The organism is Actinokineospora terrae, assembly GCF_900111175.1.
Lineage (GTDB): Bacteria > Actinomycetota > Actinomycetes > Mycobacteriales > Pseudonocardiaceae > Actinokineospora > Actinokineospora terrae.
In genome coordinates this window covers 114,645-170,534 of the sequence record NZ_FOGI01000014.1, presented here as the reverse complement: position 1 = coordinate 170,534, position 55,890 = coordinate 114,645, and the positions used below count along the sequence as shown (strand labels likewise).

General features: G+C 70.6%; 59 protein-coding genes (1 of these 59 cut by a window edge). 42 read left to right on the top strand and 17 right to left on the bottom strand.

What is annotated here, in order from left to right:
• Positions 1–68: 68 nt before the first annotated feature.
• Positions 69–1,988 (bottom strand): translational GTPase TypA, encoded by a 1,920-nt coding sequence (gene typA / locus BMY07_RS28600; RefSeq protein ID WP_092785497.1) that lies wholly within the window; start codon positions 1,986–1,988, stop codon positions 69–71.
• Between the two features lie 202 nt (positions 1,989–2,190).
• Between typA and BMY07_RS34620 the strand changes: the two genes are divergently transcribed.
• From BMY07_RS34620 to BMY07_RS28550, 11 genes are all read left to right on the top strand, one after another.
• Positions 2,191–2,331, top strand: a complete 141-nt coding sequence (locus BMY07_RS34620) for a hypothetical protein (RefSeq protein WP_177215846.1) — start codon at positions 2,191–2,193, stop codon at positions 2,329–2,331.
• 153 nt (positions 2,332–2,484) lie between these two features.
• Complete coding sequence (gene trpS, locus BMY07_RS28595; protein WP_092785495.1) at positions 2,485–3,453, top strand: tryptophan--tRNA ligase; 969 nt, start codon at positions 2,485–2,487, stop codon at positions 3,451–3,453.
• A 240-nt stretch (positions 3,454–3,693) separates the two neighbouring features.
• Positions 3,694–5,283, top strand: coding sequence for an ABC transporter family substrate-binding protein (locus BMY07_RS28590; RefSeq protein WP_245782713.1), 1,590 nt, complete (start codon positions 3,694–3,696; stop codon positions 5,281–5,283).
• Between the two features lie 239 nt (positions 5,284–5,522).
• Positions 5,523–7,331 carry an ABC transporter family substrate-binding protein gene (locus tag BMY07_RS28585; RefSeq protein ID WP_092785491.1) on the top strand — a complete coding sequence of 603 codons (1,809 nt, stop codon included), beginning with the start codon at positions 5,523–5,525 and terminating at the stop codon, positions 7,329–7,331.
• Between the two features lie 176 nt (positions 7,332–7,507).
• Positions 7,508–8,506 carry an ABC transporter permease gene (locus BMY07_RS28580; RefSeq protein WP_092785489.1) on the top strand — a complete coding sequence of 333 codons (999 nt, stop codon included), beginning with the start codon at positions 7,508–7,510 and terminating at the stop codon, positions 8,504–8,506.
• Between the two features lie 34 nt (positions 8,507–8,540).
• Entirely contained in the window at positions 8,541–9,446 is a 906-nt protein-coding gene (locus tag BMY07_RS28575; RefSeq protein ID WP_092785603.1) for an ABC transporter permease, read from the top strand.
• The gene (locus tag BMY07_RS28570) at positions 9,446–10,609 is read left to right on the top strand and encodes an ABC transporter ATP-binding protein (RefSeq protein ID WP_092785487.1); all 1,164 of its coding nucleotides are present in this window, start codon (positions 9,446–9,448) and stop codon (positions 10,607–10,609) included. Before BMY07_RS28575 ends, BMY07_RS28570 begins: the two co-directional genes overlap by 1 nt.
• Positions 10,606–11,643: an ABC transporter ATP-binding protein gene (locus BMY07_RS28565; protein WP_092785485.1), complete on the top strand. Its 1,038-nt coding sequence runs from the start codon at positions 10,606–10,608 to the stop codon at positions 11,641–11,643. The genes BMY07_RS28570 and BMY07_RS28565 overlap by 4 nt, the downstream gene beginning before the upstream one ends.
• 107 nt (positions 11,644–11,750) lie before the next feature.
• Complete coding sequence (gene mshB, locus BMY07_RS28560) at positions 11,751–12,623, top strand: N-acetyl-1-D-myo-inositol-2-amino-2-deoxy-alpha-D-glucopyranoside deacetylase (RefSeq protein ID WP_092785601.1); 873 nt, start codon at positions 11,751–11,753, stop codon at positions 12,621–12,623.
• A complete protein-coding gene (locus BMY07_RS28555; RefSeq protein ID WP_092785483.1) occupies positions 12,620–13,027 on the top strand; it encodes a hypothetical protein in 408 nt (135 codons plus the stop codon). Before mshB ends, BMY07_RS28555 begins: the two co-directional genes overlap by 4 nt.
• On the top strand, positions 13,008–13,796 hold the full coding sequence (locus BMY07_RS28550; RefSeq protein WP_092785481.1) for a hypothetical protein: 789 nt from the start codon (positions 13,008–13,010) through the stop codon (positions 13,794–13,796). The genes BMY07_RS28555 and BMY07_RS28550 overlap by 20 nt, the downstream gene beginning before the upstream one ends.
• A 25-nt stretch (positions 13,797–13,821) precedes the next feature.
• Here BMY07_RS28550 and BMY07_RS28545 read toward each other — a convergent pair whose 3' ends face one another.
• On the bottom strand, positions 13,822–14,541 hold the full coding sequence (locus BMY07_RS28545) for a GNAT family N-acetyltransferase (protein WP_092785479.1): 720 nt from the start codon (positions 14,539–14,541) through the stop codon (positions 13,822–13,824).
• 148 nt (positions 14,542–14,689) lie between these two features.
• Between BMY07_RS28545 and fdxA the strand changes: the two genes are divergently transcribed.
• Together fdxA and dapC are read left to right on the top strand one after the other, a co-directional pair.
• Complete coding sequence (gene fdxA, locus BMY07_RS28540) at positions 14,690–15,010, top strand: ferredoxin (protein ID WP_092785477.1); 321 nt, start codon at positions 14,690–14,692, stop codon at positions 15,008–15,010.
• Positions 15,007–16,086, top strand: coding sequence for a succinyldiaminopimelate transaminase (gene dapC / locus BMY07_RS28535; protein ID WP_092785475.1), 1,080 nt, complete (start codon positions 15,007–15,009; stop codon positions 16,084–16,086). The genes fdxA and dapC overlap by 4 nt, the downstream gene beginning before the upstream one ends.
• 707 nt (positions 16,087–16,793) lie before the next feature.
• Here the strand turns inward: dapC and BMY07_RS28530 are convergent.
• Entirely contained in the window at positions 16,794–17,141 is a 348-nt protein-coding gene (locus BMY07_RS28530) for a hypothetical protein (protein ID WP_143073686.1), read from the bottom strand.
• Between the two features lie 301 nt (positions 17,142–17,442).
• On the opposite strand from BMY07_RS28530, the gene BMY07_RS28525 reads away from it, so the two are divergent.
• Both BMY07_RS28525 and BMY07_RS28520 read left to right on the top strand, forming a co-directional pair.
• Positions 17,443–18,069 (top strand): hypothetical protein, encoded by a 627-nt coding sequence (locus BMY07_RS28525; RefSeq protein WP_092785471.1) that lies wholly within the window; start codon positions 17,443–17,445, stop codon positions 18,067–18,069.
• Positions 18,070–18,215: 146 nt separating this feature from the next.
• Positions 18,216–19,322: a hypothetical protein gene (locus BMY07_RS28520; RefSeq protein ID WP_092785469.1), complete on the top strand. Its 1,107-nt coding sequence runs from the start codon at positions 18,216–18,218 to the stop codon at positions 19,320–19,322.
• 230 nt (positions 19,323–19,552) lie between these two features.
• Here the strand turns inward: BMY07_RS28520 and BMY07_RS28515 are convergent, their stop codons facing one another.
• Together BMY07_RS28515 and dapD are read right to left on the bottom strand one after the other, a co-directional pair.
• Positions 19,553–20,425: a CHAD domain-containing protein gene (locus BMY07_RS28515; protein ID WP_177215845.1), complete on the bottom strand. Its 873-nt coding sequence runs from the start codon at positions 20,423–20,425 to the stop codon at positions 19,553–19,555.
• A 42-nt stretch (positions 20,426–20,467) separates the two neighbouring features.
• Complete coding sequence (gene dapD, locus BMY07_RS28510; RefSeq protein ID WP_092785465.1) at positions 20,468–21,451, bottom strand: 2,3,4,5-tetrahydropyridine-2,6-dicarboxylate N-succinyltransferase; 984 nt, start codon at positions 21,449–21,451, stop codon at positions 20,468–20,470.
• A gap of 44 nt (positions 21,452–21,495) precedes the next feature.
• On the opposite strand from dapD, the gene dapE reads away from it, so the two are divergent.
• The 3 genes from dapE to BMY07_RS28495 are packed head-to-tail and all read left to right on the top strand — an operon-like array spanning position 21,496 to position 23,940.
• Complete coding sequence (dapE, locus tag BMY07_RS28505) at positions 21,496–22,563, top strand: succinyl-diaminopimelate desuccinylase (protein WP_092785463.1); 1,068 nt, start codon at positions 21,496–21,498, stop codon at positions 22,561–22,563.
• Between the two features lie 49 nt (positions 22,564–22,612).
• Positions 22,613–23,407: an LOG family protein gene (locus tag BMY07_RS28500; protein WP_092785461.1), complete on the top strand. Its 795-nt coding sequence runs from the start codon at positions 22,613–22,615 to the stop codon at positions 23,405–23,407.
• The gene (locus BMY07_RS28495; RefSeq protein ID WP_092785459.1) at positions 23,404–23,940 is read left to right on the top strand and encodes an LOG family protein; all 537 of its coding nucleotides are present in this window, start codon (positions 23,404–23,406) and stop codon (positions 23,938–23,940) included. Before BMY07_RS28500 ends, BMY07_RS28495 begins: the two co-directional genes overlap by 4 nt.
• Here the strand turns inward: BMY07_RS28495 and BMY07_RS28490 are convergent.
• Entirely contained in the window at positions 23,937–24,608 is a 672-nt protein-coding gene (locus tag BMY07_RS28490; protein ID WP_092785457.1) for a lysophospholipid acyltransferase family protein, read from the bottom strand. The genes BMY07_RS28495 and BMY07_RS28490 overlap by 4 nt on opposite strands.
• Positions 24,609–24,703: 95 nt before the next feature.
• On the opposite strand from BMY07_RS28490, the gene folP reads away from it, so the two are divergent.
• Both folP and BMY07_RS28480 read left to right on the top strand, forming a co-directional pair.
• Entirely contained in the window at positions 24,704–25,573 is an 870-nt protein-coding gene (gene folP / locus BMY07_RS28485; protein WP_092785455.1) for a dihydropteroate synthase, read from the top strand.
• Positions 25,570–26,472: a glucosyl-3-phosphoglycerate synthase gene (locus BMY07_RS28480; protein WP_092785453.1), complete on the top strand. Its 903-nt coding sequence runs from the start codon at positions 25,570–25,572 to the stop codon at positions 26,470–26,472. The genes folP and BMY07_RS28480 overlap by 4 nt, the downstream gene beginning before the upstream one ends.
• Here the strand turns inward: BMY07_RS28480 and BMY07_RS28475 are convergent.
• A complete protein-coding gene (locus tag BMY07_RS28475) occupies positions 26,469–26,933 on the bottom strand; it encodes a GNAT family N-acetyltransferase (protein WP_177215844.1) in 465 nt (154 codons plus the stop codon). The genes BMY07_RS28480 and BMY07_RS28475 overlap by 4 nt on opposite strands.
• A 97-nt stretch (positions 26,934–27,030) precedes the next feature.
• Here BMY07_RS28475 and BMY07_RS28470 point away from each other — a divergent pair, with 97 nt between their 5' ends.
• Genes BMY07_RS28470 through BMY07_RS28460 form a run of 3 tightly spaced genes read left to right on the top strand, consistent with a single transcriptional unit; the run spans position 27,031 to position 28,305 of the window.
• On the top strand, positions 27,031–27,333 hold the full coding sequence (locus tag BMY07_RS28470; RefSeq protein ID WP_092785451.1) for a DivIVA domain-containing protein: 303 nt from the start codon (positions 27,031–27,033) through the stop codon (positions 27,331–27,333).
• On the top strand, positions 27,317–27,745 hold the full coding sequence (locus BMY07_RS28465) for an SRPBCC family protein (protein WP_092785449.1): 429 nt from the start codon (positions 27,317–27,319) through the stop codon (positions 27,743–27,745). Before BMY07_RS28470 ends, BMY07_RS28465 begins: the two co-directional genes overlap by 17 nt.
• Positions 27,742–28,305, top strand: coding sequence for a DNA-3-methyladenine glycosylase I (locus BMY07_RS28460; RefSeq protein WP_092785447.1), 564 nt, complete (start codon positions 27,742–27,744; stop codon positions 28,303–28,305). The genes BMY07_RS28465 and BMY07_RS28460 overlap by 4 nt, the downstream gene beginning before the upstream one ends.
• On the opposite strand, the gene BMY07_RS28455 is transcribed toward BMY07_RS28460, so the two are convergent.
• Positions 28,292–29,080 (bottom strand): enoyl-CoA hydratase-related protein, encoded by a 789-nt coding sequence (locus BMY07_RS28455; RefSeq protein ID WP_092785445.1) that lies wholly within the window; start codon positions 29,078–29,080, stop codon positions 28,292–28,294. The genes BMY07_RS28460 and BMY07_RS28455 overlap by 14 nt on opposite strands.
• A 19-nt stretch (positions 29,081–29,099) precedes the next feature.
• On the bottom strand, positions 29,100–29,900 hold the full coding sequence (locus tag BMY07_RS28450; protein WP_092785599.1) for a PaaX family transcriptional regulator: 801 nt from the start codon (positions 29,898–29,900) through the stop codon (positions 29,100–29,102).
• Positions 29,901–30,071: 171 nt separating this feature from the next.
• Here BMY07_RS28450 and BMY07_RS28445 point away from each other — a divergent pair, with 171 nt between their 5' ends.
• Complete coding sequence (locus BMY07_RS28445; RefSeq protein ID WP_018684035.1) at positions 30,072–30,239, top strand: DUF3117 domain-containing protein; 168 nt, start codon at positions 30,072–30,074, stop codon at positions 30,237–30,239.
• Positions 30,240–30,333: 94 nt separating this feature from the next.
• Positions 30,334–31,824 carry a leucyl aminopeptidase gene (locus BMY07_RS28440; protein ID WP_092785443.1) on the top strand — a complete coding sequence of 497 codons (1,491 nt, stop codon included), beginning with the start codon at positions 30,334–30,336 and terminating at the stop codon, positions 31,822–31,824.
• Here the strand turns inward: BMY07_RS28440 and BMY07_RS28435 are convergent.
• Both BMY07_RS28435 and glgA read right to left on the bottom strand, forming a co-directional pair.
• The gene (locus tag BMY07_RS28435) at positions 31,746–32,222 is read right to left on the bottom strand and encodes a GtrA family protein (protein ID WP_177215842.1); all 477 of its coding nucleotides are present in this window, start codon (positions 32,220–32,222) and stop codon (positions 31,746–31,748) included. The genes BMY07_RS28440 and BMY07_RS28435 overlap by 79 nt on opposite strands.
• 22 nt (positions 32,223–32,244) lie before the next feature.
• On the bottom strand, positions 32,245–33,420 hold the full coding sequence (gene glgA / locus BMY07_RS28430; RefSeq protein WP_092785439.1) for a glycogen synthase: 1,176 nt from the start codon (positions 33,418–33,420) through the stop codon (positions 32,245–32,247).
• Positions 33,421–33,606: 186 nt separating this feature from the next.
• Between glgA and glgC the strand changes: the two genes are divergently transcribed.
• On the top strand, positions 33,607–34,824 hold the full coding sequence (gene glgC, locus BMY07_RS28425; RefSeq protein ID WP_092785437.1) for a glucose-1-phosphate adenylyltransferase: 1,218 nt from the start codon (positions 33,607–33,609) through the stop codon (positions 34,822–34,824).
• On the opposite strand, the gene BMY07_RS28420 is transcribed toward glgC, so the two are convergent.
• Positions 34,821–35,471: an O-methyltransferase gene (locus tag BMY07_RS28420; RefSeq protein ID WP_092785435.1), complete on the bottom strand. Its 651-nt coding sequence runs from the start codon at positions 35,469–35,471 to the stop codon at positions 34,821–34,823. The genes glgC and BMY07_RS28420 overlap by 4 nt on opposite strands.
• A gap of 240 nt (positions 35,472–35,711) precedes the next feature.
• On the opposite strand from BMY07_RS28420, the gene sigE reads away from it, so the two are divergent.
• From sigE to tatB, 4 genes are all read left to right on the top strand, one after another.
• Entirely contained in the window at positions 35,712–36,347 is a 636-nt protein-coding gene (gene sigE / locus BMY07_RS28415; RefSeq protein ID WP_425426363.1) for an RNA polymerase sigma factor SigE, read from the top strand.
• Positions 36,348–36,366: 19 nt separating this feature from the next.
• Positions 36,367–36,975, top strand: a complete 609-nt coding sequence (locus tag BMY07_RS28410; protein WP_092785431.1) for an anti-sigma factor family protein — start codon at positions 36,367–36,369, stop codon at positions 36,973–36,975.
• A gap of 509 nt (positions 36,976–37,484) precedes the next feature.
• Complete coding sequence (locus BMY07_RS28405) at positions 37,485–38,975, top strand: trypsin-like peptidase domain-containing protein (RefSeq protein ID WP_092785429.1); 1,491 nt, start codon at positions 37,485–37,487, stop codon at positions 38,973–38,975.
• A 46-nt stretch (positions 38,976–39,021) separates the two neighbouring features.
• Entirely contained in the window at positions 39,022–39,414 is a 393-nt protein-coding gene (tatB, locus tag BMY07_RS28400) for a Sec-independent protein translocase protein TatB (protein WP_092785427.1), read from the top strand.
• Positions 39,415–39,553: 139 nt separating this feature from the next.
• Here the strand turns inward: tatB and BMY07_RS28395 are convergent, their stop codons facing one another.
• On the bottom strand, positions 39,554–40,699 hold the full coding sequence (locus BMY07_RS28395; RefSeq protein ID WP_092785425.1) for an Mrp/NBP35 family ATP-binding protein: 1,146 nt from the start codon (positions 40,697–40,699) through the stop codon (positions 39,554–39,556).
• A gap of 147 nt (positions 40,700–40,846) precedes the next feature.
• Here BMY07_RS28395 and BMY07_RS28390 point away from each other — a divergent pair, with 147 nt between their 5' ends.
• Positions 40,847–41,299 carry a MarR family winged helix-turn-helix transcriptional regulator gene (locus tag BMY07_RS28390; protein ID WP_245782709.1) on the top strand — a complete coding sequence of 151 codons (453 nt, stop codon included), beginning with the start codon at positions 40,847–40,849 and terminating at the stop codon, positions 41,297–41,299.
• Here BMY07_RS28390 and BMY07_RS28385 read toward each other — a convergent pair.
• From BMY07_RS28385 to BMY07_RS28375, 3 genes are read right to left on the bottom strand one after another with little or no spacing between them, the layout of a single operon-like run.
• The gene (locus BMY07_RS28385) at positions 41,296–41,829 is read right to left on the bottom strand and encodes a DUF1003 domain-containing protein (protein WP_092785421.1); all 534 of its coding nucleotides are present in this window, start codon (positions 41,827–41,829) and stop codon (positions 41,296–41,298) included. The two genes, BMY07_RS28390 and BMY07_RS28385, sit on opposite strands and share 4 nt — an antisense overlap.
• On the bottom strand, positions 41,822–43,081 hold the full coding sequence (locus BMY07_RS28380) for a magnesium transporter MgtE N-terminal domain-containing protein (protein ID WP_177215840.1): 1,260 nt from the start codon (positions 43,079–43,081) through the stop codon (positions 41,822–41,824). The genes BMY07_RS28385 and BMY07_RS28380 overlap by 8 nt, the downstream gene beginning before the upstream one ends.
• A gap of 48 nt (positions 43,082–43,129) precedes the next feature.
• Positions 43,130–44,059 (bottom strand): ArsR/SmtB family transcription factor, encoded by a 930-nt coding sequence (locus BMY07_RS28375; protein WP_092785419.1) that lies wholly within the window; start codon positions 44,057–44,059, stop codon positions 43,130–43,132.
• Positions 44,060–44,309: 250 nt separating this feature from the next.
• On the opposite strand from BMY07_RS28375, the gene BMY07_RS28370 reads away from it, so the two are divergent.
• From BMY07_RS28370 to BMY07_RS28320, 11 genes are all read left to right on the top strand, one after another.
• Positions 44,310–45,374, top strand: a complete 1,065-nt coding sequence (locus tag BMY07_RS28370) for an HpcH/HpaI aldolase/citrate lyase family protein (protein ID WP_092785417.1) — start codon at positions 44,310–44,312, stop codon at positions 45,372–45,374.
• On the top strand, positions 45,367–46,224 hold the full coding sequence (locus tag BMY07_RS28365; RefSeq protein ID WP_281245100.1) for an HpcH/HpaI aldolase/citrate lyase family protein: 858 nt from the start codon (positions 45,367–45,369) through the stop codon (positions 46,222–46,224). Before BMY07_RS28370 ends, BMY07_RS28365 begins: the two co-directional genes overlap by 8 nt.
• Before the next feature lie 233 nt (positions 46,225–46,457).
• A complete protein-coding gene (locus BMY07_RS33920) occupies positions 46,458–46,643 on the top strand; it encodes a hypothetical protein (RefSeq protein WP_143073685.1) in 186 nt (61 codons plus the stop codon).
• Positions 46,644–46,792: 149 nt separating this feature from the next.
• Positions 46,793–47,986 carry an acyl-CoA dehydrogenase family protein gene (locus BMY07_RS28360; RefSeq protein ID WP_092785415.1) on the top strand — a complete coding sequence of 398 codons (1,194 nt, stop codon included), beginning with the start codon at positions 46,793–46,795 and terminating at the stop codon, positions 47,984–47,986.
• A 46-nt stretch (positions 47,987–48,032) separates the two neighbouring features.
• On the top strand, positions 48,033–48,560 hold the full coding sequence (locus BMY07_RS28355) for a YflT domain-containing protein (protein WP_092785413.1): 528 nt from the start codon (positions 48,033–48,035) through the stop codon (positions 48,558–48,560).
• A 160-nt stretch (positions 48,561–48,720) separates the two neighbouring features.
• The gene (locus BMY07_RS28350) at positions 48,721–50,001 is read left to right on the top strand and encodes an ABC transporter substrate-binding protein (protein ID WP_092785411.1); all 1,281 of its coding nucleotides are present in this window, start codon (positions 48,721–48,723) and stop codon (positions 49,999–50,001) included.
• A complete protein-coding gene (locus BMY07_RS28345) occupies positions 49,998–50,885 on the top strand; it encodes a carbohydrate ABC transporter permease (protein ID WP_092785409.1) in 888 nt (295 codons plus the stop codon). Before BMY07_RS28350 ends, BMY07_RS28345 begins: the two co-directional genes overlap by 4 nt.
• Positions 50,885–51,727, top strand: coding sequence for a carbohydrate ABC transporter permease (locus tag BMY07_RS28340; RefSeq protein ID WP_281245099.1), 843 nt, complete (start codon positions 50,885–50,887; stop codon positions 51,725–51,727). Before BMY07_RS28345 ends, BMY07_RS28340 begins: the two co-directional genes overlap by 1 nt.
• 4 nt (positions 51,728–51,731) lie before the next feature.
• Positions 51,732–52,913: an ABC transporter ATP-binding protein gene (locus tag BMY07_RS28335; RefSeq protein ID WP_092785407.1), complete on the top strand. Its 1,182-nt coding sequence runs from the start codon at positions 51,732–51,734 to the stop codon at positions 52,911–52,913.
• A 113-nt stretch (positions 52,914–53,026) separates the two neighbouring features.
• Positions 53,027–53,383 (top strand): peptidase inhibitor family I36 protein, encoded by a 357-nt coding sequence (locus BMY07_RS28330; RefSeq protein ID WP_092785405.1) that lies wholly within the window; start codon positions 53,027–53,029, stop codon positions 53,381–53,383.
• 850 nt (positions 53,384–54,233) lie between these two features.
• Complete coding sequence (locus tag BMY07_RS28320; RefSeq protein WP_092785401.1) at positions 54,234–55,250, top strand: hypothetical protein; 1,017 nt, start codon at positions 54,234–54,236, stop codon at positions 55,248–55,250.
• Positions 55,251–55,260: 10 nt separating this feature from the next.
• On the opposite strand, the gene BMY07_RS28315 is transcribed toward BMY07_RS28320, so the two are convergent.
• Positions 55,261–55,890 carry the 3' portion of a ParB N-terminal domain-containing protein gene (locus tag BMY07_RS28315; protein WP_092785399.1) on the bottom strand. The gene runs 225 nt beyond the window's last position, so only the last 630 of its 855 coding nucleotides appear in the window; its start codon lies beyond the right edge, outside the window; its stop codon occupies positions 55,261–55,263.

Genomic DNA, 55,890 nt, shown 5'->3' with positions numbered 1-55,890 from the left:
GAACTGTGGGGCCTGAGTCACCGAGCAATGTCGGCAACCCAAGCCCCACAGTGAAATCCCACAGATGACTAGCGCTGGTCGCGGGCCTTGTCGCGGGAGCGCTGGCGGCCTCGGGTGGTGGCGTCGAGGATGACCTTGCGGACGCGGACGACCTCCGGGGCTACCTCGACGCACTCGTCGTTGGCGCAGAACTCGAGGGCTTCTTCGAGGCTGAGCTTGCGCGGCCTGGCCAGGGTCTCGAAGACGTCGGCGGAGGAGGAGCGCATGTTGGTGAGCTTCTTCTCCTTGGTGACGTTGACGTCGAGGTCCTCGGCGCGGGGGTTCTCGCCGACGACCATGCCCTCGTAGACGTCGGCGCCCGGGTCGACGAAGAAGGTGCCGCGGTCGGCGAGCTGGAGCATGGCGTACGCGGTGGTCGGGCCCTGGCGGTCGGCGACCAGCGAGCCGGTGTGGCGGCTGCGGATCTCACCGGCCCACGGGAAGTAGCCCTCGAAGATGGCGTTGGCGATGCCGGTGCCGCGGGTCTCGGTGAGGAAGTCGGTGCGGAAGCCGATCAGGCCGCGCGACGGGACGACGTACTCGACCTTGATGCGGCCGCTGCCGTGCCCGCCCATGTGCTCCAGGCGGCCCTTGCGGCTGGCCAGCAGCTGCGTGATGGCGCCGAGGTACTCCTCGGGGGCGTCCACCGTCAGGTGCTCGAAGGGCTCGCACAGCTTGCCGTCGATGGTGCGGGTGACGACCTCGGGCTTGCCGACGGTCAGCTCGAAGCCCTCGCGGCGCATCTGCTCGACCAGGATGGCCAGCGCCAGCTCGCCGCGGCCCTGCACCTCCCAGGCGTCGGGGCGCTCGGTGGGCAGCACGCGCACGCTGACGTTGCCGACCAGCTCCGCGTCGAGCCGGGCCTTGACCACGCGCGCGGTGAGCTTGTTGCCGCCGTTGCGCCCGGCCAGCGGGGAGGTGTTGACCCCGATGGTCATCGAGATGGCGGGCTCGTCGACGGTCAGCCGGGGCAGCGCGACCGGGTTGTCCAGGTCGGCGAGGGTGTCGCCGATGGTGATCTCCGGGATGCCCGCGATGGCGACGAGCTCACCGGCTGAAGCCTCCTCGGCGGGGACGCGGTCCAGTGCCTCGGTGACCAGCAGCTCGGTGATGCGGACGTTCGAGGTGGTGCCGTCCTCGCGCATCCAGGCCACGGTCTGGCCCTTGCGCAGCCGACCGGAGTGGATCCGGCACAGCGCGATGCGGCCGAGGAAGCTGGACGCGTCGAGGTTGGTGACCAGGGCGCGCAGCGGGCCTGCCGCGTCGGCCAGCGGCGCCGGGACCTTGTCCATCAGCAGGTCGAACAGCGGGTCGAGGTTCTCGCTGTCGGGCAGGCCGCCGTCCTCGGGCTGGTTGAGGCTGGCCATGCCCGCGCGGGCGGAGGCGTAGACGACCGGCAGGTCCAGCACGGACTCGTCCACGTTGTCCAGCTCGGAGGCCAGCTCCAGCAGCAGGTCGTGGGTCTCCTCGACGATCTCGGCGATCCGCGCGTCCGGGCGGTCGACCTTGTTGACCACGAGCACGACCGGCAGGTTCGAGGCCAGCGCCTTGCGCAGCACGAACCGGGTCTGTGGCAGCGGGCCCTCGGAGGCGTCGACCAGCAGCAGGACACCGTCCACCATGGCCAGACCGCGCTCGACCTCGCCGCCGAAGTCGGCGTGGCCGGGGGTGTCGACGACGTTGATCACGATCGGCCCGTCCGGCGTCTGGCGGCGCACGGCGGTGTTCTTGGCCAGGATCGTGATGCCCTTCTCCCGCTCCAACTCGCCGGAGTCCATGACCCGGTCGACGAGTTCGGCGCGCGCGGCGAAGGCGCCGGACTGGCGCAGCATGGCGTCGACCAGGGTCGTCTTGCCGTGGTCGACGTGCGCGACGATGGCGACGTTGCGCAGGTCGTTGCGGCGCAGGCCTGAGGTGGCCTGCTCGGCGGATGCGGTCGCTGTGGGCACGCGCGTGCTCCCGGTTCCTTGCTCTGGCGGTTGAGGGCGGCCCGGGCATGTCACGTGGCAGGGCGCCCGCGCAGCGGATGCGCTGCTGATGGCGTACACCAGGATACCCCGTCGGGTGGTGTGAGCAGCACCACGCACGCGATCAAGGAAGGTTAACCTAACCTCAGTTGCGGGATTTGGCCGGAACGGGGAGGTGGGGGACGTGGGGAAGAAGCAGCGCACGCCCGCCGAGGCCGTCCGCAAGCTGATGAAGTCGGGCAAGGTCAAGAAGAAGTGCTGCCAGTCGAAACCGCGCTGCGGCAGGTGCCCGGTGCTGGCGCTGAAACGATTGAAGGCGGCGTGACGGCTGCGCTACCGTTCGCCGTGATGAGCACTCACAACGTCACCCTGTGGTGGGCCACCGACCGGCGGCCCTGACGTTGTGCACCCCACAGGCCGCCCACCCGGGCGGTCTTGGGACCCCGGGCGGGCGGCCCAGGCTTCGAGGAGCGAAGAGATGACCCGCCTGTCGGCGATCACCCCGTCCGGCCACGCCCATCTCGGCAACCACCTGGGCGCGATCCGCCGGTGGGCGCGCGAGGGCAGTGCCGGTGACCTGTACTTCGTCAGCGACCTGCACGCGATGACGGTGTCGTACAACCCGTCGCGGCTGCGGTCGCTGTCCCGGGAGCTGCTGGCCGTGCTGCTGGCCGCCGGGATCAAACCGGACCGGGTGTTCGTCCAGTCCGACCTGGTGCGCGAGCTCGGCGCGCTGAGCTGGGTGCTGGAGTGCACCTGCTCGTTCGGCGAGGCGGCGCGGATGACCCAGTTCAAGCAGCGCGCCGACGGCCAGGGGATGGTCCGGCTCGGACTCCTCACCTACCCGGTCTTGATGGCGGCGGACATCCTCTTGCAGGGTGCGACCGAGGTGCCGGTCGGCCAGGACCAGACCCAGCACGTCGAGCTGGCCCGCAGCCTGGCCCGGCGGTTCAACTCGACCTTCGGCGAGGTCTTCGTGGTGCCCCGCGCCGTGATGGCCCCGACCGCGGCGCGGGTGATGGACCTGTCCGACCCGACGCGCAAGATGTCGAAGTCCACTCAGGACAACGCGGGCGTCGTGTTCCTGCTCGACGACCCGGACCTGGTGCGCCGCAAGGTGATGCGCGCGGTCACCGACAACGAGAAGCGACTCGAGTACCGGCCGACGACCCAGCCCGGGTTGGCCAACCTGCTGGAGATCCTCGCGGCGTGCGTCGGCCGCTCACCGATCGAGATCGCCGACGAGTACTCGTCCTACGGAGAGCTGAAGGAAGCCGTCGCCGAGGCGGTCGTGGCGGAACTGGCACCCCTGCGGGCGTCCACCTTGGAGCTCCTCGACGACCCGAAGGAGCTCGACGAGATCCGCGCCGCCGGTGCCGCGCGGGCTCGGGAATGGGGCCGGCACGTGCTGGAATCAGCGCTGCGGATGGCGGGCCTCAGCGGGTAGCCGAGATCACGCGGTAGATCACACGGAACCTGCTCCCAGGCCCGTGCGTCATGCGGTTGGCTGCATAACCGGTGGCGGGGCGGGTCTGGGAGCATGGGCCTTTCGTGGTCGCCTGGGGGAGGAGGGGTCGTGTGGCTCGCGCGTCGTAGGGGGGCTGCGCGGCTGGGGGCTGTGCTGGTGGTCGCGGTGGCCGTGGGGGGCTGTACGAACGCGCCGCCGCCGCCGTTGGTGACCACTGAGGTGGCGCGGACGCAGACGAGCAAGCTGCCGACGCCCAACGAGGCCGTGGTGGGCGTCGACAGCGTCGCGGGCGGCTACAACCCGCACAAGCTCTCCGACCAGTCCACGATCACCAACGCGCTGGCCCAGGTCCTGCTGCCCTCGGTGTTCCGCCCCGGCCCGGACGGCACTCCTGTGCTGGACCGCACCCTGATGGCCTCCGCCGAGGTCACCAGCGCCGAGCCGTACACGGTCACCTACCGCCTGCGCCCCGAGGCGGCCTGGTCGGACTCCGCGCCCATCGCCGCCGAGGACTTCGTCTACCTGTGGGAGCAGCTGCGCGAGGAACCCGGCGTGATCGACAGCGCGGGGTACCGGCTGATCTCCAACATCTCCGCCAGCGACGCGGGCCGGGTCGTCGAGGTCACCTTCGCCAAGCCGTACCCGGGCTGGCGCGGGCTGTTCGCCAACCTGCTGCCCGCCCACCTGCTCAAGGACATCCCCGGCGGCTGGGCCAACGTGCTGCGCGAGAACTTCCCGGTCACCGCGGGCCCGTTCTCGGTCAAGGGCATCGATCGCGACCGCGGCGAGGTAGTCCTAGAGCGCAACGACCGCTACTGGTCGACCCCCGTCCCGCTGGACCGCGTCATCCTGCGCCGAGGTGACGCTGACGGCATCGCGTCCGCTCTGCGCTCCGGGCACGACCAGTTGGCCCTGTCCGCGCCGGACGCCGATGGCCTCACCGCCATGACCAACCTCGGCCTGACCGTCACCACGACCACCGTGCCCCGCCCCGCCGTCGCCACGGTCCTGCTGCGCCCGGTCGGTGCCGCGATGGCCGACCAGCGCATCCGCTCCGCCGTGGTCGCGCTGACCGACCGCGAGGCCCTGGTCAAGGCGGGCACCGGCGGCGGCCCCGGTCTGCCCGCGAACGCGCAGGTCCTGGCCCCGAGCGCCCGCGGCTACACCTCCACCGCCGCGCCGCCGACCAAACCGGACCCGGCGCTCGCCCAGAGCCTGCTCACCCAGGCCGGGTACACCCGGGTCAACGAGGGCTGGATGCTCGGCGCGACCCCGCTCAACCTGGTCATCGCCGCCCCCGCGGGCCGCTCCGCCTACATCGACATGGCCCGTGAGCTGCAACGGCAGCTGTCCGCGGGCGGCGTCCAGTCCCGGCTGATCACCCCCGAGGCGGACCTGCTGTTCACCGACCTGCTGGCCCCGCGCCCGGCCACCGCCACCGCGCCCGCCGAGCAGGTCGACCTCGTAGTGGCTCCCCAGCCCGCCGGTGGCGACCCGGTGACCGCGCTGGCCACCCGGTTCGGCTGCGGCCCCGTGACGGCCGGTACGCCCGTCGCAGCCGCCAACCCGACGGGTTTCTGCGACCAGACCGTGCAGGACACCATCGACAAGGCCATCACCGGCGGCGTCGCCCTCCCGGAGGCGCTCGGCCTGGTCGAACCGGCACTGTGGAGCCGCGCGGTTGCACTACCTCTTTACCAAGAGGCCGACGCGCTGGTCGTCCGCCGCGAAATGTCCGGTGTGGCCGCCGGGCCGCCGGGTGCCGGACCGTTCGCGACGGCTCCTCAGTGGCAACGACCCCAGGGGTGACTCAGACCACGCTGCGTCATGGGACAACACCGTGGGGTACCTGCTGGTAACGGTCTCGTTGCACCCCGACGCCTGCCGGTCACCCTTTGGTCACGATCGCCGCGCCAGAGGTGACCCCGGTGACAGTTCGTTCCTAGCGTGCCCACCTAGTGCGCCGCCCAACGGTCGTTGGGCGCGTGAAGGGTTCCGGGTGCGGCCCGGCCGGATCGGTCGTGGGCGACCCTGTGCTAGGAGGGCACGTGTCAACTAAGAGAAACTCACTGTCGGCGATCGCGTTGGTCGTCGGTGCGTCGCTCGTCCTGAGCGCGTGCGGCGGTGGTTCCAGCGACAACGGCGGCAGCACCGGGGCGCAGGAGCCGACCGGCGACATCGCCTCGATGGCGATCGCGAAGGGCGAGTCCGGCGACGAGTACACCTCGCCGGAGGTTCCGCAGTCGACTGACACCTTCGTCGTCTCGACCGACAACCCGTACACCGCGTACAACAACTCCGCGGCGGACGCGAACAACTCGTACAACACGTTCGCGCTCGCGCAGGTCATCTCGGGCGCCTACAAGCTCGACGGCAACAACAAGGTCCTGCTCAACAAGGACGTGATGGAGAGCGTCGAGATCACCAGCAAGTCCCCGCAGGTCGTCACCTGGAAGATCAAGCCGGGCGTGACCTGGTCCGACGGCGAGGCCTGGGACTGCGACGACTTCTACCTGGCGTGGCTGTCCTCGACCGGCAAGTCCAAGGGCGCCGACGGCAAGGACATCTTCACCTCGGCCAACACCACCGGCTACGAGCTCATCGACAAGGTCGAGTGCCCCTCGCAGACCGAGGTCGTCACCACCTTCGGCACGTCCTACCCGGACTACAAGGGCCTGTTCGGCATCTCGCTGGACATCATGCCCGCGCACATCCTGGAGAAGGCGACCGGCGTCGCCGACGTCACCAAGCTGACCCCGACCGGCGGCGACCAGGTCGCGCTGGGCAAGGTCGCGGAGTTCTGGAAGACCAAGTGGAACGGCTTCGACAAGGAGCTGATGCCCGCTTCCGGCGCCTACCAGATCACCGCCTTCGAGCAGAACAACTCCGTGACCCTCGAGCGCAACCCCAAGTGGGTCGGCAAGCCCGGTGGCCCGGCCAAGATCGTGCTGCGCGGCATCTCCGACCAGGTCGCCCAGGCCCAGGCGCTGGAGAACGGCGAGGTCCAGGTCAACTCCATGGCCCAGCCGGACGCCAACGCCGCCGAGCGGCTGCGCGGCCTGTCCTCGCAGGGTGTGCGCTTCGGTGCCTCCAACGGCCTCTCGTTCGAGCACATGGACCTCAACTTCAAGAACAAGTGGTTCGCCGACCAGGCCGTCCGCAAGGCGTTCATGCAGTGCGTGAACCGCGACGAGCTGGCCGAGAAGCTGATCCGCCCGGTGCTCGAGAACGCCAAGCCGCTCGGCTCGCTGGTCTTCTTCCAGGCCGAGGAGGGCTACACCGACAACTACGCGCAGTACAAGGGTGACGCGGCCGCGGCCAAGTCCACCCTCGAGGGCGCGGGCTACACCATCGGTGGCGACGGCATCGCGACCAAGGGCGGCGAGAAGGTGTCGATCAAGATCAGCCACACCGACATCCCGCGCCGCAAGCAGACCGTCGAGCTCATCCAGTCCCAGTGCAAGCCCGCGGGCCTGGAGATCATCGACGACACCGACCCGAACTTCCTCGACACCCGGGTGAGCCAGGGCGACTACGACGTGGCGCTGTTCGCCTGGTCCGCCGCGCCGTTCAAGTCCAGCCAGAAGGCGATCTACGAGACCGGCGGCGGCCAGAACTGGTCCAACTACGCCAACCCGAAGGTCGACGCCGCCTACAAGGACGCGAGCAGCAACCTCGACGAGGCCGCTTCCCGCAAGGCCTTCCAGGACGCCGACCGCCTGATGGCCGAGGACAACTACTCGCTGCCGCTCTACCAGCTCCCGAACATGTGGGCGTTCAAGGGCATCGACAAGGTCTACTTCCAGTCGTACAACGGCGCTCTCTGGAACGCCAACGAGTGGGTCAAGACCTCGTAGTCGACTCCCTGCCGCCACCCAGGCGGCGACACATCTGGTCGACGAAGTCCGAGGGGCCGGGCCGCACAGTCCGGCCCCTCGGCCTTGGGTACCTGACCTGGTCGGGCGCACACTGACGCAGGCAGGGACAACCAGCGCCGCCCACCGGCCGCCTGGGACCCCACCGAGGAGCTCTCGTGATTCGCTACATCATCCGTCGGCTGCTGATCTCCGTCCCCATCCTGGCCGTCGGCAGCCTCTTCGCCTTCTTCCTCGTCGCCGCCGCGGGCAACCCGGTCGCCGAGCTCAAGGCCAAACCGGGCGTCACCGCCCAGCAGATCCGCGACCTCGAGTCCAGCCTCGGCCTCGACCAGCCGATCATCGTCCGGTACTGGAAGTGGCTGCTGGACTTCCTGCAGGGCGACTGGGGCAAGTCCATCGCGCTCGGCCAGGCCAAGGTGGACGTCTTCGAGTCCGTCATGCGGGCGCTGTGGATCACCGCCCGGCTGGTGGTCGGCGCCGAGCTGCTGGCCATCGTGCTGGGTGTCTCGGTCGGCGTCCTCGCCGCGGTCAAGCAGTACTCGATCTTCGACTACCTCGCCACCTCCAGCGCGTTCCTGATGTTCTCGATGCCCATCGTGTGTGTCGCGGTGATCCTCAAGACCTACGGCATCAAGTTCAACAACCTGCTGGAGAGCCTGGGCATGGACCGGTGGCTGAGCACCGTCAGCCCCGCGGCCGGTGGCTTCCAGGGGTCGTTCAGCGAGGTGATCTTCAAGTACACCGGCACGTACCTGCTGCCGACGCTGAGCCTCACCCTGATCAGCTTCGCCGCCTACAGCCGGTTCCAGCGCGCCTCGATGCTCGAGACGCTGAACTCCGACTACGTGCGCACCGCGCGGGCCAAGGGCATCTCGCAGCGGCGGGTGATCTTCCGGCACGCCTTCCGCAACGCGCTGATCCCGGTGAGCACGCTGTTCTCCATCAACTCGGCCGCGCTGTTCTCCGGGGCGATCATCACCGAGACCGTGTTCGGGTGGAAGGGCATGGGCAACCTCTTGGTCCAGTCCATTCGCACCTTCGACCCGTACATGCTGATGGGCTGGCTGATGGTCACCGCCACGCTGGTCATCGTGTTCAACCTGGTTGCCGACATCATGTACGGCTTCCTCGACCCGAGGATCCGCCTTGCCTAGCGACCCCGCACTCAACCCGCTCGGCGCGACCGGCCTGCCACCGGCAGGCACCGTCGCCGTCGCCACGGCCAGCGAGTTCGACACCACGAAGGCGCGCAAGCAGAGCACCCTCGTCCTGCGCCGCTTCTTCCGCCACCGCCTCGCCGTCGCCGCGCTCGTGGTGTTCCTGCTGATCTGCGCGATCGGCTTCCTCGGCCCGCTGTTCTGGACCGTCTCGGTCGAGGACACCAGCAGCCGCGGCTACCTGCCGCCCAGCGCGGCGCACCCGCTGGGCACCATCCAGACCGGCAAGGACATGCTGGCCCAGCTGATCATCGGCACCCGGCTCTCGGTGCAGATCGCGCTGGTCGTGGCCATCGGGTCCACCCTGGTCGGGGTGCTGCTCGGCGCCCTCGCGGGCTACCTGCGCGGCGCGGTGGACAGCACCATCAGCCGGTTCGTCGACCTGATGCTGATCATCCCGCAGATCGCCGTCGCCGCGATCCTGGTCCGCGCGCTGAGCGGCTCCTGGTACACCGTGGCGTTCATCCTCGCCGCGTTCGGCTGGATGACCATCGCCCGCATCACCCGCGGCGAGACGCTGTCGTTGGCGCAGCGCGAGTTCGTCGAGGCCGCCCGCGCGGCGGGGGCCAAGACCCGGTGGATCATCTTCCGGCACCTGGTGCCCAACATGATCGGCACCATCACCGTGAACACCACCCTCGCGGTGGCCAGCGCCGTGCTCTCGGAGGCGGCGCTGTCGTTCATCGGGCTCGGCGTGCAGCCGCCGGACACCTCGCTCGGGCTGATCATCAACGAGAACTACTCGCAGATCACCAACCGGCCCTGGCTGTTCTGGGGGCCGTTCGTGATCATCGTGCTGCTCTCGCTCGCGGTGAACTTCATCGGCGACGGCCTGCGCGACGCGTTCGACCCACGCCAGACGAAGGTGCGTGCCTGATGACCGGACTGCTGCACGGCAACCACCACGACGCCGCCAGGACCGACACCGTGCTCTCGGTGGAGAACCTGTCGGTGACCTTCCCCACCGACGACGGGAACGTCCGCGCGGTGCGGGACGTCTCCTACCAGCTGCGCCCGCGCGAGGTGCTCGGCATCGTCGGCGAGTCCGGCTCGGGCAAGTCGGTGTCCTCCATGGCCGTGATGGGCCTGCTCCCCGGTACCGCCAAGGTGACCGGGTCCATCCGCTACCGCGACCGCGAACTGGTCGGACTGTCCTACAAGGACATGCAGAGCGTGCGCAACAACGGCGTCGCGATGATCTTCCAGGACCCGATGACCTCGCTCAACCCGGTCTACACCATCGGCTGGCAGCTGGCCGAGGCCTACCGGGCGCACCACGCGGTGTCCAAGAAGGCCGCCTGGGCCAAGGCCGTCGAGGCGCTGGAACTGGTCGGCATCCCGCAACCGGACCGGCGCGCCGCCCAGTACCCGCACGAGTTCTCCGGCGGCATGCGCCAGCGCGTGGTGATCGCCATGGCGATCATCAACGACCCGGACGTGATCATCGCCGACGAGCCGACCACCGCGCTCGACGTCACCGTCCAGGCCCAGATCCTGGAGACCCTGCTGCGGCTGCGCGACGAGGTGAACGCGGGCATCATCATGATCACCCACGACCTCGGCGTGGTGGCGGGCATGGTCGACCGGGTCCAGGTCATGTACGGCGGCACGGTCGTGGAGTCCGGCCCGGTCGACGAGGTCTTCGACCGGCCGCGGATGCCCTACACCGTCGGCCTGCTCGGCTCGCTGCCCAACCCGGCCAAGCTCGGGCAGCGGCTCACCCCGATCAGCGGCGCGCCGCCGTCGCTGATCAACCTGCCGAAGGGCTGCGCGTTCTCGCCGCGCTGCCCGATCGCGGTCGACGAGTGCCGCACCCAGGAGCCGCTGCTGCTGGGCACCGAACGCGGCGACCACACCACCCGCTGCCACCGCTGGCAGCACCTCGCCTCGCTGCCCCAACCGCGCGCGCTGTTCCACCACGAGGAGATCGGGGTGATCGAGAACCCGGCCGCGCTGGTCGAGGCCGATCCCGACATCCCGGTGGCCGAGGAGGCGCACACGGTCGAACTGCGGCTGCCGTACGAAGGGCGAAACCCATGACGAACACCGAGGCGGCCCCCGGGCGGCACGCCGCCCGCGAGGCGAACCCCCCGCTGCTGCGGGTGCAGGGGCTGGTCAAGTCGTTCCCGGTGCGCGGCGGCGGCATCATCCCGCGCACCGTCGGGCAGGTGCAGGCGGTCTCCGAGGTCAGCTTCGAGCTGAACCGGGGCGAGACGCTCGGCCTGGTCGGCGAGTCCGGCTGCGGCAAGTCGACCACCGGTCGGGCCATCCTGCAGCTGCACAAGCCGACCTCCGGGTCGGTCCAGTTCGAGGGCCGCGAGCTGACCACGCTCAAGCCAGCGCAGATGCGGCCGCTGCGCCGCGACCTGCAGATCGTGTTCCAGGACCCGTACGCCTCGCTCGACCCGCGCTGGCAGGTCAACGACGTGGTGGCCGAGCCGCTGCGCATCCACGGCGTCGGGTCCGGCAAGCAGATCCAGCGGCGGGTCGACGAGCTGCTGGAGCTGGTCGGGCTCAACCCCGAGCACCGCAACCGGTACCCGCACGAGTTCTCCGGCGGGCAGCGCCAGCGCATCGGCATCGCCCGCGCGCTCGCGCTGGACCCGAAGCTGATCGTGCTCGACGAGCCGGTGTCGGCGCTGGACGTGTCGGTGCAGGCCGGGGTGGTCAACCTGCTGGAGGAACTGCAGCAGCGGCTCGGCCTGGCGTACCTGTTCGTCGCCCACGACCTGTCGGTGGTGCGGCACATCTCGCACCGGGTCGCGGTGATGTACCTGGGCAAGATCGTGGAGATCGGCGACCGGGAGGCGATCTACGCCCGGCCGTCGCACCCGTACACCCAGGCACTGCTGTCCGCGGTCCCCGTGCCCGACCCGCGCGTGGAGCGCCAGCGCAAGCGGATCGTGCTCACCGGCGACGTGCCCAGCCCGGTGTCACCGCCGTCGGGGTGCCGATTCCGCACCCGGTGCTGGAAGGCGCAGGACGTGTGCGCGACGACGGAGCCGCCGTTGGTGCGCCACGGCGGGACTTTCTCGGCCTGCCACTTCGCTGAGGAACGCGACGTGTTGTCGTAGTAGGGTGCTGCCGCCGGGGCCTTCGGTCCCGCGCTGGTTGTCCGGTGCCGGTGCTCGGCCAGTCCGACGCACCGGCGCCGCCCCTACACGCCCCTAGGCTGAACCCGATGCTGACAGCGCCACCTCGACTTCTGCTCGTCCACGCCCACCCGGACGACGAGAGCCTGTGGACTGGCGGGACCATCGCCAGGTACGCGGCCGCGGGCGTCCAGGTCACCCTGGTCACCTGCACTCTCGGCGAGGAGGGCGAGGTCATCCCCACCTCGCTGGCCCAGCTCGCCACGGAAGCCGCCGACCAGCTCGGTGGGTACCGGGTCGGTGAGCTGCGCGCCGCCTGCGCCGCCCTCGGCGTCTCCGACCACCGCTACCTCGGCGGAATGGGCCGTTGGCGCGACTCGGGGATGGCGGGCGTCGGCGCTAACAGCCACCCCCGCGCGTTCGCCGGCGGTGACCTCGCCGAGCAGACCGACGCTCTTACCGCGATCCTGCAGGATGTCCGGCCGCAGGTCGTTGTCACGTACGGGCCCGATGGCGGATACGGCCATCCGGACCACATCCGCGCCCACGAGATCACCGTCGCCGCTGTCGCCGGTGTGCCTGACGTGGCGCGGTTGTACTACACGGTGGTGTCCAAGCAGGCGGTTGAGGACGGGGTCGCCTCGCTCGACGGGGTCGAAGGGCTCCCGTGGCGCCTACCTGCCGCCGGTGAACTGCCGGTCGTGGACGACGCCGACATCACCACCGCCGTGTTCATCGGCGACCACCTGCCCGCGAAACTCCGCGCGCTGCGGGCGCACGCGACCCAGGTCAGTGTGTGGCAGGGGCAGGACGGCACCGACGCCTACGCGCTGTCCAACGGGATCGCGCAGCCGGTGGTCGACCACGAGTACTACACCCTCGCGCGCGGCACGGCGGACGCCATCGAGTCGGACGTGTTCGGCGGGCTCGCCCCGGTCGAGCACGTCGGCGCCGACCGGTGACCACAGGCGAGCGCGTCCGGTACGGCGGGCTGTTGGCCGCGAGCGTGGTGCTCGCCGTGTTCGAGCTGTTCTTCCTGCCGCTGCGGCTGGACGGGCGGGTGCTGCCCGACATCGGGGCGCTGCCGTTCCCGATCACGGTGGTCCTGGCCGGGGTCACCATGCCGTGGCTGGTCGTGCGGGCCGGGCGGATCAAGGCCAAGGCCGCGTTCGCCGGTGGCCCGCTCTACATCTGGCTGGCGACCCTGCTGGTGTTCGTGGTCGTCGGACCCGGCGGCGACATGGTCGTCATGACGGACTGGCGCACACTCCTGCTGTTGGCCGCCGGGGCGTTCCCCGCCACCGTGAAGATCGGTGACGTCCTGGCCAGAGCGACGAGGGACGACCATGACCGAGCTGATCACTGACCAGCACGTGGTGTCGGTGCTGCGCCCGTTCGTCCGCGCCACCACCCCGGTGCTGGGTGCCCTGCGCGACGCCGACCCGCTCGGCCTGGTCCGCCGGGTGCTCGGGTCCCGCGAGGAGCACGAGGCCGCGGTCGAGCTGGCCAAGGTGGACCGCAGCGTCGTCAAGGGCCTGGAGAGCGTCCGGGTCCCGGGCACGGCGGCGTGGCACGCGATGTCGGTCGCCGACCGCGACGACTGGTGGGTCAACCGCGTCGGCCGCTTCACCGTGCTGATGGCCTCGATCCCCGGCATCGGCGGCGCCCTCGCCGACCGGCTGCCGATCCAGGACACCCTCGCCACCGCGGGCCAGGGCCTCGTCCTGTCCGCCATCGCCGTCGAACACGGCGCCGAGGACCCGGCCACCAAGGTCCGCCTCATCGCCCACGTCCTGTTCGACCGCGACATAGACCCCCTCCTGGCCACCGGCGAGGGCGACCTGCTCACCGACGACCAGGAAGACGCCGCCACCGCCGAGATGACCGCCGACCTCGACGAGTCCCAGCGCACCCACGGCAAGATCACCCCCAAAGCCGCCGCCAAGTCCCTCTGGCGCCTGGGCCGCACCCTCCTGGCCCTCGGCGACGAACTGGACAAACGCCCCCAGGGCCGCTTCTACCACAAAGCCATGGGCATGCTCCCCGTAGTTGGCCTCGCAGGCGACTACCTGGGCGAACGGAGCGCCCTCAAACGCGCCGCCAAGAAGGGCCGCACCTGGCTGGACGCGCTCTAGTCGGCGGCGCTTGGCTGGGCGCCTGCTAGTTCGCCGGCGGGATCCAGTAGCGGTAGCGGTGCGACTCTCGGTAGCCGTGGCGGAGGTAGAGGCGCCACGCGGGGTGGTTGTCGGTGGCTACTTGGAGGACTCGGCCTCGGGTGGCGGGGGACCAGAGGTCCAGACCTGCCAGGAGGGCGGTGGCGATGCCTTGCCTTCTGTGGTCGGCGTGGACCTCGACGACGGCGATGTGCAGCCAGTCGTCGACGACGCAACCCCTGGCTATTCCCACAATGCGGTCTGCTCGGCGCACCGACGCGAAGCCGACCTTCGGGCCCCTGGTCAGCACGTGCCGTTGCGCCTCGGTGGCGCTGCCGCCTACTGCTAGTTCCAACCATCCCTTAGGCGGTTCGTTGTCCACCTTGGCGGTTGCGCTGCCTGTCCCTAGGGGACTGTGCAGAACAGCGGACTCCGCGCCCTTGGGGTGCGCGGCGTTCACCGACCAGCCGTGGTCGGCGAGTTCGCGTTCCCAGTGCGACCCCACGAGCACCTGCGCGTACGGCGGGATCCCGTGCTCGTCTGCAAAGGTCACGACGTGTTTGAGGGCCTGCTCGGTGGGCATCCCAGGGTCGCCCGCGACCAGCGCGCTGTTAGCCCTACCGGTGTAGCCGCCTGCCGCACGGAGGCGCCATTCGCCGAGGCGGCGACTTACCTGAGGTGGCCACGCGTCAGCACAAACTGCCTCTAGTGTCGATACCGTGCTCACCCCGCGAGTCTGGCCCCTATCAGCCCGTACTCGTGTGTGAGCTAGACAGCACCGGGTGCGTGCGCCCTCGGCGGTCGGTAGATACTGTCGATTGTCGCGCATCCTTCCCGAGTGCGCGCGCAACACCATGAAGGAGCAGGAGAGCGCAGTGACCTACGTGATCGCCGAGCCCTGCGTCGACCTCCTCGACAAGGCATGCATCGAGGAATGCCCGGTCGACTGCATCTACGAGGGCGACCGGATGCTCTACATCCACCCCGACGAGTGCGTGGACTGCGGCGCCTGCGAGCCGGTGTGCCCCGTGGAGGCCATCTACTACGAGGACGACGTCCCCGACCAGTGGGCCGCCTACACGAAGGCCAACGTCGACTTCTTCAACGACCTGGGGTCCCCGGGCGGCGCGTCGAAGGCGGGCAAGGTCAGCGCCGACCCCGACTGGATCAAGGCCTTGGAGCCACGGGGCGAGTGAGCTTCCCCGAACTGCCGGACTTCCCCTGGGACGTCCTCGCCGACCACGCCGCCCGGGCCAGGACGCACCCGGACGGCGTGGTCGACCTCTCGATGGGCACCCCGGTGGACCCCGTCCCCCCGCTCATCCAGGCCGCCCTCACCACGGCCGCCGAACTCCCGGGCTACCCGACGACGCACGGGCTGCCCGAGCTCCGCACGGCCGCCGTGGCCGCCCTCGAACGCCGCCACGGCGTGCCGGGCCTGGACCCGGACACGGTCCTGCCGACCATCGGCTCCAAGGAACTGGTCGCCTGGCTGCCGACCCTGCTCGGGGTCACCTCGGTCGTGATCCCCGAGCTGGCGTACCCGACCTACGAGGTCGGCGCCCGCCTGGCCGGTGCCTCCTCCGTGCGCGCCGACGGCCTGACCGCCCTCGGCCCCGCCGCCCCCGGCCTCGTCTGGCTCAACTCCCCCTCCAACCCCACCGGTCGCGTGCTGCCGGTCGAGCACCTCCGCAAGGTCATCGCGTGGGCCCGCGAACGCGGGACGATCGTGGTGTCGGACGAGTGCTACCTGGCCCTGGGGTGGGAGACGGAACCGATCTCGGTCCTGCACCCGTCCGTCAGCGACGGCGACCTGACCGGCATCCTGGCCGTGCACTCGCTGTCGAAGACCTCCAGCCTCGCCGGCTACCGAGCTGGCTTCGTCACCGGCGACCCCGCCCTGGTCCGAGGACTGCTGGAGGTCCGCAAGCACGCGGGCCTCATCGTCCCCCGCCCGGTCCAGGCCGCCATGACCGCCGCCCTCTCGGACGACGAGCACATCGCCACCCAGAAGTCCCGCTTCGCCGCCCGCCGGGCCCACCTCCGCCCAGCCCTGGAGTCGGCGGGCTTCCGCATCGACCACTCCGAGGCAGGCCTCTACCTCTGGGCCACCCGCGAAGAGCCCGCCTGGACCACCACGGAGTGGCTCGCCACCCGAGGAATCCTGGTAGCCCCCGGCACCTTCTACGGCCCCACAGGCTCCCACCACGTCCGCATAGCCCTCACGGCCCCGGACGACCACATCGCCAGCGCGGTCACCCGCCTCCAGTAGGCACTCTGCCTTCAGTGGGCACCCGGCTCCAGTGGTCACCCCGCCTCAGTAGCCACCCGGCATCCAGCGGCCACCCGCGTGCAGGCTCCCACCGCGCGCACACTCCGCCCCGGGGCAGAGCTGGACTGCGTGCAGACTTCGCCCACGCGCGGGCTCGGTGCAGCTGGCCGGGCACTCCGTCCGCGACGTCGCGGACGCCACTCAGTGTCGACGTGGGGGTTGCCCTGTCGACCGAGTGGTTGGAGTGCCGTTGGCGATGCCCAACCGTTCGCAGGCGCGGGCCTGGAAGGCTGCCGGGTTTCGGGGTCGTCCGAGAACCCGGGCAGCGCGCCGTGTCTGGCTGGCCCGTGCGGTGTTGTCGGGCGGCCATGTGGCCACATGGCCGCCCGACATGCCCTGCCTCGGGGGTGTCCACCTGCGGCGACCTTCGCGCTCGTGCCGTTCCGCTATTGAGTTGTCCAGGCCGCACGGCGGCCGAAGTGTTTCCAGTGGGTCTCCTTTCTCGTCGCCCTGAATCCGCAGCGGGTATCCGCCCTATGCAAGGGTACTTCGCATTCCCCGCCCTCCTTCACCTCTATCTCCGGTGCCGCCCGCGCGCCAGGCGTTTGCCGCATTTCCCACGCTAACGGCGCCTCGCAACGGCAGGCAACGGCTGGTTCTCGCCTGTGGATGGTTCGCACCGTTGGGGATAACTCGGCGGAAGTCCCCTAGTCGGGTGACCGTGGAATCGGGGTTTCGTGACCGGTTTCGTTACCACCCAGCACGTGCCCGCGCTGGGCCAGTTCGGTGGCCAGGTGCACGGTTTCGGTGAGCAGCACGTCGAGCGCGTCGGTGCCGTCCGGGGGTTGCCAGCCCTGGGAGAGCAGGAGCAGGCGGTCGGCGTTATCCCGCAGTTGAAGGGCTAGTTGGCCCAGTTCGATGCGTTCGCGCACCTCGGCGGCGATGGCTCTGCTGCGGTACGCGCGCTGGCGGCAGGCCGCGGTGCAGTACCGCCTCGGCCGCCCCGCGCCCGCGACGACCAGGGGGCGCCCGCAGTACTCGCAGACTTTTGTCACCACGCCTGGGTGGCGATTCTGAGTGCCTGACATCAAATGCCCTGACTTTCCGTGTGCCTGGGCCAGGCACTATCGAGCGAACCAAGATTCATTGACGGGCAGACCGAACCGGTGGTCTACTGAATAGGTCTTCGAAATGCCGGGAGCACCGGGGTCAGCTTTCGGAGACGGGGTCAGAGAGCGCAATCGCAGGTACCGAGTCACCGTCTATAGAGTCATCACGCCGGGCGCTATTCGGCTTCCCCACCCATGCCGCCCGCGTCACGTCCACCATTCCACCCACTCGTTGGGAGCCGTCAGCATGTCCACTCAGTACTCGCTCACCGTCACGAACAATTCGACCCAGTTCCAGGACCTGTGTGTCTACCAGAAGCCGGTTGACCTCGGCGTGCCCAACGCGCTGTCGCTGGCGTGGTTGACCGCGCCCGCGTGGCCGGGCACCACGGTCACCTTCACCTGGTCGCTGGACTACAGCTTCGTCTGGGCGCAGACCGGCTCGCTGCAGCCGGGGGTCACCTTCAAGGCGCAGCAGACCATCGGCGCCGACCCGGAGAACCTGGCCAACAACCAGATCCAGTTCGACTACCGGCAGGGTGCCTTCACCTTCGTCGACGGCCCCGCGATCGGCACACCGCAGCTGGGCTCGCTCTACATCCGCGAGCTCAACGGCGTCCCGGCCAACTCGGCCACCGTCGGCATCGGCATGTCCAACGCGGGCACGTTCGCGGTGCAGGCCCAGCCCAACACCAACCTGGTGTTCACCCCGCACCCCGAGTACTGGCTCACCGCGGGCACCTTCACCGCGGGCGAGGTGCTCGACATCGAGCAGATCACCAACGAGGCGGCCGTTCCCTACGACGGCACCTTCGCGATGACCGCGGTGCTCAACTCCAAGAACGTCTGGCAGATCAGCACCGGCGAGGTCTGACCCCACCCGCCGCGCGCCGCCCGCACCGGCGCGCGGCACCCCACAGACGGCGGCCCGTGGGCCGCCGTCCGGCGGGGCGCGGAGACCCCTTCTCCGCGCCCCGCTGTCCCCGCGCGCCCACAACCACGCCATGCCAAGGAGAAGCAGTGCCGAACTACACGAAGGTCCAACTCGTCAGCTACGGCGCGGTGACCTCGACGCCCACCCGGGTGCTCGCCGGTGACCAGTCCAACCGCTACTACGACGACCTGGCCAGCCGCGGCCGCACCCTGTGCGACGTCGCCGACTGGGTCGCCACCACCTCGGCGTCCTCGCTCGCCGACCCGGAGACCCTCAAGATCTTCGTCGCCCCCGAGTTCTACTTCCGCTACGGCGGCCCGTCCGACCCGCCCGCGGTGCTCAACGACAGCTACCCCGACGGCGAGCAGCTACTGCCCAGGCTGTCCGAGGAGATCCTCAAACCGCACTTCGCCGCCGAGGGCTTCGCGGACTGGGTGGTCGTGGCCGGGTCGATGTTCTGGCACAAGCGCGGCCCGGCGCACCCCAGCTACTTCAACACCACGCTGGTCATCAACGGCGGCCCGGACACCGCGCTCACCCCGCAGGAGCGCGCCGACAACGCCGACGTGCGCGCGCTGGCCACGGTGGGTGCCGCCACCACCAACCAGAAGGCCCTGATGTCCAACATCGACTACGCGATCGGGGTCGACCGGTCCGAGTGGGACGCCTCGCTCAACCCGATGTTCCGGCTCAGCTTCACCGACGACGAGTTCTGGCGCTGGCACGTGTTCGCCGCGCACGGCAAGCGCGGCCCGCAGGGGCAGCCGCTGGTCTTCGGCCTGGAGGTGTGCCTGGAGCACATCGTCGCCTACGCGGGCTCGGATTCCGATGTCGGTCTGCTGCGCACCATGGAGGCCAGGGTGCCCGACCAGCCGGAGGTCGACGTCCACCTGGTCACTTCGTGCGGCATGACCCTCAACCCGGCCTTCGGCATCGCCGCCCGCGACGACGGCTACGCCATGATCGTCGACGGCATGCAGCCCGGCGTCCCGCCGCTGCCCTGGCCCAACGCCGACGTCCGCCGGGTGACCCGGGTCCAGCCCGACGGCAGACGCTCCGTGGGCGCCTCCGCCCGAGTCCTGTCCACCCGCGCCCTGCCCGCCAACCTGCAGCTGGGCGCCCCGGGCAACCAGCACAACCCGCTGGACTCCGTCGCCATCTGGGAACCCGTCCCCCTGGCCGACGTCACCTGACCAGGTATCCGGGCCTTACCGGTCCACCGCGCCGAACCCGACAACCGCGCTGACCGGGAGCAGGCAGGCCACGGGGATGGGCCTGTGACTCCTGGGTTGATCACTCACCCTCGCCCCCCGAGCGGTGAGTGATCAACCCGTGCCGCCGCCGTCTCGACACCACCCCAACCGACCGGAAACCCGCAGAGGAACCCAGTAGTGACAACACATTTCCGCCCCGGAGGCAGGCGCTACTCCGGGGAGCGCTCGAACAACGACTGCGCCGCGAGGTCGACCTCGTTGAGGACCGCCCGCCACTGGGTGCGGCACTGGGCCTTGCGGGCTCGTTCGCGCTCGACGAGGCGGCCCGCGACGAACACGACGGTCACCGGGACGCCGTCGCCCAGGTCGGTGAGGAGGGCGCGGATGGTGTCCTCGGCGATGACCGCGTCCTGGTGGTCGCCGAGGACGTCCTGGAACTCCTTGGTGGCGGCGACCAGGACCTTGATCCGCTTGCGGGCGGCGGGTTCGGCCATCTCGGCGGCGTACCGCAGGCGCTTGCCGTGGATGCGGAGCTCGTGCAGGTCGTCGTCCGGCGGGTTCTCGCCCAGGGCCTCGGCGGCGCGCATCAGCTTGCGGTGGGGCTTGCGGACGACGCTGACCAGCGCGGGCGGCTCGTCACCCGCGCTGTCCGGGGGCGCGACGACGGTGCCGGAGGCGGCTGCCGCGCGGACGGCCTCCAGCAGCTTGCGGTACCGCTTGCTGCGCAGCACCCGCCGCATCGTCTGCCGGGCTGCCCGCCGCTGGACCACCAGGCCGTGCAGCAGCGTCTCGACCGCCGCCAGCTCGTCCTCGTCGAACCCGATGGCCCGGGCGCGCAGGCTGTCCAGCTGGACGTCCAGGTCGCGCACGGCACCGAGCGAGCCGCCGAGCCACTTCAGCTCGGCGTCCAGCTCCGGCAGCGGCATGCCCGCCTTGAGCGCGGCCCTGGCCCGCCGCACGGCGACCCGCATCTGGTGCACGTGCTCGGGGTCGGAGCCCTCCCGCGCGCCCTCGGTGCGCGTGGCCAACTCCTCGACCTGCGCGGAGAGCCGGGCCCGGATCTGTTCGACGAGTTCAGTCACACCGGACATCGTATGTCCGGGGGCGTTGCGCCCGGCGTTCGCTCAGTCGTTGGCGTGCAGCGCGGTGTTCAGCTCGACGCCGGTCCCGTCCCTGCGGACGACCTCGACCGCGCCCGTGGTCGAGTTGCGGCGGAACAGCAGCCCGGACTCGCCGGAGAGCTCGCGCGCCTTCACCAGCGTGCCGTCGGACAGCCGCACCTTCGTGCCCGCCGTCACGTACAGCCCGGCCTCGACCACGCAGTCGTCACCGAGGGAGATCCCCACCCCGGCGTTGGCGCCGAGCAGGCAGCGCTCACCGACGCTGATGACCTCCTTGCCGCCGCCGGACAGCGTTCCCATGATCGACGCGCCGCCGCCGACGTCCGAGCCGTCGCCGACCACGACGCCAGCCGAGATCCGACCCTCCACCATGGACGCGCCGAGTGTGCCCGCGTTGAAGTTGACGAACCCCTCGTGCATGACGGTCGTGCCGGTCGCCAGGTGCGCGCCGAGCCGCACCCGGTCCGCCTCGGCGATCCGCACCCCGGCGGGCAGCACGTAGTCGACCATGCGCGGGAACTTGTCCACCCCGAACACGATCACCTGCCCGCGGGCGCGCAGCCGCAGCCTGGTCGCCTCGAAGCCCTCGACCGGGCACGGCCCGTGGTTGGTCCACACGACATTGCTGAGCAAGCCGAACACGCCGTCCAGGTTCTGCCCGTGCGGGCGGACCAGCCGCGCCGAGAGGAGGTGCAACCGCAGGTACACGTCGTGCGCGTCGGCGGGCGGGCGCTCCAGGTCGTCGACGACCGTGCGCACCGCGATCACCTCGACGCCGCGCACCGGGTCGGGGCCGAGCAGCGCGGTGACCCCGGCGCCCAGCTCCGCGGTCGCCTCATCGGCCGAGAGCCGCGTCGTGCCCGCCTCGCCCGTCGCGCCCAGCCGGGGGTGGGGGAACCAGGTGTCCAGAACGGTGCCCTCAGTGGTCACCGTTGCCAGGCCGACGCCGTGGGCGCCCTTGCTCGTACTCGCTTCAGCGCTGCTCACACGGCACACGGTAGTCAATGGCACGGCGAGTAAGGTGACGGGCCGTGACCGTTGAGTTGGATCTCACCCTCGACCCCGTCGACCTCACCGTCGCGGTTGTCGCCGTTCCCAGCGTGTCCGAGGACGAGGCCGACCTCGCCGACGCGGTCGAGCGCGCGCTGCGGGCCCAGGCCCCGCACCTGGAGGTGGTCCGCTCCGGCAACGCCGTGCTCGCCCGCACGAACCTCGGCCGCCCGTCGCGGGTGGTGTTCGCCGGTCACCTCGACACCGTCCCGGTGAACGACAACCTGCCCCCGCGCCTGGTCGACGGCGTCCTGCACGGCCTGGGCAGCGTCGACATGAAGGGCGGGGTCGCGGTCATGCTGCACCTCGCCGTCACCGTCACCGACCCCAAGCACGACCTGACGTTCCTGTTCTACGACTGCGAGGAGATCGACGCCGCGCGCAACGGCCTGGTCCGCGTCGAGCGCGACCTCGCCGACTGGATGCGCGGCGACCTGGCGGTGGTCTGCGAGCCGTCCAACGGTGTCGTCGAGGCGGGGTGCCAGGGCACGATGCGCATCGAGCTGCGCAAGACCGGCCAGCGGGCGCACACGGCGCGCGGCTGGATGGGCGTCAACGCGATCCACGCGCTCGGCACCGCGATGTCGACGCTGGCCGCCTACGAGACCCGCACCGTCGACATCGACGGCTGCACCTACCGCGAGGGCCTGCAAGCGGTGCACATCTCCGGCGGGGTCGCGGGCAACGTCGTCCCGGACGCGGCGGTGCTGCGCGTCAACTTCCGCTTCGCCCCCGACCGCTCCCCGGAGCAGGCCGAGGCGCACATGCGGGAGGTCTTCGCGGGCCACGACGTGACCGTGGTCGACTCCGCGCCCGGTGCGCTGCCCGGCCTCACCGCGCCCGCCGCCCAGGAGTTGGTGCGGGCGGCCGGGGGCACGCCGGTGGCCAAGCTGGGCTGGACCGACGTGGCCAGGTTCGCCGCGCTGGGCATCCCGGCGGTCAACTTCGGACCGGGTGACCCGACGCTGGCGCACACCCAGCAGGAGAACGTGCCGGTCGAGCAGATCACCAGGTGCGCGCTCGTCCTTCGCCAGTTCGTCGGCGGTTAGTCGCCATTAGCCCGTTCGGGGACAAGGTGATCGTCCTAGACTCGGGCCCGTGACCATCGACGGACCTCAGGACCTCGGCAGCGACCTCTCCGACGAGGTGCACCCCAAGGAGCGCCAGCGCGGGCCGGTGACCCTGCGCCGGGAGCGCAGCGAGGAAGCGACCACCACCGACCAGCGGCTGCTCGACTCGCGCGGCCCGTCGGACTGGGTGCACACCGACCCGTGGCGGGTGCTGCGCATCCAGGCCGAGTTCGTCGAGGGCTTCGGCGCGCTGGCCGAGGTGCCGCGCGCGGTCACCGTGTTCGGCTCGGCCCGCACCAAGCGCGAGGACCCGGAGTACCAGCTGGGCCGCGACATCGGCGCCGCGCTGGCCGCGTCCGGCTTCGCCACCATCACCGGCGGCGGCCCCGGCGCGATGGAGGCGGTCAACCGGGGTGCCTCCGAGGCCGGTGGCCTCTCGATCGGGCTCGGCATCGAGCTGCCGTTCGAGCAGGGCCTCAACCCGTGGGTCGACCTCGGCGTGAACTTCCGGTACTTCTTCGCGCGCAAGACGATGTTCATCAAGTACTCGCAGGCCTTCATCTGCCTGCCGGGCGGCTTCGGCACGCTGGACGAGCTGTTCGAGGCTCTTACCCTGGTGCAGACCAAGAAGGTCACGAAGTTCCCGGTGGTGCTGTTCGGCACCGCTTACTGGGGCGGGCTCTACGACTGGCTGCGCGCGTCCGTCTTCGAGGGCGGCAAGATCGGCGAGAAGGACCTGTCCCTCTTGCACCTGACCGACGATGTGGACGACGCGGTCAGCGTGGTCGAGAAGGCCTACCAGGCGTGGAGTGACGCGCATTGAGCCGTGCGATAGCCGTCTACTGCGGCTCTCACTCCACCGTGCCGCGGTCCTACCTGGACCTCGCTGACGAGGTAGGCCAAGGCATCGCGGCCCGCGGTTGGACTCTCGTGTGGGGTGGCTCGGCGGCGTCCATGATGGGTTCCGTCGCCCGGGCCACCCGCCGCGGCGGCTCCAGGACCATCGGCGTCATCCCGCGCGCCCTGGTCGACCTGGAGGCCGCCGACCCGGACGCGGACGAGCTGATCGTCGTCGACACCATGCGCGAGCGGAAACGCGAGATGGACGACCGCGCCGACGCCTTCCTCACCCTGCCCGGCGGCCTCGGCACCTGCGAGGAGCTGTTCGAGGTGTGGACCTCGCGCTACCTCGCCATGCACGCCAAGCCCGTTGTCCTCCTGGACCCCGACGACCACTACGCGGGCATGCTCGACTGGGTCCGCGAGCTGCACGCGAGGGGCTTCGTGAACGACGTCGCCCTCAACGCCCTGGTCGTCGCCCGCACCCCGGAGGAAGCGCTGGCCGCCTGCGCCTAGGCGGCCTCGCTGGGGCGCTTGTGGTACGAGTCGACGTACTCCTGGCCGCTCAGCTCGAGGATGGCGTACATGACCTCGTCGGTCACCGCGCGCCGGATGGGCAGCGAGTTGGCCATGCCGTCGTAGCGGGAGAAGTCCAGCGGTGCGCCGAAGCGGACCGTGATGCGATGCGGGCGCGGCCACTTCTTGCCCGCGGGCTGCACCTTGTCCGTGCCGATCAGCGCGACCGGCACCACCAGCGCCTTGTGCTCCAGGGCCAGCTGCGCGACCCCGGTCCGACCCCGGTGCAGCTTGCCGTCGAGCGACCGCGTGCCCTCCGGGTGGATGGCGAACGCGTCCCCCGCGTCGAGCACCTCGCCCGCGACCTCCAGCGAGGCCAGCGCCGCGCGGCTGTTGTCCCGTTCGACGGGGATGGCCCCCAGCGAGCGGAACAGCAGCCCGACCAGGCGCTTGCCGAGCGACCCTCCCGCGAAGTACTCCGCCTTGGCCAGGAACGCGACCCGCCGCGAGACCATCATCGGCACCACGAAGCTGTCGATCACGGCGAGGTGGTTGATGGCCAGGATCACCGGCCCGGTGGTCGGGACCCGGTCGGCGCCCTCGACCACGGGCCGCAGGAACAGCCGGGCGAGGGACGAGAGCACGACACGCAGCGTGCGGTAGAACACGGATGGGCCTCCTCGGTCGCACCCAACTGTAGCCGGCGCCCGCCGCGGCCACCGCACGGTGGAGACGCCGCTCACCCATGGCACGATCGGTAGCCATGACCGCTCTCCGGTTCGGTACGCGCGAGGTAGTCCAAGACCGCGCCCTGGTGATGGCGATCGTCAACCGGACCAGGGACTCGTTCTACGACCGGGGTGCCACCTTCGCCGAGCCCGCCGCGCTTGCCGCCGTCGACCGGGCGGTCGCGGAAGGGGCAGACATCGTCGACATCGGCGGGGTGCGGGCCGGGTCGCACGGCGAGCCGGTCGACACCGCCGAGGAGGCCAGGCGGGTGGTGCCGTTCGTCGCCGCCGTCCGCGAGCGCCACCCCGACCTGGTGATCAGCGTCGACACCTGGCGGCACGAGGTGGGCAGGGCGGTGTGCGAGGCGGGCGCCGACCTGATCAACGACACCTGGGCCGGGGTGGACCCCAGGTTGGCCGAGGTGGCCGCCGAGTTCGGTGTCGGCATCGTCTGCTCGCACACCGGCGGCGCCGCGCCGCGCACGGACCCCCACCGGGTCCGCTACAACGACGTCGTCGCCGAGGTGGTCGAGGAGCTGGTCGCCCGCGCCGAACGCATGGTCGCCCTCGGTGTCCCGCGCGAGGGCGTGCTGATCGACCCGACGCACGACTTCGGCAAGAACACCTGGCACGGCCTGGAACTGTTGCGCCGCTTGGACGAGCTGGTCGCCACCGGCTGGCCGGTGCTGATGGCGCTGTCCAACAAGGACTTCGTCGGCGAGACCCTGGACGTCACGCTGGACGAGCGCGTCGAGGGAACGCTGACCGCGACCGCGGTGTCGGCGTGGGCGGGCGCGAAGGTGTTCCGCGCGCACCAGGTCGCCAGGACCAGGCAGGTCGTCGACATGGTCGCCTGCATCGCGGGCACCCGGCCCCCGGCCCGCGTGACCAGGGCGCTGGCGTGAGCCTGGCCCGCACCACCTGGCAGAGTCCCGAGTGGACGGTCTCGCAGCTGGTGCGCGCCAAGGGGAGCCGCACGGTCAGCGTCGTCCTCCCCGCGCTGAACGAGGAGGTCACCGTTGCCGCCGTGGTCGCCTCGGTGCGACCGCTGCTGGGCACGCTGGTCGACGAACTGGTCGTCATCGATTCCGGCTCGACCGATCGCACCCGGGCGTTCGCCGAGGCCGCGGGCGCACGCGTTGTGCACCGGGACGCCGTGTTGCCGACCGTCGCGCCCTGGCCGGGCAAGGGCGAGGTGCTGTGGCGCTCACTCGCCGCGACCACCGGCGACCTGATCGTGTTCCTCGACTCCGATCTGGTGGACCCCGACCCGGCGTTCGTCCCGCACCTGCTCGGTCCGCTGCTCACCGCGCACGGCGTGCACCTGGTCAAGGGCTTCTACCGCCGCCCGCTGCGCCTGGAGTCCGAAGAGGTCGGCACCGGCGGCGGCCGCGTCACCGAACTGCTGGCCCGCCCGGTGCTCTCCGCGCTGCGCCCCGAACTGGCCGACGTCATCCAGCCCCTCGGCGGTGAGTACGCCGCGACCAGGCAGTTCCTGACCTCCGTGCCGTTCGCCGCCGGGTACGGGGTCGAGATCGGCCTGCTGCTCGACGCGCACACCCGCTACGGCCTCGACGGCCTGGCACAGGTCAACCTCGGTGTCCGCAAGCACCGCAACCGCTCGCTGCTGCAACTCGGCGTCATGGCCCGCCAGATCCTGGGCACCGCCCTCGACCGCTGCGGCATCCCGTCCACCACGGGCGTCCTCACCCAGTTCGTCCAGGTCGCGGGTGAGTGGCTCCCAGACCGCACCGAGGTCCTTGTCGCCGACCGGCCTCCTATGGCCGCGGTTCTAGGCGACTAGAGCGGCCTGCTCAGGTGGTACTCGGTGATCGAGGGGTCGTTCGGGTACGCCATCTCCTCGCCGGTCGGCCGGAAGCCGAGCCGGTCGTAGAACCGCCTGGCGCGGGGATTGGTCTCGACCACCCAGGCCTTGATGGCGGTGGCACCCTCCGCCTTGGCCCAGGCCGCCACCGTCTCGACCATCTCGGTCGCCAGCGGGGTGCCGCGGGCGGCGGGAGCGGTCCACACGGAGATCATCTCGACCTCGTCGCCCGGGATGCCGACGGTGATCGCGATCGGCTCGTCGCCGTCGAAGGCGAGGAAGACGGCGTGCCGCAGCGGCCAGCTCCGCCAGTGGTCCTCGTCGTAGGGCAGTTCGCGGGCGAGGTTCGACGCGAACGCGTACGGGGCCTCGGTGAGGGCGGCGATCCGGATCGCGCGGATCGCGGACCAGTCGGCGGGGGAGGCGCGGCGGATGGCCATGATCGGACAGGTTGGTCGGAGCCTGCGCGGTGGGCAAGGCGTTTTTTCTGGCCCGCACCCGCTGCGCTGACCGGCCGCGGCGTGACACGATCTGCGCGTGACCACCGTGCTCATCTACCTCGTCGTCATGGCGCTCGTGGCGGCCGTGGTGTTCCTCCTGGCCTCCGTGGTGTTCGGCCGCGGCGAGGAGTTGCCCGCGCTACCCCCCGGTGCCTCCCCGACCCGGCTGCCCGCCGAGGGCGCCACCGGTGACGACGTGCGGGCGGTCCGCTTCCAGCTCGTCTTCCGCGGCTACCGGATGACCGAGGTGGACTGGGTGCTCACCCGACTCGGCGGCGAGATCGACCAGCTCCGCGCCAGGGTGGCCGAGCTGGAGAAGGCGGATGATCCGAGTCGTTGAGCGGGTCGACGTCGCCGCACCGGCGGCGGTGACCTGGGCCGCGATGACCGACTGGGCCAACCAGGGCGACTGGATGCTGGGCACCGAGGTCCGCGTGACCAGCGGTGACGGCCGTGGCGTCGGGTCGACCCTGGCCGCGTTCACCGGCATCGCCCGCGTCGGGTTCACTGACCACATGGAGATCACCGAGTGGCGGCCCCCGGTGCGCTGCGGCGTCCGGCACACGGGCTGGCTCGTGCGCGGCACCGGCGTGTTCGAGGTCGTGGACCGCGGCGCTCTTGGCTCTACCTTCGTCTGGAGTGAGGAGCTGCGGCTGCCCCGGCTCCTCTGGGCGCCGGTCAGCCCCTTGTTCCGTGCGGGTCTACGCGCGTCCCTGCGTCGTTTCGCCGCTTTCGCGCAGGCCCGGGCATGACCGACCTCGTCCGTTGCGCGTGGGGCGACTCGACCCCTGATTACGTTGACTACCACGACAACGAGTGGGGCGTACCGCTGCGCGGCCAGGACGCCCTGTACGAGCGGGTGAGCCTAGAGGCGTTCCAGAGCGGCCTGTCGTGGATCACGATCCTGCGCAAGCGCGAGGCGTTCCGCGAGGCGTTCGCGGGCTTCGTCCCGGAGCGCGTCGCGGAGTTCGGTCCGGACGACATCGACCGGCTGATGGCCGACGCGGGCATCGTCCGCAACCGGGCCAAGATCGAGGCCACCATCCGCAACGCCCGCGCCATCGGCGACCTGGACCAGCCGCTCGACGACCTGCTGTGGTCCTTCGCCCCCACCGGCAAGCGGAAACGGCCCAAGACCATGGCCGACGTCCCCGCGATCACCCCGGAGTCGACGGCCATGGCCAAGGCGCTCAAGCGCCGCGGCTTCGCCTTCGTCGGCCCGACCACCTGCTACGCCCTGATGCAGGCCACCGGCATGGTCGACGACCACCTCGCCACCTGCTGGCGGGCGGGGAAGGTCAGCGGCCGGTGAACCGGGGCGGCCGCTTGGCCACGAACGCCTCGACACCCTCGCGGTGGTCCGCGGTGGCGCCCGCCTCTTTCTGGGTGCGGCCCTCGACCGCCAGCCCGTCCGCCAGCGGGGCGCCCGCCGACACGAGCAGGGCCTCCTTGATCTTGGCGTAGGCCGTGGTCGGTCCGGCGGCGAGCCGGGCGGCCAGCGCGTGCGCGGTCGGCAGCACCTCGTCCACCGGCACCACCTGGTTGACCATCCCGATCCGCAGCGCCTCGTCCGCGGCCACCGGGCGGGCCAGCAGGAACAGCTCCATCGCCCGCCCGTACCCGATCAGCCGCGGCAGGGTCCACGCCGAGCCGGAGTCCGCGGTCAGCCCAACCCCGGCGAAGGCCATCAGGAACTTCGTCGACTCCGCCGCGATCCGCAGGTCGCACGCGTACGCGAACGACGCCCCCGCACCCGCCGCCATCCCGTTGACCGCCGCGATGATCGGCTTGGGCAGCGTGGTGATCGCCGTCACGATCGGGTTGTAGTGCTTGTCCACCGTCGCCAGCGGGGAAGGGTCATCGGCGCGCAGGAGATCGAGGTGCTCCTTGAGGTCTTGTCCCGCGCAGAACGCCTTACCGGCGCCGGTCAGCACCACCGCTCGCACGGTGTCGTCAGCACCAGCGTCGCCTAGTGCCGTGATCAGGGCTTCCTTCAGCTCCACGGTCAGCGAGTTGAAGGAGTCCGGTCGGTTCAACGTGAGCGTGCGGACCCCGTCGCGGTCTGAGATCGTCAGCACCTCGGCCACTGGTCGCCACCTTTCCTGGTCACGCGGTAGACCTCTGCTTACCACCCCGCCGCAGGCAGTCGTCCAGGAACTCGGTGACAGCGGGCGCCAGGCGCGCGGTGTGCGTGTCGAACAGCTCCGCCGCCGCGGCACCCGGCCAGTCCGCGGGCAGCAGCTCCACCGGCAGTCCGGGGTCGACGAACAGGAACTTGCGCCACGCGTGCAGCAGCCGCTGCGACGCCGCGAACGCCTCCGCCGGGTCCGATCCGTCCACAGCGGACATCACCGGCGCCCACGCCGCCAAGAACCCCCGATAGGCCTCACCCAACCCGGTGAGATCCCAGGCCTCGGCCGCCAGCTCCGCGTCCGACCCGTCCTGCGGGCCGTGGAACACCCGCGCGGTCAGCCCTTCCGCCGCCAGCACCTCCGGCAGCTCCGCGGACGGCCGCGGCGACACCCAGGTGGACGACCCGAGCGGCCCGTACCCGAGCAGCCGCAGCGACGACGCCAGCCGCTCCCGGGCGACCCTGGGCGGCGGCTCGGCCAGCGCGACCACGTGCCACCGGCCGTCCCATGTGGAGAGACCGGTGCGGTAGATCCGGGCGCCCGCCTCGTCGAGGCGCCGCTGGCCGCGGCCGGTCAGCGCGTAGCCGGGGCCGTCGTGCAGGCGCACCGGGGTGAGCCAGCCCTGGCGCACCATCCTGGACACCGCGGTCCTGATCGCGGGCGCGCCGAAGCCCAGCGGCTCCAGCAGCCGTACCAGCGCGGCGATGGTCGCCGAGCCGTCCCGCTGCCGCAGGTGGCCGCCGAAGACGTCGAAGAGGGCGGAGCGGGCGCGCACGACGGTCGAGTCTGGCAGGCCGCCGACCCCCGGCGCCACCCATCGTGGCCGGTCACCCGACACGCGATGATCGGTTCCGATTTCACCGCCGCGCGCCGGATGGGGGAGAATGGCCCGGACCCGGCGGGTTCGCCGCGTCGGGTGGGCAGGCTATGACGGAGGGAGCACGCTATGGCGGCCATGAAGCCCCGGACCGGGGACGGTCCCCTCGAAGTGACGAAGGAGGGCCGGGGCATCGTGATGCGCGTCCCGCTCGAGGGCGGCGGACGTCTGGTGGTCGAGATGACCCCGGAGGAGGCCAGCAACCTCGGCGACGCGCTCAAGTCCGCCGCGGGGTGATCCCCCACCGCCGGGCCTGATCACCGCTCCGGCGGGATCACCCCGGCGTTCTCCCAGCTCCAGACCGATCCGCAGCCCCCGCACGGAGGACCGCTTGCCCACGCCGGTGCCGACCCCGCCGACCGCGCTTCCCGACGTGGAGGTGGCCGCCGGAACCGCTGAGGGCCTCCCGACCGCCGTGCTCACGAAGACCACCGACGGCCCCGCGCTGATCGGTCCCGGCGGCGCCGAGCTGACCCCGGAGTGGGCCGAGGCGGTCGGCCTGACCGGCAAGGCGGGCGAGGTCCGCCGCGGTCCGGTCGACGCGACGGCGCGGTGGTCGGTCGGCATCGGGACCGGTGAGCCGAGGCAGTGGCGCGCGGCGGGCGCGGCACTGGCCAAGGCAGTGAACGCGCTGGTGGAAACCCGGCCCGAGGCTGGTCAGGGCGTGCAGGTCGTGCTCCCCGACGACGTCGACGCCGAGCAGGCCCGGTGGTTCGCCACCGGTCTGCGCCTGGGCGGGTACGGGTTCCGGGTGACCGGAGACACACCGGCGCCCACGCTGCGGTCCGCGCGCCTGGTGGTGTCCGATCGGGACCGTCGCGACGAGATCGCCGCGGAGCTCAAGCGGACCGCGGTCCTCACCGCCGCCACCGCGCTGACCCGCGACCTGGCCAACGCCCCGTCCAACGTCAAGGACCCGGCGTGGCTGGCCAAGACCGCGGCCAGGGTGGTCGGCAGGCCCAAGGGCCTCACGGCGCAGGTCCGCGACGAGAAGTGGCTGGCCGAGCACGGGTTCGGCGGGCTGCTCGCGGTGGGCGGCGGATCGTCGCGCCCGCCCCGCCTGGTGCACCTGACCTGGGCGCCGCCCGGCGCTGCCGGTCCGCACATCGCCCTGGTCGGCAAGGGCATCACCTTCGACACCGGCGGCATCTCCATCAAGCCGAACGAGGGCATGCACCTCATGCGCACCGACATGGCGGGCGGTGCCGCGGTCATCGCCGCAGTCGGCGCGATCGCCAAGTTGGGCCTACCGGTGCGGGTGTCCGGTCTGGTCCCGTGCGCCGAGAACCACGTGTCCGGCTCCTCTTACCGCCCCGGCGACGTGGTGCGTCACTACGGCGGTAAGACCACCGAGATCACCAACACCGACGCCGAAGGCAGGGTCGTCCTCGCCGACGCGATCACTTACGCCCATCAGGACCTCGACGTCGACCTGATCGTCGACGTGGCCACCCTTACCGGCGCCATGAAGGTGTCCCTGGGTACGCGCATCGCGGGCCTGTTCTCCGACGATGACGCTCTCGCCGCCCGGATCACGGCCGCCAGCGAGCGGGCCGGTGAGGCGCTGTGGCGGATGCCGCTGCTCGACCACCTGGCCGCCGAGGTGCCCAGCGGCATCGCTGATGTGCGCCAGTGCCCGCCGGGGCCGGGTGCGATCACCGCCGCGTTGTTCCTGCGCGAGTTCACCGGTGGACTGCCGTGGGCGCACTTGGACATCGCCGGTCCCGCGCGCGCCGACCGCGCCTACGACGACGTCGTGCCCGGTGCTACCGGGTTCGCCGCGCGCACCCTGGTCGAGTTCGTGGCCGCGTACGCGTCCTGAGCGAACACACGGTCCAGAAACGCGTACTTGGCCACGAACACCGGTAGCCCACTGAGCACGTAGGTCACGTTGAGCACCAGCGTGCGCGCGGCCCGGTCCGCCACCAACGGCCCGATCAGCCAGTCCGCGCCCGCGGTCAGCAACACCGACACGAGCCCGCCCAGCAGCGTGACGACCAGGTAGCCCACGACCTGCCTGGTCAGCCGCGGCATGCCGCGCTGACCCCAGGCCCACCAGCGGATCATCACGAAGTGCGGCACCGCGCCCACGACGAACGCGACGGTGCTCGCCGCCAACGCGCCCAGCACGCCCCACCCGTACAGGGCGAACAGGACCAACTGGCTTATCCCGGTCGCGACCAGGGACGCCACTGAGTAGCGGGTGAACCGCACCCGCACGCCATGTCCCACCTTCGCCAAACTAGGAGCCACCAGCTGATGGTCCTCTCAGCGCCGCGCGGTAGACCGCCACGGTCTGCTCTGCCACCGACGCCCACGAGAAGTCTCGCTCAGCCCGTGCCCGTCCGGCTGCTCCCATCGCCGCCGCTCGGTCCGGTGTGGACAGCAGTGCGTTGACCGCGTCAGCCAGCCCTGTCCGGAACGCTGCGGTGTCCTGGGCGTCGTAGTGCACCAGCAGCCCGGTCTCGCCGTGGGCCACGACCTCGGGGATACCGCCGACGTCAGAGGCCACAACCGCCGTTCCGCATGCCATGGCCTCCAGGTTCACGATCCCCAGCGGTTCATAGACAGACGGGCACACGAACACCGTCGCGTGGCTCAGCAGCTGCTGCACCTCCGACTGGCGCAACATCCGTTGGATCCAGAAAACACCAGGGCGATGTTCAGCCAGTTCGGCGACCGCCGCACGGGTCTCCTCGGCTATCTCAGGCGTGTCCGGCGCCCCCGCGCAGAGCACTACCTGCGCCGAGGGGTCGATGCGGTGCGCGGCGGCGATGAGGTGGTCCACGCCCTTCTGGCGCGTGATGCGCCCCACGAACACCACGGTCGGTCGCGCTGGGTCGATGCCGTGCTCGACGAGGGTGTCCACCTCGGACACAGGGTGGTAGGTGGCGGTATCGATGCCGTTGCGGACCACGTGCACCCGCGCGGGGTCGAGTTCCGGGTAGCAGTCGAGCACGTCCGTGCGCATGCCCTCGCTAACGGCGATGACAGCGTCAGCGTCCAGGTACGCCGTGCGCTCTACCCAGCTGGATACCCGGTATCCACCGCCGAGCTGTTCTGCCTTCCACGGCCTGCGAGGCTCTAGAGAGTGCGCAGTCACCACGTGCGGAACACCGTGCAGGAGCTTGGCCAGGTGACCGGCGTGGTTCGCGTACCAGGTGTGCGAGTGGACGAGGTCCACGCCCTCGACGGCCGCGGCGATGGACAGGTCCGCCGACAGCGTCCGCAGCGCCGGATTGGCCTGCTCCAGGCCCGCCGCCGGGTTGTGCGCGGTCGCGTCCTCGCGCGGCCCGCCGAAGCAGTGCACGTCGACTTCCACGATGTCGCGCAGCCTCGGCACGAGGTAGCCGACGTGGACGCCTGCCCCGCCGTAGACCTCCGGTGGGTACTCCCTGGTCAGCAATCCGATGCGCACGCCGTCCACCGTAGCCGCAGCCCGGGGGCCCGCACGCCACGCGGTTCACGGCCCGAGCCGGTGCGGCGCGCGAGCGGGACAGGCGTGCGGCGCACGGGTGAACACCAGTGCAATGCGCGGTCAACGGCCGCCCACACGGAGTAGCGCGTATGGCAGGACCACCACGCTGACGGTTAGATTCATCGTGTGAAGGGCAAGCCGCGCGTACTCGGGATCGTGTTGGCTGGTGGCGAGGGCAAACGCCTGTGGCCCCTCACGGCGGACCGGGCCAAACCAGCCGTTCCGTTCGCGGGGAACTACCGCCTGGTCGACTTCGTGCTGTCCAACCTGGTCAACGCCGGGTTCCACCAGTTGTGCGTGCTGACGCAGTACAAATCCCACTCCCTGGACCGGCACATCTCCACCACGTGGCGCCTGTCGAACGTGCTCGGCCAGTACGTGACGCCGGTTCCCGCGCAGCAGCGCCTGGGGCCGCGCTGGTACACCGGGTCGGCCGACGCCATCTTCCAGAGCCTGAACCTGGTCTACGACGAGCAGCCGGACCACATCGCGGTCTTCGGCGCCGACCACGTCTACCGCATGGACCCGGGCCAGATGCTGGAGCAGCACGTCGAGTCGGGCGCGGGCGTCACCGTGGCCGGTATCCGGGTGCCGCGCCTGGAGGCCAGGGCCTTCGGGTGCATCGACTCCGACGCCGACCGCCGGATCACCAGCTTCCTGGAGAAGCCGGACGACCCGCCCTCGGTCCCGGACGACCCCGACGTCACCTTCGCCTCCATGGGCAACTACCTGTTCTCGACGTCGGCGCTGGTCGAGGCCCTGCGCGCGGACGCGGCCGACCGCGACTCCATGCACGACATGGGCGGCGACATCATCCCGATGCTGGTCGACCAGGGCACCGCGCACGTCTACGACTTCGCGGACAACGTCGTGCCGGGGGAGACCGAGCGCGACAAGGGCTACTGGCGGGACGTAGGGACGCTCGACGCGTACTACGACGCCCACATGGACCTCGTGTCCGCGCACCCTGTCTTCAACCTCTACAACCGCCAGTGGCCGATCCGTACCGCGACGCCGCCGCTGCCGCCCGCGAAGTTCGTGAACTCGGGTACCGCTACCGAGTCGATCGTGGGACCTGGCTCCATCATCTCTGGCGCTACCGTGACCGACTCCGTCATCAGCGCCGATGTGGTCATCGAGGACGGTGCCGTGGTGGAGGGCAGCGTGCTCTTGCCCGGTGCGCGGGTCGGTAAGGGTGCCGTGGTCCGCAAGGCCATCCTCGACAAGAACGTCGTGGTCGGTGACGGGGTTCGGCTCGGCGTCGAGCCGGAGTCGGATCGCGAGCGGTACACGGTCAGCGCCAGCGGCGTGGTCGTGCTCGGCAAGGGCGCCCGCGCGGACTAGCTGATCTTGGCGGCGAGCAGGAGCCCGTCGCCGAGGGGGAGCAGCAGCGGGACCAGGCGCTCGTCCTCGCGAACCGCGCGGACGACCTCGCGCAGGGCCAGCGTCTCGGCGTCGCGGCGCGCGGGGTTGGCGATGTTGCCCTGGTAGAGGACGCTGTCGAAGGCCAGGACCCCGCCGGGGCGCAGCAGCCGGACGCCGTGCTCGTGGTAGGCCGGGTACTCGGTGCTCGACGCGTCGACGAACAGCAGGTCGTAGCCGTTGTCGCTGAGCCTGGGCAGCACGTCCAGCGCCCGACCCATGATCAACCTGGTCCGGCCGGGGGCGATCCCGGCCTGGCGGAACGTGCGCTTGGCGACCGCCTGCACCTCGGGCTCGACGTCGATGGAGGTGAGCACCCCGTCCGGGGCCATCCCGCGCAGCAGGTGCAGCCCGCTGACCCCGACCCCGGTGCCGATCTCCACCACGGCCTTCGCCCGCAGCGCGGCGGCCAGGAACCGCAGCGCCGCGCCGGTGGCGGCGCCGACCGGGGTGCAGCCGAGCTGGACGCCGACGGACCGCGCCGCGACGAGCGTCTCGTCCTCGGCGAGGTACCCCTCGACGTACTCGCTGAGCTCCACCGAGCGCACGGCGGGCTGTTCCGGTCCCACGGGAACGCAGATTAGCGGCGCACGTGGCCAAAACGGGTGAACCTGACCGGAAGGTCACCCGGCGACGTTTTCTCAGCCTCGTCTCAGGCCGCTCTGAGGCTCGCCACATGGGCGGCCGCCATCGTTGTCGTCAAGCAGGGGACGTGGAGAGCGGGGAACGCGGTGGGAGCGGTCGAGGGGCACGCGGTCACGGGGAACACGGCGGACGGGTCGGGCGTTGGACAGGGTGGTGGGCAGGACATGCTTCAGGAGGTGCGCATCCCTACAGTGCAGAGCCCGAGGACGCACGGCCGGACCGTGAACGCGGTCGAGGCCAAGCCCGTCGAGGTCGCGGAGATCAGCGCCGCCGAGTGGACCGTCCCCAGCTGGGACGAGGTCGTGCGCGAGCACGGCGACCGGGTGTACCGGCTGGCCTACCGGCTCTCCGGCAACGCGCACGACGCCGAGGACCTCACCCAGGAGACCTTCATCCGGGTGTTCCGCTCGCTGGCGTCCTACAAGCCGGGCACCTTCGAGGGCTGGCTGCACCGGATCACCACCAACCTGTTCCTCGACATGGTCCGGCGCCGCTCCCGGCTGCGCATGGAGGGCCTGCCCGAGGACACCGACCGCATCGAGGGCGACGAGCCGAGCCCGGAAGAGGTCTACGACGAGACCCACCTGGACCCGGACCTGCAGGCCGCGCTGGACGAGCTGCCGCCGGAGTTCCGCGCCGCGGTCGTGCTGTGCGATGTCGAGGGCCTGTCCTACGAGGAGATCGGCGCCACCCTCGGGGTGAAGCTGGGTACTGTGCGCAGCAGGATCCACCGCGGCCGCCAGGCATTGCGGGTGGCTTTGGAGCGCCGCCGGGCGCTGGCCCGGGAGGCATCGGCATGACCCGTGTGGAGGACGTCTCATGACGCTCGAACGCGCCCTGGGACTGGGCGAGCAGCACCTGCTGCCCGACGCCGTGGTCGCCTTCGTCGACGGTGAGCTCACCCGCTCGGCCCACGACCGGGTGACCTCCCACCTGGCGAGCTGCACCTGGTGCGCCGCGGAGATCACCGCCCAGCGCCAGGCCAGCGCCGCCGTGCGCGCCGCGACCACGCCGACCATGTCGGCCGGCCTGCTGGCCGCCCTGCGCGCCATCCCCCAGGAGACCGAGCTGCCCGCCACCCCCGACGGCCTCGCCGTCACCGCGGACGGCCAGCTCGTCGCCATCCAACGCCCCGACCGCGCCGCCGCGCTCTTCGGCGCCAGCGCGCCGCTGGGCTCGGGCCCCAAGCTCGGCGAGGGCGGCGTCGTCCTCGGCAAGCGCAACCGCCGCGCCGCCCAGGGCGCGGGCGTGGTCGTCTCCGGCCTGGTACTCGGCGCGCTGGCCCTGGTCAACACCGGTGGCCCCGACACCACCGCCGAACCCCACCCAGCCCCACCCCACGGCGGCGACGCCCAACCCATCGGCTTCGTCGGCCAAGGCGCCCTCCCGTCGCTGTCCCCCAGCTTCGGCATGCTCGCCGCCCGCTAGCCGCACAGACCCTTCCCCACACGTGAAGGCCACTGCCCAGACGGCGGTGGCCTTCATGCTGTCCTGAGTTCCTGAGTTCCTGAGTTCCTGAGTTCCTGAGTCGGGCAGGCGGCGGCAAGACCCTGGCCTGTCGAGGGTGCCTGCCGGATCGACGGCGACTTACCGCCGCTGTCGCGCCAGCGCATCCCCTGCTCCCCGCCCGTGAAGGCCGCTGTCACTGGCGGCGGTTGCCCTGTCCGGTCCAATCGGCCTTGGCGGAACAACAGCCGTCTCAACGCCATGACCGCGACCAAGCGGCCGTGGTCGCGGTGGATCACGCGAGCCACTACCCCGGTGGCTGCTCCGCCGGGCACGCCGACCGCTGCCCGCGCGTGGCGGGTAGACCGCCCTGGCTCACTCGGAGCTGTGGTCGACGGGTACCTCGTCCCGCGCCCTGCTGGGGTGATCGGGTCGCTCGATGAGGGGGTCCGCACGCCCACTTCACCAGTGGTTTGGCACTGTGGACGGTGATGAACCAGAACTCTGACTCGACCGGTGAGCAGCGGCTCGCGCCTCGGCCGTTGGAGCGGCCCGCGGTGGACCCGGGGGCCGCGGCGGTGTTCGGGCGGCCCAACGGGGTGAGTGGGGCGTTCTCGCCGACCGCGGCCGCGCGGTTGTCGCCGGGGGAGGTCACCGCGGTGCCGCCGACGCCGGAGGCGTTGGTCAGTGCGTTCGGCAGGCCCGCGGGCGAGACCGCGGTGTTGCAGCGGCCGCCGGGGGAGCGGGCGGACGCGGCGGAGGACGAGGCGTTGTGGGCGGCGGAGTCCGACCCGTGGCGCGACCCGGCCGCGGGCGCGGTCATCGGGCCGCCCGCCGTGGCGAAGGACGAGGACGAGGAAGACGACGCCGAGACCAAGTCCGGGCCGTTGCTCAGCCTCAGCGACGTCCTGTTCGGCAGGCGGGTCAAGCCGCTGGCGCTCGGGATCCTGGGGCTCGTCGCGCTGCTGGTCGGGGCGGCGGGCGGGTTCGTCGGCTGGCTGGTCGCCCGCGGTGGTGACGCGCTCACCAGCGACGTCACCCTCGCGCAGGCCGAGGCGGGCAAGGAGCGCCCGGCCGGGTCGGTCGCCGACATCGCGACCAGGGTGCGCCCGGCGGTGGTGTCGATCGAGGTGAAGATCGCCCAGGGCGGCGGGACCGGCTCGGGGGTCGTCATCGACGGCTCCGGCTACATCGTCACCAACTGGCACGTGGTGACCCTCGAGGGCCGCGCGGACCAGTCCGCGAAGATCTCGGCGGTGTTCACCGACGGCACCAGGACCGAGGCCCAGCTGGTCGGCACCGACCCCAAGACCGACCTCGCCGTGATCAAGGTGAAGGTCACCAACCCGACCGTGCTGCAGTTCGGCGACTCCGACAAGCTCCAGGTCGGCGACACCGTGCTGGCGGTCGGGTCCCCGCTCGGCCTCACCGACACCGTCACCGAGGGCATCGTCAGTGCGCTGCACCGCCCCGTGGTGGCAGGCGGCGACAACGGCGAGTCCCCGATCACCTACGACGCCATCCAGACCGACGCCGCGGTGAACCAGGGCAACTCCGGTGGCCCGCTGGTCGACTCGACCGGCGCGCTGGTCGGCATCAACTCCGCGATCCGCAGCAGCGCGGGCAACACCGGCAGCGTCGGCCTCGGGTTCGCCATCCCGTCCAACGACGCCAAGCGCATCGCGGAGGCCATCATCCGCGACGGCACGGTCAAGCACGCCGACCTCGGCGCCAACGTCAAGTCGGTGTCCGCGGAGACCGCCGAGGGTGCCCAGGTCGTCAACGTCACCGATGGCGGCGCTGCGGCCAAGGCGGGCCTGGCGGAGGGGGACGTCATCCGCAAGCTCGGCGACCGGCAGGTCCGCAACGCCGCGGAGTTGACGGTGGCGGTGCGCCAGCACCAGCCGGGCCAGACAGTTCCCGTGGTGTTGGCCAGGCAGGGACGTGAGCTGACCATTCAGGTAACCCTCCAGTCGGATTGACCGGCTACCCTGGGGGGGAAGAGGCGTAGTTTCGGAGGTAACGAGGGTGTTCGAAAGCATCGGCTGGGCCGAGATCCTCGTACTCGGCATCGCCGGTTTGTTCATCCTGGGTCCGGAGCGGCTGCCGTCCGCGGCGGCCTGGGTCGGGCGCAGCATGCGGAAGGTGCGCGAGTTCGCGACGGGGGCCAGGGACCAACTCAAGGGCGAGCTCGGCTCGGACTTCGACGAGCTGCGCAAACCGCTGCAGGACCTGCAGCAACTGCGCAACTTCGACCCGAAGCAGCTGGTCGCCAAACAGCTCTTCGGCGACGACACCAACGGCGTCAAGCCCAACGGTTTCGCCGCCACCCAACCGGCACTGCCCCCACCACCCGCAGCCAAACCGGACCCCCCGAGGGCCCCGGGCGAGCGTCCCCCGATCGACCCGGACGCCACCTGAGCAAACCCCACGAAGTCGGCACCGCCCAGCACCGGTGCCGACTTCTTTTATGTCCGAATCGCCCCAGGTAAGGGGTCTAACGTCTACCGCCGTTGGCTAGGCCTACGGCGCCGAGGCGCGGTAGGCCTAGCAGGGCCGGTTAGCGCCCAGCGGGGGATACCGACAACATCCGGCCTGCCAGTCCGCGGGCGCGCACCGACAGCTTGGTCGCGATGTCGATCAGCACCTTCGCCGCGGGCGCGGAGGGCGACGAGAGCACCAACGGCGACCCGGCGTCCCCGCCTTCGCGGAGCCGGGGGTCCAGCGGCACCTGCCCGAGTAGCGGCACCGTCGACCCGACCGCCCGCGACAGCGAGTCCGCGACCGTCTGCCCGCCGCCGGTGCCGAACAGGTCCGCCCGGGAGCCGTCCGGCAGTTCGAACCACGACATGTTCTCGATGACCCCGGCCACCCGCTGGCGCGTTTGCAGCGCGATGGCGCCCGCGCGCTCGGCCACCTCGGCCGCCGCCTGCTGCGGGGTGGTGACGACCAGGATCTCCGCGTTCGGGATCAGCTGGGCGACCGAGATCGCGATGTCGCCGGTGCCGGGCGGCAGGTCCAGCAGCAGCACGTCCAGGTCGCCCCAGAAGACGTCGGCCAGGAACTGCTGGAGCGCGCGGTGCAGCATCGGTCCGCGCCAGACCACCGGGGTGTTGCCGGGGGTGAACATGCCGATGGAGATGACCTTCACCCCGTTGGCCTGGGGCGGCAGGATCATCTTCTCGACCTTGGTCGGCTTCTCCGTGGTGCCCACCATGCGGGGGATGGAGTGGCCGTAGATGTCGGCGTCGACGATGCCGACCTTCACCCCGCGCGCGGCCATGGCGACCGCGAGGTTGACCGTCACGCTGGACTTGCCGACGCCGCCCTTGCCGGAGGCCACGCAGTACACCCTGGTCAGCGAGCCGGGCTCGGCGAACGGGATGCGCGGTTCCTCCGCGTCGCCGCGCAGCGACTTGCGCAGGGTGGTGCGCTGCTCGTCGTTCATCACGTCGAGCTCGACGGCTACCGCGCGCACCCCCGGCAGCGCCGACACCGCGGCGGTGACGTCCTTGGTGATCTTGTCCCGCAGCGGGCAGCCCGCGACGGTGAGGTAGACGCCCACGTCGACCCGGCCGTCCGGGTGCACGGTGATGTCCTTGACCATGCCGAGGTCGGTGATCGGGCGGTGGATCTCCGGGTCCTGCACGCCTGCCAACGCCGTGCGGACGGCCTCGACGGAGGGAACCTGCTCGGTGGTGGTCACCTCCCCATGCTACGGGCGGGTAGCGGAGCGCCGTGCGCGCGGATGGTCAGGACCACAGTGCGGACACTGCGTGATTACCGGCCGGCGCGCGCCACCACCGTGGTGTTCCGTACCATTACGAGCCTGTTTGTGCCGCTAGGAGGAATCTTGACCGTGCCGGAGAGAACCGCCCGGCCCACCCGAGAGGAACTGCACGCGTGGCGCACCTTTCTGCGGGCGCACGCGCACATCACCCGCGTGCTCGAGGCCGAACTCGTCGCCGAGCAGCGGCTTTCCCTCGGTGGCTACGACGTCCTCGTCCAACTAGCGGAAGCCCCTGATCGCAAATTGCGAATGGCAGAACTCGCCGACGCGGTGCTGCTGTCCCGCTCGGGGGTGACGCGCCTGGTCGACCGGCTCGAACGCGCCGGAATGGTCGCCAGGCAACGCGTCGCCGGTGATGGCCGCGGCGTCGTCGCGGCGCTCACCGAGCAGGGCCTCGACGTTTTGCGCACGGCCTCCAGAACGCACCTCGCAGGTGTCTCCGAGCACTTTGTCGCGCGCCTGGACGGTGATCAGTTGCGAAAGCTCGGCGACCTGTGCGGGCAGTTGATCGACTAGCGGCTGACCTCGTCCCAGCGCGGGTCGTCGTGCAGCGTTTTCGCGTCCGGGCGGGATTTGTTGCGCTTGCCCCTGAGATCACCGCGCAGCTTTTCCAGTTCGCCGCGCAGGTAGTCGCGGGTGGCGACCTCGCCGACGGCCAGCCGCACCGCCGCCAACTCCCTGGCCAGGAACTCGGTGTCGGCCTTGGTCTGCGCCGAGCGCGCCCGGTCCTCCTCCAGCGACACCCGGTCCCGGTCGTCCTGCCGGTTCTGCGCGAGCAGGATCAGCGGCGCCGCGTAGGCGGCCTGGGTGGAGAAGGCCAGGTTGAGCAGGATGAACGGGTACGGGTCCCACCGCAGGCTGACCGCGACCAGGTTCACCGTGATCCAGGCCAGCACCAGCACCGTCTGCCAGAACAGGAACTTCCCGGTGCCCAGGAACCGGGCCAGCCGCTCGGAGAACCGGCCGAACGCGTCGGGGTCGATGGCGAAGCGCAGCCCGCGCTGCCGGGGCTGGTCCAGGCGCCGCCTGGTCGTCGGCTCAGGCACGGTCGGCCCCCTCGCGCTCGCGCCAGTTCTCCGGCAGCAGGTGGTCGAGCACGTCGTCGACGGTCACCGCGCCGAGCAGGTGCTCCTCGTCGTCGACGACCGGCGCGCAGACCAGGTTGTAGGTGGCGAAGTAGCGGGTCACCTCGATCAGCGAGTCGGTCGGCCGCAGCAGCGCCAGTTCCCGGTCGACCGCGCCCGCGACCAGGTCGAACGGGGGTTCGCGCAGCAGCCGCTGGATGTGCACGCAGCCCAGGTAGCGGCCGGTCGGGGTGGCCGTCGGCGGCCTGCACACGAACACCATGCTGGCCAGCGCGGGCGGCAGGTCGGGATTGCGCACCCTGGCCAGCGCCTCGGAGATCGGGGCGTCCGGGGTGAGCACGATCGGCTCCGGGGTCATCAGGCCGCCCGCGGTGTCGAAGGAGTACTCCAGCAGCCGCCGGACCGGCGCGGACTCCTCGGGCTCCATCAGCTCCAGCAGCCGGTTCTTGTCCAGCTCGGAGAGCTCGGCGAGCAGGTCGGCCGCGTCGTCGGGGTCCATCGCCTCCAGCACGTCGGCGGCGCGCTCGTCGTCGAGGTGGGCCAGCAGCACCTTCTGGTCCTCCTCGGGCAGCTCCTCGATGACGTCGGCGAGCCGTTCGTCGTCGAGCGCGTCGGCCACCTCGTAGCGGCGCTTGAGCGGCAGGTCCTGCAGTGCGCTGGCGACGTCGGCGGCGCGCATGGTGTCGAACACGGCCAGCAGCTGGTCGGCGGCCTGCGGCGCGCCCTCCAGCTCGGTGATCCCGGGTGAGCGGATGTCCGACCAGGCCAGCACCGTGATCGGCCCGCGCCTGCCCAGCCGCCCGGTGCGCTCCCGGATGGCGACCCTGGCCAGCACCCAGTCCCTGGTCCTGGTCTGCTCCATCGCGGTGTCGACGACCTCGGCCCGCGCGCCGCTGTCGACCACGGCCACCCTGGCGTCGAGCAGCTGGCCGACCACCAGCACCTCGTTGGGCCGCTGGTGGAAGTGGCGCAGGTTCACCGACCCGGTCGCCAGCGTCACCGCGTTGGCGTCGATCGAGGCCACCCGCAGCATCGGCACGAAGATCCGCCGCCGGGTGGCCACCTCGATCACCACCCCGAGCACCCTCGGCGCCGACCCGTCCGGCCGCAGCCCGGCGACCAGGTCCCGGATCCGCCCGATCGACTCACCGTCCGGCCCGAACACCGGCAGGCCGAGCAGCTGCGCCACGAAGATCTTGCCCATGCCCGCCACGCGGTCAGGCTAGCCCGACTCGGCCCCGCGCACCGGTCGGCGCCGCCCTCAGCCGATGACCTGGTCGTTGCGCTGGTACCGCACCTCGCGCTTGGCCCGCGCCTTGCTGATCAGGCCGGAGCTGTGCAGCACGGACAGGTGGTAGGAGACCGTCGCGGGCGCCAGGCCGTGCCGCTTGGCCAGGTCCGTGGTGGTGCGCGGGGTCTCGAGGTCGCGCAGCAGGGCCGCGCGGGTCTGCCCCAGGAGTCTGGCCATCGCCGCGGGGTCGGTGCCGGGCACGCCGAGCCCCTGGGGCGGGTAGTAGAGGACGGAGTTCTCCGAGTCGCCCAGCTGGATGTAGAACCTCGGCCACGTCAGCGCCACCGGCGTCACGGTCAGGTCGCCCGGTCGCCCGTCCTGGTGCCACGGGGTGACGATCCGCAGAGTGCTGCCGTCCCAGGTGATGTCGCCGTGCAGGGAGGTCAGGAGCGCGCCGATGCCGCCCGTCGCCATGACGCGGGCCCTGGCGGTGATGTCGGCGTCGAGGCGTTCCTTCAGGCCGGGCCAGCTGTCGGCCATGGCGACGGTCCAGAACCTGCTCATCCCGTTCGCGAACCGCGAGGCGAGCGTGCCCGCCTCGGCCGCCGCGATGACTTCCTTCGACGGAGCGGTCAGCAGCGCTACCTGGCTCGCGGCGTCTTCCGCTGTAGTCGCGGCCATTGCCTCTAGTTGAGCAGGCCAAACCTGGTCGGGTGGAACAAGAGGCGGGATCGGGGTTAAGAGGTCCGGTTTGTACTCGGCGTTGCTTGGCAGCGTGCTCGCGACCAATCGCACGTCCGGGTCGCGCATCGCGAACCGGGCGGCGGCACCGGGCTTGCCGAAGACGGGGTGGTGGAGCTGGTTGACCTTGAGGAAGAGCCAGGCCATGGCCTCGGCCGCGGGTGAGGTCGCGAGGCGGACCTTGTTCAGCACGGTCGCGTCGAGGTGGGCGGTGATCACGGGAACCTGTCCGTGCGGGGCCGTGCGGTGATCATCGCACCAGGCTAGTGCCGCATTCGAGCTGCTTCGAAACGTTTCCGACTACCGGCCGGTTCGCGATGGGCTGTGGTCCTGGGGGTGCGGCGGCCGGGACCCTGGGGGTGTCCCGGCCGCCACGCACGTGTCGGTGGCCACAATGGCGGCGCCGAGGGGGCCGTGGTCGACTACAACTCACCTTGTTACTGGTCGGTTAACCTCGATCGGAGGTCCCATGCGCTCCCCGAAGGACTTCTTCCGCCCGCTCGCGGTCGGCGCGCCGGAACCGGTGCGGGAGATCCCGTTCCGGCCGTCGCGCATGATCCACTTCTTCGACCCGTCCAACGAGAAGATGGCCGCGAAGGTCCCCGACCTGCTCGCCAAGGCCGATGTGGTGCTGGGCAACCTCGAGGACGCCGTCCGCGCCGACCGCAAGGTCGCCGCGCGCGAGGGCCTGGTCCGGGTGGGCCGGGCGACCGACTTCGGCGACACGCAGCTGTGGACCAGGGTCAACAGCCTCGACTCGCCGTGGGTGCTCGACGACCTGATCACCCTGGTCACCGAGATCGGCGACAAGCTCGACGTGATCATGGTGCCGAAGGTGGAGAGCGCCGCCGACATCCACTACGTCGACCGGCTGCTGGCCCAGCTGGAGGCCCGCGCCGGGCTGACGCGGCCGATCCTGGTGCACGCGTTGCTGGAGACGGCGGCAGGTGTGGCCAACGTCGAGGACATCGCTACCGCGAGCCCCCGCATGCAAGGCATCTCTCTTGGTCCGGCCGATCTGGCCGCGAGCCGTCGGATGAAGACGACTCGCGTCGGCGGCGGTCATCCCGGCTATCTGGTGCGCACGGATCCTCTTGGCGACGACCTGACAACTGGTCGTACGACCTATCAGCAGGACCTCTGGCACTACACCGTCGCGCGCATGGTCGACGCCTGCGCCGCAGCCGGGATCCTGCCGTACTACGGACCTTTCGGCGACATCGCTGATGTAGTCGCGTGCGAGGACCAGTTCCGCAACGCGTTCCTGCTCGGTTGCGTCGGCGCGTGGAGCCTGCACCCGCGCCAGATCGAGATCGCCCGCCGCGTCTTCTCCCCGGACCCGGCGGAGGTCGCGTGGGCGCGCCGCGTCATCGAGGCCATGGGGGACGGCACCGGCGCGGTCATGCTCGACGGCAAGATGCAGGACGACGCCACCGTCAAGCAGTGCCGCGTGATGGTCGAGCTGGCCGACGCCCTCGCCGCCCGCGACCCCGAACTCGCCCGCGCCTACTCGGAGGACGCCAACCGTGGCTGACCTGGACCGCCCCCGCCGCTCCGTGCTCTACATGCCCGGCGCCAACGAACGCGCCCTGGAGAAGGCCAAGACCCTCGACGCCGACGCCCTGATCCTCGACCTGGAGGACTCGGTCACCCCGGACGCCAAGGTCGAGGGCCGCGACCGCGTCCGCGCCGCCGTCGCCTCCCGCGGGTACGGCCGCCGCGAGGTGACCATCCGCGTCAACGGCCTCGACACCCCGTGGTTCACCGACGACGTCCAGGCCGCCGCCTCGGTGTCGCCCGACGCCATCGTCGTCCCCAAGGTCAACTCGGCCGCCGACGTCCGCCGCGTCGAGGACGCGGTCCCGGCGGACATCCCGATCTGGGCGATGATCGAGACCCCGATCGCGATGCTGCACGCCTACGAGATCGCGTCGGCATCTCCCCGGCTCACGGTCCTGGTCCTGGGCACCAACGACCTGGCCAAGGAACTCCACGCCGAACACGTCCCCGGCCGAGGCCCGCTGCTCACCAGCCTCTCCCTGGCCCTGCTCGGTGCTAGAGCCGCAGGAAAAACCATCCTCGACGGCGTCTACAACGACGTGAAGGACCTGGCCGGCTTCGCCGAGGAATGCACCCAATCCCGCCAACTCGGCTTCGACGGCAAGACCCTGATCCACCCCAGCCAGCTGGAACCGTGCAACGAGGTCTTCGCCCCCTCCGAGGCCGAGATCGCCCACGCCCAGAAGGTCATCGCCGCCTTCGAGGAAGCCCAATCCGCGGGCAAGGGCGTGGCCACTGTCGACGGCAAGATGATCGAGAACCTCCACGTCTCCAACGCCCACCGCGTCCTGGCAGTCGCCACCGACATCGCCAGCCGCGGCTGACTCGGCGCGCTTCGACCGGAGAGCAACGAGGCGGCTACGAGCGGTAGCCACAGGCGGCGGTTAAGTCACCCTGGGTTGACTGGGGACGGTTGGTGTGATCGCCGTGTGATGTTCGCGCTGTGATTACGGTGCAGGTCAAGTACGTGACAACGGGTGAGAGGTTGCCGTGACATAACGCACAGATCACGGGGGAGACTTGCTCGTGACCATGGCTGTGGGGTGCCCTGGACGGCATGGGTAGACACAGCCTTCCTTCCGAGTCGCGTGGCGTGCTGAGCTTCTTCAGTGGTCGACACAGGCAGCGGGATGACCTGTTCGACCGCAGCTTCCGCTCGTGCACCGACTGCGGTGCGGATGTCTACGTGCTCGCCGAGGACTGCAAGGACTGCGGGACCGCGCTGGAGCTCCGGGCCGGCTGAGGGATAACCCAATACCGAGACCGCCAAACGGCCCGGGCTGGATCAAGCCCGGGCCGACGCATGTGGTCCGGAGCACTTCGAGGGCGCGAACGGGCGTTGGCCGCGACATACTGGCCGGTAACAATCCCCGGGACAAGCAGGGAGCTCGCATGGCCCGCCTCGCGCAGACCGCCGGACTGACCGACATCCAGCGGGAGATCCTGGCCACCGTCAAGGACTTCGTGGACAAGGAGATCATCCCGCACGCGCAGGCCCTCGAGCACGCCGACGCGTACCCGACCGACATCGTCGCGGGCATGCGGGAGATGGGCCTGTTCGGCCTGACCATCCCCGAGGAGTACGGCGGCCTCGGCGAGTCGCTGCTGACCTACGCGCTGGTGGTCGAGCAGATCGCGCGCGGCTGGATGAGCGTGTCCGGGGTGATCAACACGCACTTCATCGTGGCGCACATGGTCAGGCAGCACGGCACCGACGAGCAGAAGCGGCACTACCTGCCCAGGATGGCCACCGGCGAGGTCCGCGGCGCGTTCTCCATGTCCGAGCCCGACCTCGGCTCCGACGTCGCCGCGATCAAGACCAGGGCCAGGCGCGACGGCGACACCTACACCGTCGACGGCGCCAAGATGTGGCTGACCAACGGCGGCAGCTCCAACCTCATCGCGCTGCTCGCCCGCACCGACGAGGGCGCCGAGAAGCCGCACCAGAACCTCACCGCGTTCCTGGTCGACAAGCCGGAGGGCTTCGGTGAGGTCGCGCCCGGCCTCACCATCCCCGGCAAGATCGAGAAGATGGGCTACAAGGGCGTCGACACCACCGAGGCCGTGTTCGACGGCTACCGGATCGGCGCCGACAAGGTCCTCGGCGGCGCCCCCGGCAAGGGCTTCGCGCACATGATGGACGGCGTCGAGGTCGGTCGCGTCAACGTCGCCGCCCGCGCGTGCGGCATCGCGATCCGCGCCTTCGAGCTCGCCGTGGACTACGCGCAGCAGCGGCGCACCTTCGGCAAGCCCATCGCCGAGCACCAGGCCATCGCGTTCAAGCTCGCCGAGATGGCCACCAAGGTCGAGGCCGCGCACCTGCTGATGGTCAACGCCGCCCGGCTCAAGGACTCCGGGCAGCGCAACGACGTCGAGGCGGGCATGGCCAAGCTGCTGGCCAGCGAGTACTGCGCCGAGGTGACCCAGGAGTCGTTCCGCATCCACGGCGGCTACGGCTACTCCAAGGAGTACGAGATCGAGCGGCTGATGCGCGAGGCGCCGTTCCTGCTCATCGGCGAGGGCACCAGCGAGATCCAGAAGACCATCATCTCGCGGGGGCTGCTCAGGGAGTACAAGTCCCGGTGACGGTGTCGGGTTCGCACGGTTGGGCCCAGGTTGGCAGGATGGGGACATGACCGGTGCGTTCTCCGGCCCTGGACGAACGAACCAGGGTCTTCCCAAGGTCCCGACGCCGCCGACCGGGTGGCCGATCGGCTCCTACGACACCTACCTGGAGGCCCACCGCGCGGTGGAGCACCTGGCCGCCAGCGAGTTCCCCGTCGAGGAGGTGACCATCGTCGGGGTCGACCTCATGCTGGTCGAGCGGGTCATCGGCCGGTTGAGCTGGCCGAAGGTGCTCGGCACCGGCGCGCTGTCGGGCGCCTGGTTCGGCCTGTTCGTCGGGCTGCTGCTCGGGTTGTTCAACCAGCAGGAGGCCTCCTTCGGCCCGATCCTGGTCGGGCTCGGCATCGGTGTCGTCTTCGGCGTCGTGTTCGCCGCCGCCGGGTACGCGAGCACCAGGGGCCGGGGCCGCGAGATCGCCTCGGCCACCCAGTTGGTCGCCGGTCGCTACGACGTCCTCGCCCAGCCGCGCAACGCCGAACGGGGCCGTGACCTGCTGGCGAAGCTCACGCTTAGGCCGAACGGCGGCGTCGGCTAGACCCTTCGCCGCGTCGAATTGCGGGCCCCCACCAGCCGACTTAGTTTCAGGTGACCCGGTCGCGGGTACCGAGCTACCCGCGTGACGGCGCACGTCGAGGTGCTTGGGAGTCGTTCGGGTCAGCCTTCCCTCGGCGTAGCCGTCGGAAGGAGGTCGGACGATGGGGCGTGCTCATCGAGGGTCCGGCCGCCGAGGACGACGCCTGCGAGCGGCGCTGTGCGCCGCGCTCATCGCTAGCCCGTTGCTGGCGGCCTGTGGTTCGGAAACCGGCGGGATCACCGTCAACGTCTACTACTCCACTGAGGAGAACTTCGACCAGGTCATCGCCAAGTGCGACGCGGCGGCAGGCGGTCGGTACAAGATCGCGCTGAACGTGCTGCCGCGCGGCGCCGACGACCAGCGCGAGCAGATGGTGCGCCGGTTGGCCGCTGGCGACACCGACATGGACGTGCTCGGCCTCGACGTCACCTGGGTCTCCGAGTTCGCCGAGGCGGGCTGGATCGCCGAGTGGACCGGCCAGGACAAGGCCGACGTCGAGGACGGCACCCTCGAAGGTCCACTGGCCACCGCCGAGTGGGAGGACAAGCTCTACGCCGCGCCGAAGAACACCAACGTCCAACTCCTCTGGTACCGCAGCGACCTCGTGCCCACCCCGCCCACGTCGTGGGGCGAGATGATCCAGCAGGCGCAGCAGCTCAAGTCGCAGGGCAAGCCGGGCAACATCCTGATGACCGGCGCCCAGTACGAGGGCCTGGTCGTCCAGTTCTCCCAGCTGACCGCCGGTGCGGGCGGCAAGATCCTCTCCGACGACGGGACCAAGGCGGTCGTCGACGACGGCGCGGTCAAGGCGCTGGCGGCGCTGCGGGACCTGGCGCGGTCGTCCTCGGCGAGCCCGTCGCTGTCCAACGCCAAGGAGGACAACATCCGCCAGGAGTTCGAGGCGGGCAAGACCGCCGCGTTCGAGCTGAACTGGCCGTTCGTCTACGCCTCGATGGGCAAGTCCAACCCGGACCTGGCCAAGGTGTTCAAGTGGGCGCCGTACCCGGCCATCGACGCGAGCAAGACCGGGACCGCGACCCTCGGCGGGTTCAACCTCGCCGTCAGCTCGTACTCCCAGCACAAGCCGGAGGCGTTCGAGGCTGCGAAGTGCTTGCGCAGCGCGGAGAACCAGAAGTTCTCGGCGATCAACTCCGGGGTGCCGCCGACCATCGAGTCGGTCTACGCCGACCCGGAGATGGCCGAGCCGTACCCGATGCGCGACACCATCCTCGACGAGCTCAAGAACCCGGCGGTCCGCCCGATCACCCCGGCGTACCAGAACGTGTCCACGCTGATCTCCACGATCCTGTCGCCGCCGTCGGACATCGACCCGGTCAAGACCGCCGAGCGGTTGCGCACCGAACTGCAGGACGCGCTCGACTCGAAGGGGGTCCTGCCGTGAAAGCGGTCAGCGAGGGCAAGAAGGCCGAGCGCAGGCTCGGGTTGTGGCTGTGCGCGCCCGCCGCGCTGGTGATGATCGCGGTCACGGCGTACCCGATCATCTACTCGGTCTGGTTGTCGTTGCAGCGCTACGACCTGCGGTTCCCCGCCGAGCGCGAGTTCGTCGGCCTGGCGAACTACGTCACGGTGCTCAGCAACTCCTACTGGTGGACCGCGTTCGGGGTCACCACGTTCATCACGGTCGTGTCTGTCGTCATCGAACTGGTGCTGGGCATGGCGTTGGCGCTGGTCATGCACCGGACCCTGGTCGCCAGGGGTCTCATCAGGACGGTCGCGCTCATCCCGTACGGCATCGTGACCGTCGTCGCGGCGTTCTCCTGGCGCTACGCCTGGGAGGACACCACCGGCTACCTGGCCCAGCTCTTCGGCGACTCCGCGCCGCTGACCCAGCGGGCCTCGGCGCTAGCGATCATCATCCTGGCCGAGGTGTGGAAGACCGTGCCGTTCATGGCCCTGCTGCTGATGGCGGGCCTTGCGCTGGTACCGGAAGACCTGCTCAAGGCGGCCTCGATGGACGGTGCGACGCCGTGGCAGCGGTTCACCAAGGTGATGCTGCCGGTGATGAAGCCCGCGATCCTGGTCGCGCTGCTGTTCCGCACGCTCGACGCGTTCCGCATCTTCGACAACATCTTCGTGCTCACCAGCGGCGCCCAGCAGACCGGCTCGGTGTCCATGCAGACCTACAACAACCTGATCCGCGGCCTCAACCTCGGCGTCGGGTCGACCATGTCGGTGCTCATCTTCCTCGCGGTCGCCGTCATCGCGTTCCTCTTCGTGAAGGTCTTCGGCGCGGCCGCGCCCGGCAACGACGGGGGGAAGCGCTGATGGCCGTCATGGGAGGCACCGAGCGGGCGGCGAAGTTCCGGTGGGCGCTGATCGACGTCGTCGTGCTGGTCTACGCGCTGGTCCCGGTGCTGTGGATCGTCTCGCTGTCGTTCAAGACCAAGGAAACGCTGACCGACAAGAACTTCATCCCGCGCGAGTGGACGCTGCAGAACTACGTGGAGATCTTCTCCACCAACCAGTTCCTGCGCGCGCTGCTCAACTCCGTCGGCATCGCGCTGATCGCGACCGTCATCGCGGTCGTGCTGGGCACCATGGCGGCCTACGCGATCGCGCGGCTGGACTTCCCCGGCAAGCGGTTGCTGGTGGGCGTCTCGCTGCTGATCGCGATGTTCCCGCAGGTCTCGCTGGTCACACCGCTGTTCGAGATGGAGCGCTCGCTCGGGCTGTTCGACACCTGGCCGGGCCTGATCCTGCCCTACATCACCTTCGCGCTGCCGCTGGCGATCTACACCCTGTCGGCGTTCTTCCGCGAGATCCCGTGGGAGCTGGAGAAGGCGGCGAAGATGGACGGCGCCACCCCGGCCCAGGCGTTCCGCCGGGTCATCGCGCCGCTGGCCGCCCCCGGCGTGTTCACCACGGCCATCCTGGTGTTCATCTTCTGCTGGAACGACTTCCTGTTCGCCATCTCGCTGACCTCGACGACCTCGTCGCGGACGGTCCCGGCGGCGCTGTCGTTCTTCCAGGGGTCCTCGCAGTTCGAGGACCCGACCGGCACCGTGTCCGCCGCCGCGGTGGTCATCACGGTGCCGATCATCCTGTTCGTGTTGTTCTTCCAGCGCCGCATCGTCGCGGGGCTGACCTCGGGCGCGGTGAAGGGCTAGGGGCATGGCTGAGATCGTTCTGGACAAGGTCAGCAAGCGGTACCCGGACGGCGCGCTCGCCGTGTCCGATGTGGACATCACGATCGCCGACGGCGAGTTCATCATCCTGGTCGGCCCGTCCGGCTGCGGGAAGTCGACCACGCTCAACATGATCGCCGGGCTCGAGGACATCACCGGCGGCGAACTGCGCATCGACGGGCAGCGGGTCAACGAGCGGGCGCCCAAGGACCGCGACATCGCCATGGTGTTCCAGTCCTACGCGCTCTACCCGCACATGAGCGTCCGGGAGAACATGGCGTTCCCGCTGCGGCTCGCGCACGTGGACAAGGAGACGGTCAACCGCAAGGTGGAGGAGGCCGCGCGCATCCTCGACCTCGGCCAGCACCTCGACCGCAAGCCGGGCAACCTCTCCGGCGGCCAGCGGCAGCGGGTGGCGATGGGGCGCGCGATCGTGCGCGACCCCAAGGCGTTCCTGATGGACGAGCCGCTGTCCAACTTGGACGCCAAGCTGCGCGTGCAGATGCGCACCTCGGTGGCCAAGCTGCAACGGCGGCTCGGCACGACCACGGTGTACGTCACCCACGACCAGACCGAGGCGATGACCCTCGGCGACCGGGTCGTGGTGATGCGCGGCGGAGTGGTGCAGCAGATCGGGTCGCCGCAGTCGCTCTACGAGCAGCCGGTGAACCTGTTCGTCGCCGGGTTCATCGGGTCGCCGTCGATGAACTTCCTGCCCGCCACGCTGGCCGACGGCCAGTTGCGCACCCCGCTGGGGCCCGTGCCGCTGACCGACCGGATCCGGCGGCTGGTGGAGTCGTCGTCGGCGCCGCGCGAGGTGATCGTCGGGCTGCGGCCGGAGCACTTCGAGGACGCCTCGCTGCTCGACGAGGCCGAGCGCTCGGCAGGCGGGACGTTCACCGCCGCCGTCGAGGTCATGGAGTCGATGGGGTCGGACAAGTTCGCCTACTTCCTGGTGGAGGGCGAGACCGCGACATCCGCCGAACTCGACGAACTGGCCGCCGAGTCGGGCTCCGCCGAGATGACCGACAACGGCGCCCAGATCGTCACCCGCCTCTCCGCCGCCTCCCCCATCAAGGAGGGCGACGAGGCCGAGGTCTGGTTCGACCCGGACAAGCTCCACCTCTTCGACCCCAAGGACGGCCGCACCCTCACCCACACCGGCTGACCTCGGTCGAGTGGGGCTGTGGACAACTTTCCACACCGGTCTTGACACTCTGCCATCTTGGTCCCCGTCGGACCGCCCACCAGGGGCGGTCCACGGGGATCGAGGTGGTAGAGATGATCTTTTCCAGGGTCTGCGCGGCACTCCTGACCGTGCTCGCACTGCTGGGCCTGGTGACCCCAGCCGTGGCGTCGCCCGCCGTACCGTGCGAACGAGGCGAACTCTGCCTGTGGTCAGGCCTGTCCTTCCACGGCGAATCCGGCACCTTCGGCATCGGCTCGGTCGTGGTGGGCGAGTGCCTGGTCCTAGGCCGCGAATCCCGCTCCCTGGCCAACCTCCTGCGCCACGACGTGACCGTCTACGAATCCTCCGAGTGCGCGACGGAGTCCGACTTCACCACCTACCCAGGCCTGGGCACCTACGTCCCAGCCACCCCCTTCGTCGTCCGCGCCATCCAGATCTGGCCAACCTGACCGTCTGACCCCGGCCCCCTGTCCACGCCACCTTGGCTCCCGTGGCGTGGACAGGGCGGGGCAGCCTGTCCAGGACCAGACCGGCCCGGACAAGCACGCCACCGCCACAACCTCGCCGCCACTACGACCCCGCCGCCGCTACGACCGCATTGCCGCTACGGCCGAACCGCTCCTGCGGCCCGCTGGTCTCCTGGAACGCCGCCGAGGACCCGAGTTGAGGCTTGCCAACGCCAGATATCGACCGAGTCCGTCGACACGAGCCACCCCGAGTCCCGGGCGGCGTACCTGCCCCGAGTCCCGGACGGCCGTGGTTGCCTCGTCCCGGTGCCCGGTGCCCGGTGCCCGGTGCCCGGTGCCCGGTGCCCGGTGCCCGGTGCCCGGTGCCCGGTGCATGGCGCATGGTGCCCGGTGCATGGCGCATGGCGCATGGCGTGTTTCCGGTGTCCGCCACTGCGATGGATCCCGGTTTGTCGAGGCGGCCTTGGTGGCAGTGGCGTTCGCGCGGTTGGCTGGGGCGAGAGCCTCGGACTGCGGTGGGCGCATCGCGTCGTGTCCGCGGTCCAAGTGGGGGTGATGTGGCACGGGTCGTTGTGTAGAAGGGAGGTGCTGTGTGCGCGACCGGCGGGCGTGGTGATCAGCCTGCGCGCCGGGGTTGTTCAAGGTCATGGTGGACCGCGCAGGACGCGGCGGTTGGGTGGTGGGTTCGGGTCCTTGGTGTCTTGGGTGGGCAGCGGCGATTGCCCGTTCGGGCAGTGATCTCGATAGGGCTTGTGCCGTCGTTATGTTCTGGGGGTGGGGGTCGACGTCATTCACTGAGTGGTGCGCTGCCTGGTGGATGGGGCGATGCGGGATGGGTACCGAGGTTCGGCCTTCGGTGGTGGGGGAGTTGGTGGTCGCCGCGGCGGCCGGGCGGTCCGAGACGGTGGGCGGGGGTGGGGATTGGTCGACGCGGGTGGAGGAGTTGCACCCGGCCTCGGCGTGGCGGATGTCGGTGGTGGAGCGGCTCCAGCGGTTGCAGGCGGAGATCGACCAGCGCCCGGCTGACGTCCCGCAGGCGGTGCACGTCGCCATGCGGATCGCGGCTCGGGCGGTGGAGTTGAAGAGCTCTCCCGCGCGCTGGTACTCCGGGGTCAACATCGAACGGGCGTGGCGCGCGGTGCACCTGGCCGACGAGGTGCTGGTCGCGTCCAGTCCGGATCTGCCGAGCCGGATGCCCGCGATCCGGGCCACGGTCACCCGCAAGCTCCCCGAGCGCGACCCCCGGGCCAGGGCGCTCGCCCCCGCCGCGTTCGACGTCCTCGGGGACGCCGCGCGCCGGGACGTCGTGCTCGTGGCGCTGCGCGGGATGCACCAGGCCTCGCACGACGCCGCCACGGCGGTGCGGAGCCTGCGCAACCGGATCATCCTGTTCGGCCTGCTGCTCCTCGCGATCAACCTGGCCGTGGGCTGGCTCACCGCGCTGCACGACCACATGCTCCCGCTGTGCCTGGGCACCGGCGCCGACGCGATCTGCCCCACCGGCACCGGCACACCCACCGGTGGCGACGTCTGGTGGCTCCAACTCATGGGCATGCTCGGCGCCTCTATAGCGGTAGTAGTTCTCTTACTCCGCACCAAACCCAGCGTCGTCCCCTACACCCTCACCCCGTACCAAGCCGTGGTCAAAGTGCTCCTCGGCGCGATCCTCGCCGTCGTCGGAGTTCTCATCCTGCGCACCGGCCTGCTCCACGACCTGGTCGGCAACCAGGCGGCGCTGCTGATCTTCGCGCTGGTCCTCGGCTACTCCCAACAACTCGGCACCCGACTGCTGGACTCCTTCGCCGACCAGGTGGTCCAACGCGCCCAACCCTCGGCCACCACCACCTGATCCGCGAGGGTCAGTCGCGGCCGCGGAGTGTGTTGAGGCGGAGTGTGTTGAGGACGTCGTCGTCCCAGTGGTGGGAACGGATCAGCCGGTAGCGCTCGCCGATCGCCCAGAGGTACGCCTCCGCGTTGGTGCGGTTGGTGGCGATCCCCGCCTGGCGGACCATCTCCACGACCGGCGTGAACTCCTCCTCGTGCCACCGCCGCGCGACGGTGGGCCGGTCGAGGAAGCGCTGTTCGTCCTGCATCAACCGGAACCCCCACGCCTCCACCGCCTCGCTCAGCTCCGTGTAGTCCCACGGGTCGGTCAGCGAGATCGTGGCCCGCCGGTCCTGGCTCAGCGGGACGCGGTCCAGGAACACCCGGTGGTAGTCCTTGGTGATCAGGTCGCCGCGCAGCCGGATCCCCTCGGCGGGCACCCGGGTGACGATCTCGGTGACCGTCGCGTCGATGGTGCCGAGACCCAGGGCGTGCGCGACCGACACGCGGTGGTGGCCGTCGATGACGAAGTGGAGTTCGCCGACCCGGTAGACCTCGATCGGCGGGGTCGACTCACCGCGGCGGGAGGCACGGGCCAGCCGTTCCCAGCGTTGCCGCGACTGCGCCGACGTCGGCCGGAACCGGCGGTCGAACTCCCGCGCCCG

What these genes read in the sequence shown, in the direction of transcription:
- BMY07_RS28350 (WP_092785411.1), top strand. Translation starts at nt 48,721, where the DNA reads ATGGGGCGTGCTCATCGAGGGTCCGGCCGCCGAGGACGACGCCTGCGA.
- BMY07_RS28370 (WP_092785417.1), top strand. Translation starts at nt 44,310, where the DNA reads ATGCGCTCCCCGAAGGACTTCTTCCGCCCGCTCGCGGTCGGCGCGCCG.
- BMY07_RS28550 (WP_092785481.1), top strand. Translation starts at nt 13,008, where the DNA reads ATGACCGAGCTGATCACTGACCAGCACGTGGTGTCGGTGCTGCGCCCG.
- BMY07_RS28320 (WP_092785401.1), top strand. Translation starts at nt 54,234, where the DNA reads ATGGGTACCGAGGTTCGGCCTTCGGTGGTGGGGGAGTTGGTGGTCGCC.
- BMY07_RS28445 (WP_018684035.1), top strand. Translation starts at nt 30,072, where the DNA reads ATGGCGGCCATGAAGCCCCGGACCGGGGACGGTCCCCTCGAAGTGACG.
- BMY07_RS28405 (WP_092785429.1), top strand. Translation starts at nt 37,485, where the DNA reads ATGAACCAGAACTCTGACTCGACCGGTGAGCAGCGGCTCGCGCCTCGG.
- BMY07_RS28360 (WP_092785415.1), top strand. Translation starts at nt 46,793, where the DNA reads ATGGCCCGCCTCGCGCAGACCGCCGGACTGACCGACATCCAGCGGGAG.
- BMY07_RS33920 (WP_143073685.1), top strand. Translation starts at nt 46,458, where the DNA reads ATGGGTAGACACAGCCTTCCTTCCGAGTCGCGTGGCGTGCTGAGCTTC.
- BMY07_RS28335 (WP_092785407.1), top strand. Translation starts at nt 51,732, where the DNA reads ATGGCTGAGATCGTTCTGGACAAGGTCAGCAAGCGGTACCCGGACGGC.
- BMY07_RS28475 (WP_177215844.1), bottom strand. Translation starts at nt 26,933, where the DNA reads ATGGCCATCCGCCGCGCCTCCCCCGCCGACTGGTCCGCGATCCGCGCG.
- folP (WP_092785455.1), top strand. Translation starts at nt 24,704, where the DNA reads ATGACCGCTCTCCGGTTCGGTACGCGCGAGGTAGTCCAAGACCGCGCC.
- BMY07_RS28570 (WP_092785487.1), top strand. Translation starts at nt 9,446, where the DNA reads ATGACCGGACTGCTGCACGGCAACCACCACGACGCCGCCAGGACCGAC.
- BMY07_RS28565 (WP_092785485.1), top strand. Translation starts at nt 10,606, where the DNA reads ATGACGAACACCGAGGCGGCCCCCGGGCGGCACGCCGCCCGCGAGGCG.
- trpS (WP_092785495.1), top strand. Translation starts at nt 2,485, where the DNA reads ATGACCCGCCTGTCGGCGATCACCCCGTCCGGCCACGCCCATCTCGGC.
- BMY07_RS28410 (WP_092785431.1), top strand. Translation starts at nt 36,367, where the DNA reads ATGACGCTCGAACGCGCCCTGGGACTGGGCGAGCAGCACCTGCTGCCC.
- BMY07_RS28330 (WP_092785405.1), top strand. Translation starts at nt 53,027, where the DNA reads ATGATCTTTTCCAGGGTCTGCGCGGCACTCCTGACCGTGCTCGCACTG.
- BMY07_RS28465 (WP_092785449.1), top strand. Translation starts at nt 27,317, where the DNA reads ATGATCCGAGTCGTTGAGCGGGTCGACGTCGCCGCACCGGCGGCGGTG.
- mshB (WP_092785601.1), top strand. Translation starts at nt 11,751, where the DNA reads ATGCTGACAGCGCCACCTCGACTTCTGCTCGTCCACGCCCACCCGGAC.
- BMY07_RS28355 (WP_092785413.1), top strand. Translation starts at nt 48,033, where the DNA reads ATGACCGGTGCGTTCTCCGGCCCTGGACGAACGAACCAGGGTCTTCCC.
- sigE (WP_425426363.1), top strand. Translation starts at nt 35,712, where the DNA reads ATGCTTCAGGAGGTGCGCATCCCTACAGTGCAGAGCCCGAGGACGCAC.
- BMY07_RS28460 (WP_092785447.1), top strand. Translation starts at nt 27,742, where the DNA reads ATGACCGACCTCGTCCGTTGCGCGTGGGGCGACTCGACCCCTGATTAC.
- BMY07_RS28525 (WP_092785471.1), top strand. Translation starts at nt 17,443, where the DNA reads ATGTCCACTCAGTACTCGCTCACCGTCACGAACAATTCGACCCAGTTC.
- BMY07_RS28340 (WP_281245099.1), top strand. Translation starts at nt 50,885, where the DNA reads ATGGCCGTCATGGGAGGCACCGAGCGGGCGGCGAAGTTCCGGTGGGCG.